52 protein-coding genes and 1 pseudogene (1 of these 53 running past the window's edge) are annotated in these 56699 nt (G+C 61.6%); 31 read left to right on the forward strand and 22 right to left on the reverse strand.

Features of this window, described 5'->3' with window-relative positions:
- Positions 1-347 precede the first annotated feature (347 nt).
- From DM373_RS29925 to DM373_RS19030, 3 genes and pseudogenes are all read left to right on the forward strand, one after another.
- A pseudogene (locus DM373_RS29925) lies at positions 348-416 on the forward strand (four-helix bundle copper-binding protein); the annotation flags it as partial.
- A 657-nt stretch (positions 417-1073) separates the two neighbouring features.
- Complete coding sequence (locus tag DM373_RS19025; protein WP_177336881.1) at positions 1074-1757, forward strand: hypothetical protein; 684 nt, start codon at positions 1074-1076, stop codon at positions 1755-1757.
- Between the two features lie 283 nt (positions 1758-2040).
- Positions 2041-2172, forward strand: coding sequence for a YHYH domain-containing protein (locus tag DM373_RS19030; protein ID WP_016489890.1), 132 nt, complete (start codon positions 2041-2043; stop codon positions 2170-2172).
- Between the two features lie 72 nt (positions 2173-2244).
- On the opposite strand, the gene DM373_RS19035 is transcribed toward DM373_RS19030, so the two are convergent.
- Genes DM373_RS19035 through DM373_RS19045 form a run of 3 tightly spaced genes read right to left on the reverse strand, consistent with a single transcriptional unit; the run spans position 2245 to position 3726 of the window.
- On the reverse strand, positions 2245-2976 hold the full coding sequence (locus tag DM373_RS19035) for a TraX family protein (protein WP_012316919.1): 732 nt from the start codon (positions 2974-2976) through the stop codon (positions 2245-2247).
- The gene (locus tag DM373_RS19040; protein WP_012316918.1) at positions 2973-3413 is read right to left on the reverse strand and encodes a YqaA family protein; all 441 of its coding nucleotides are present in this window, start codon (positions 3411-3413) and stop codon (positions 2973-2975) included. Before DM373_RS19040 ends, DM373_RS19035 begins: the two co-directional genes overlap by 4 nt.
- A gap of 4 nt (positions 3414-3417) precedes the next feature.
- On the reverse strand, positions 3418-3726 hold the full coding sequence (locus tag DM373_RS19045) for a metal-sensing transcriptional repressor (protein ID WP_012316917.1): 309 nt from the start codon (positions 3724-3726) through the stop codon (positions 3418-3420).
- Between the two features lie 512 nt (positions 3727-4238).
- On the opposite strand from DM373_RS19045, the gene DM373_RS19055 reads away from it, so the two are divergent.
- From DM373_RS19055 to DM373_RS19075, 6 genes are all read left to right on the forward strand, one after another.
- A complete protein-coding gene (locus tag DM373_RS19055; protein WP_012316916.1) occupies positions 4239-4976 on the forward strand; it encodes a HupE/UreJ family protein in 738 nt (245 codons plus the stop codon).
- 11 nt (positions 4977-4987) lie between these two features.
- Positions 4988-5644 (forward strand): hypothetical protein, encoded by a 657-nt coding sequence (locus DM373_RS19060; protein WP_012316915.1) that lies wholly within the window; start codon positions 4988-4990, stop codon positions 5642-5644.
- A 74-nt stretch (positions 5645-5718) separates the two neighbouring features.
- Positions 5719-5841, forward strand: a complete 123-nt coding sequence (locus tag DM373_RS29445) for a hypothetical protein (protein WP_016489889.1) — start codon at positions 5719-5721, stop codon at positions 5839-5841.
- 170 nt (positions 5842-6011) lie between these two features.
- Positions 6012-6287, forward strand: a complete 276-nt coding sequence (locus DM373_RS19065; RefSeq protein ID WP_012316914.1) for a metal/formaldehyde-sensitive transcriptional repressor — start codon at positions 6012-6014, stop codon at positions 6285-6287.
- The gene (dmeF, locus tag DM373_RS19070; protein WP_012316913.1) at positions 6284-7225 is read left to right on the forward strand and encodes a CDF family Co(II)/Ni(II) efflux transporter DmeF; all 942 of its coding nucleotides are present in this window, start codon (positions 6284-6286) and stop codon (positions 7223-7225) included. The genes DM373_RS19065 and dmeF overlap by 4 nt, the downstream gene beginning before the upstream one ends.
- Positions 7226-7294: 69 nt before the next feature.
- Entirely contained in the window at positions 7295-7468 is a 174-nt protein-coding gene (locus tag DM373_RS19075; RefSeq protein ID WP_012316912.1) for a DUF1289 domain-containing protein, read from the forward strand.
- 40 nt (positions 7469-7508) lie between these two features.
- On the opposite strand, the gene DM373_RS19080 is transcribed toward DM373_RS19075, so the two are convergent.
- Positions 7509-8813 carry an MFS transporter gene (locus DM373_RS19080; protein ID WP_012316911.1) on the reverse strand — a complete coding sequence of 435 codons (1305 nt, stop codon included), beginning with the start codon at positions 8811-8813 and terminating at the stop codon, positions 7509-7511.
- Between the two features lie 190 nt (positions 8814-9003).
- Between DM373_RS19080 and DM373_RS19085 the strand changes: the two genes are divergently transcribed.
- The 8 genes from DM373_RS19085 to hcnC all read left to right on the forward strand — a co-directional run bounded on the left by DM373_RS19085 (position 9004) and on the right by hcnC (position 19562).
- The gene (locus DM373_RS19085) at positions 9004-9945 is read left to right on the forward strand and encodes a chromate resistance protein ChrB domain-containing protein (RefSeq protein ID WP_012316910.1); all 942 of its coding nucleotides are present in this window, start codon (positions 9004-9006) and stop codon (positions 9943-9945) included.
- Positions 9938-11308, forward strand: coding sequence for a chromate efflux transporter (chrA, locus tag DM373_RS19090; protein ID WP_012316909.1), 1371 nt, complete (start codon positions 9938-9940; stop codon positions 11306-11308). Before DM373_RS19085 ends, chrA begins: the two co-directional genes overlap by 8 nt.
- 36 nt (positions 11309-11344) lie before the next feature.
- Positions 11345-11764, forward strand: coding sequence for a chromate resistance protein ChrB domain-containing protein (locus tag DM373_RS19095; protein ID WP_228759674.1), 420 nt, complete (start codon positions 11345-11347; stop codon positions 11762-11764).
- A gap of 797 nt (positions 11765-12561) precedes the next feature.
- A complete protein-coding gene (locus DM373_RS19100; protein WP_110995059.1) occupies positions 12562-13413 on the forward strand; it encodes a TnsA endonuclease N-terminal domain-containing protein in 852 nt (283 codons plus the stop codon).
- Positions 13410-15812 (forward strand): UvrD-helicase domain-containing protein, encoded by a 2403-nt coding sequence (locus DM373_RS29085; RefSeq protein ID WP_208642811.1) that lies wholly within the window; start codon positions 13410-13412, stop codon positions 15810-15812. The genes DM373_RS19100 and DM373_RS29085 overlap by 4 nt, the downstream gene beginning before the upstream one ends.
- Positions 15813-16603: 791 nt before the next feature.
- Positions 16604-16918, forward strand: a complete 315-nt coding sequence (hcnA, locus tag DM373_RS19110) for a cyanide-forming glycine dehydrogenase subunit HcnA (RefSeq protein ID WP_110995060.1) — start codon at positions 16604-16606, stop codon at positions 16916-16918.
- On the forward strand, positions 16915-18309 hold the full coding sequence (gene hcnB, locus DM373_RS19115) for a cyanide-forming glycine dehydrogenase subunit HcnB (RefSeq protein WP_110995061.1): 1395 nt from the start codon (positions 16915-16917) through the stop codon (positions 18307-18309). The genes hcnA and hcnB overlap by 4 nt, the downstream gene beginning before the upstream one ends.
- Positions 18310-18311: 2 nt before the next feature.
- Positions 18312-19562 (forward strand): cyanide-forming glycine dehydrogenase subunit HcnC, encoded by a 1251-nt coding sequence (gene hcnC / locus DM373_RS19120; protein WP_110995062.1) that lies wholly within the window; start codon positions 18312-18314, stop codon positions 19560-19562.
- A gap of 154 nt (positions 19563-19716) precedes the next feature.
- Here the strand turns inward: hcnC and lpdA are convergent, their stop codons facing one another.
- Complete coding sequence (gene lpdA / locus DM373_RS19125; protein ID WP_110995063.1) at positions 19717-21117, reverse strand: dihydrolipoyl dehydrogenase; 1401 nt, start codon at positions 21115-21117, stop codon at positions 19717-19719.
- Between the two features lie 213 nt (positions 21118-21330).
- On the opposite strand from lpdA, the gene cfaB reads away from it, so the two are divergent.
- Positions 21331-22515, forward strand: coding sequence for a C17 cyclopropane fatty acid synthase CfaB (cfaB, locus tag DM373_RS19130; RefSeq protein WP_110995064.1), 1185 nt, complete (start codon positions 21331-21333; stop codon positions 22513-22515).
- 43 nt (positions 22516-22558) lie between these two features.
- On the opposite strand, the gene cls is transcribed toward cfaB, so the two are convergent.
- Positions 22559-23998, reverse strand: coding sequence for a cardiolipin synthase (gene cls / locus DM373_RS19135; protein ID WP_110995065.1), 1440 nt, complete (start codon positions 23996-23998; stop codon positions 22559-22561).
- Between the two features lie 129 nt (positions 23999-24127).
- Here cls and DM373_RS19140 point away from each other — a divergent pair, with 129 nt between their 5' ends.
- Positions 24128-24655 carry a DUF3617 domain-containing protein gene (locus tag DM373_RS19140; protein WP_110995066.1) on the forward strand — a complete coding sequence of 176 codons (528 nt, stop codon included), beginning with the start codon at positions 24128-24130 and terminating at the stop codon, positions 24653-24655.
- Here DM373_RS19140 and folE2 read toward each other — a convergent pair whose 3' ends face one another.
- Both folE2 and DM373_RS19150 read right to left on the reverse strand, forming a co-directional pair.
- Positions 24656-25543, reverse strand: coding sequence for a GTP cyclohydrolase FolE2 (gene folE2, locus DM373_RS19145; protein WP_110995067.1), 888 nt, complete (start codon positions 25541-25543; stop codon positions 24656-24658). It abuts the gene before it with no gap.
- A gap of 25 nt (positions 25544-25568) precedes the next feature.
- The gene (locus DM373_RS19150; protein WP_110995068.1) at positions 25569-25946 is read right to left on the reverse strand and encodes a glutamine synthetase; all 378 of its coding nucleotides are present in this window, start codon (positions 25944-25946) and stop codon (positions 25569-25571) included.
- 114 nt (positions 25947-26060) lie between these two features.
- Between DM373_RS19150 and zigA the strand changes: the two genes are divergently transcribed.
- From zigA to DM373_RS19165, 3 genes are read left to right on the forward strand one after another with little or no spacing between them, the layout of a single operon-like run.
- Positions 26061-27269, forward strand: a complete 1209-nt coding sequence (gene zigA / locus DM373_RS19155) for a zinc metallochaperone GTPase ZigA (RefSeq protein ID WP_110995069.1) — start codon at positions 26061-26063, stop codon at positions 27267-27269.
- A complete protein-coding gene (locus DM373_RS19160) occupies positions 27266-27898 on the forward strand; it encodes a DUF1826 domain-containing protein (protein WP_110995070.1) in 633 nt (210 codons plus the stop codon). The genes zigA and DM373_RS19160 overlap by 4 nt, the downstream gene beginning before the upstream one ends.
- Before the next feature lie 39 nt (positions 27899-27937).
- Positions 27938-28912 carry a CobW family GTP-binding protein gene (locus DM373_RS19165; RefSeq protein WP_110995071.1) on the forward strand — a complete coding sequence of 325 codons (975 nt, stop codon included), beginning with the start codon at positions 27938-27940 and terminating at the stop codon, positions 28910-28912.
- On the opposite strand, the gene DM373_RS19170 is transcribed toward DM373_RS19165, so the two are convergent.
- The gene (locus tag DM373_RS19170; protein WP_110995072.1) at positions 28913-29305 is read right to left on the reverse strand and encodes a DUF3301 domain-containing protein; all 393 of its coding nucleotides are present in this window, start codon (positions 29303-29305) and stop codon (positions 28913-28915) included.
- 120 nt (positions 29306-29425) lie between these two features.
- Here DM373_RS19170 and pdxY point away from each other — a divergent pair, with 120 nt between their 5' ends.
- Positions 29426-30298 (forward strand): pyridoxal kinase PdxY, encoded by an 873-nt coding sequence (gene pdxY / locus DM373_RS19175; RefSeq protein WP_110995073.1) that lies wholly within the window; start codon positions 29426-29428, stop codon positions 30296-30298.
- On the opposite strand, the gene DM373_RS19180 is transcribed toward pdxY, so the two are convergent.
- Positions 30295-30780, reverse strand: coding sequence for an acyl-CoA thioesterase (locus tag DM373_RS19180; RefSeq protein WP_110995074.1), 486 nt, complete (start codon positions 30778-30780; stop codon positions 30295-30297). The two genes, pdxY and DM373_RS19180, sit on opposite strands and share 4 nt — an antisense overlap.
- A gap of 325 nt (positions 30781-31105) precedes the next feature.
- Here DM373_RS19180 and DM373_RS19185 point away from each other — a divergent pair, with 325 nt between their 5' ends.
- Positions 31106-32866, forward strand: a complete 1761-nt coding sequence (locus DM373_RS19185; protein ID WP_110995075.1) for a cation:proton antiporter — start codon at positions 31106-31108, stop codon at positions 32864-32866.
- Between the two features lie 140 nt (positions 32867-33006).
- Here DM373_RS19185 and DM373_RS19190 read toward each other — a convergent pair whose 3' ends face one another.
- From DM373_RS19190 to uvrD, 3 genes are all read right to left on the reverse strand, one after another.
- Complete coding sequence (locus DM373_RS19190; RefSeq protein ID WP_110995076.1) at positions 33007-33414, reverse strand: SMI1/KNR4 family protein; 408 nt, start codon at positions 33412-33414, stop codon at positions 33007-33009.
- Between the two features lie 114 nt (positions 33415-33528).
- Positions 33529-34380, reverse strand: coding sequence for a Tim44 domain-containing protein (locus tag DM373_RS19195; protein WP_110995077.1), 852 nt, complete (start codon positions 34378-34380; stop codon positions 33529-33531).
- 187 nt (positions 34381-34567) lie between these two features.
- Positions 34568-36751 carry a DNA helicase II gene (gene uvrD, locus DM373_RS19200; RefSeq protein ID WP_110995078.1) on the reverse strand — a complete coding sequence of 728 codons (2184 nt, stop codon included), beginning with the start codon at positions 36749-36751 and terminating at the stop codon, positions 34568-34570.
- 255 nt (positions 36752-37006) lie between these two features.
- Between uvrD and DM373_RS19205 the strand changes: the two genes are divergently transcribed.
- Positions 37007-39868 (forward strand): putative bifunctional diguanylate cyclase/phosphodiesterase, encoded by a 2862-nt coding sequence (locus DM373_RS19205; protein ID WP_244215098.1) that lies wholly within the window; start codon positions 37007-37009, stop codon positions 39866-39868.
- Positions 39869-39926: 58 nt separating this feature from the next.
- On the opposite strand, the gene zwf is transcribed toward DM373_RS19205, so the two are convergent.
- Positions 39927-41369, reverse strand: coding sequence for a glucose-6-phosphate dehydrogenase (gene zwf / locus DM373_RS19210; RefSeq protein ID WP_110995080.1), 1443 nt, complete (start codon positions 41367-41369; stop codon positions 39927-39929).
- A 103-nt stretch (positions 41370-41472) separates the two neighbouring features.
- On the opposite strand from zwf, the gene hexR reads away from it, so the two are divergent.
- Both hexR and DM373_RS19220 read left to right on the forward strand, forming a co-directional pair.
- A complete protein-coding gene (gene hexR / locus DM373_RS19215; RefSeq protein ID WP_110995081.1) occupies positions 41473-42339 on the forward strand; it encodes a transcriptional regulator HexR in 867 nt (288 codons plus the stop codon).
- A gap of 298 nt (positions 42340-42637) precedes the next feature.
- On the forward strand, positions 42638-42856 hold the full coding sequence (locus tag DM373_RS19220; protein WP_110995082.1) for a PA3496 family putative envelope integrity protein: 219 nt from the start codon (positions 42638-42640) through the stop codon (positions 42854-42856).
- On the opposite strand, the gene DM373_RS19225 is transcribed toward DM373_RS19220, so the two are convergent.
- The gene (locus DM373_RS19225; RefSeq protein ID WP_167409846.1) at positions 42798-43745 is read right to left on the reverse strand and encodes a LysR family transcriptional regulator; all 948 of its coding nucleotides are present in this window, start codon (positions 43743-43745) and stop codon (positions 42798-42800) included. The genes DM373_RS19220 and DM373_RS19225 overlap by 59 nt on opposite strands.
- A gap of 204 nt (positions 43746-43949) precedes the next feature.
- Between DM373_RS19225 and DM373_RS19230 the strand changes: the two genes are divergently transcribed.
- Together DM373_RS19230 and oadA are read left to right on the forward strand one after the other, a co-directional pair.
- Complete coding sequence (locus DM373_RS19230; protein WP_110995084.1) at positions 43950-45365, forward strand: acetyl-CoA carboxylase biotin carboxylase subunit; 1416 nt, start codon at positions 43950-43952, stop codon at positions 45363-45365.
- Between the two features lie 11 nt (positions 45366-45376).
- Positions 45377-47185 carry a sodium-extruding oxaloacetate decarboxylase subunit alpha gene (oadA, locus tag DM373_RS19235; protein WP_110995085.1) on the forward strand — a complete coding sequence of 603 codons (1809 nt, stop codon included), beginning with the start codon at positions 45377-45379 and terminating at the stop codon, positions 47183-47185.
- 180 nt (positions 47186-47365) lie between these two features.
- Here oadA and DM373_RS19240 read toward each other — a convergent pair whose 3' ends face one another.
- The 3 genes from DM373_RS19240 to DM373_RS19250 are packed head-to-tail and all read right to left on the reverse strand — an operon-like array spanning position 47366 to position 49133.
- Positions 47366-48037, reverse strand: coding sequence for a GNAT family N-acetyltransferase (locus DM373_RS19240; RefSeq protein ID WP_110995086.1), 672 nt, complete (start codon positions 48035-48037; stop codon positions 47366-47368).
- Between the two features lie 7 nt (positions 48038-48044).
- Positions 48045-48491 (reverse strand): GNAT family N-acetyltransferase, encoded by a 447-nt coding sequence (locus DM373_RS19245; protein ID WP_110995087.1) that lies wholly within the window; start codon positions 48489-48491, stop codon positions 48045-48047.
- A 12-nt stretch (positions 48492-48503) separates the two neighbouring features.
- A complete protein-coding gene (locus DM373_RS19250; protein WP_110995088.1) occupies positions 48504-49133 on the reverse strand; it encodes an FMN-binding negative transcriptional regulator in 630 nt (209 codons plus the stop codon).
- A 91-nt stretch (positions 49134-49224) separates the two neighbouring features.
- On the opposite strand from DM373_RS19250, the gene pdxR reads away from it, so the two are divergent.
- The gene (pdxR, locus tag DM373_RS19255) at positions 49225-50754 is read left to right on the forward strand and encodes a MocR-like pyridoxine biosynthesis transcription factor PdxR (protein WP_110995089.1); all 1530 of its coding nucleotides are present in this window, start codon (positions 49225-49227) and stop codon (positions 50752-50754) included.
- A gap of 85 nt (positions 50755-50839) precedes the next feature.
- Here pdxR and DM373_RS19260 read toward each other — a convergent pair whose 3' ends face one another.
- From DM373_RS19260 to aspA, 4 genes are all read right to left on the reverse strand, one after another.
- On the reverse strand, positions 50840-51943 hold the full coding sequence (locus tag DM373_RS19260; RefSeq protein ID WP_110995090.1) for a polyamine ABC transporter substrate-binding protein: 1104 nt from the start codon (positions 51941-51943) through the stop codon (positions 50840-50842).
- 2 nt (positions 51944-51945) lie between these two features.
- Positions 51946-52986, reverse strand: coding sequence for a histone deacetylase family protein (locus DM373_RS19265; protein ID WP_110995091.1), 1041 nt, complete (start codon positions 52984-52986; stop codon positions 51946-51948).
- 198 nt (positions 52987-53184) lie between these two features.
- A complete protein-coding gene (locus DM373_RS19270) occupies positions 53185-54177 on the reverse strand; it encodes an AraC family transcriptional regulator (protein ID WP_110995092.1) in 993 nt (330 codons plus the stop codon).
- 273 nt (positions 54178-54450) lie between these two features.
- The gene (aspA, locus tag DM373_RS19275; RefSeq protein ID WP_110995093.1) at positions 54451-55875 is read right to left on the reverse strand and encodes an aspartate ammonia-lyase; all 1425 of its coding nucleotides are present in this window, start codon (positions 55873-55875) and stop codon (positions 54451-54453) included.
- A gap of 181 nt (positions 55876-56056) precedes the next feature.
- On the opposite strand from aspA, the gene DM373_RS19280 reads away from it, so the two are divergent.
- Positions 56057-56699, forward strand: the 5' portion of a protein-coding gene (locus tag DM373_RS19280; RefSeq protein WP_110995094.1) for a LysR substrate-binding domain-containing protein. It continues 287 nt past the right edge of the window; only the first 643 of its 930 coding nucleotides appear in the window; the start codon lies at positions 56057-56059; its stop codon lies off the right edge, out of view.

Genomic DNA, 56699 nt, shown 5'->3' on the forward strand with positions numbered 1-56699 from the left:
CCACGACCTGCCGATACCTATGCTGTAGGCATAGCGACAGGTTCTCCCCCCCGATCCATGGCGTCCTCCCCGCGTCTGACTCCCTCTTAATTTCACACCATCGTTCTGCGTAGCAGCGGGGCGATGGCACGCGGCTGGGCGCTGATCTGTCGAGGAATCATTTTCATGACTCCATAACGTTTTCAGGGACGGATCCAAGCTGAGCCTGCACAGCTGAAGGGCTTGAACGTAGGAGACAAGGTGAAATTTGGGTTCCGTATGGGGGGAAGCGTCGCGAAATCGTGAGCATTCAGAAGCAGTGATTTTCCAGCCTTAAATGATCGGGCAGGCCTTCGCACCGAGATGCTGACCACTGTCAGCAATGCGCACAGGCCTGTATGACCTGCGCAGATTCCTGCGAAGCAATGACTGCGTAAGCGAATTTCGCCAAACCTCCGCCTGCTTTCCATGCGCCTGATAAAAGATTTGGGTACGTCGATAACCGGCGTGCCTAGGGAGACAGGTAGACCGCTTATGGGCATGCGTTCTGGCAGAGCCTAGCTTGGGCAGCTAGCCAACCAAAGGCGCTGCTGTACAGATCTGGTAGCAAAGAAGCCCGCCTCGGCGGCGGGCTATCAGATGTCTCCAAGGGGAGGCTGTAGGCCAACAAGTCTCGGAGCAAGCGCTTGTAGGATACGCCTCTTGGCTCACGCCCACCAGCCAGCTCGACGGGAGCGAATGGTCCTGCGTTCTGACGGCATTTGAAGCGGCTTATGTGGGCCACGTCAATCGGCAGGGCAATCCGCCAAGACAAAGCAAGCTGGTTATCCCCAGGCGGTATACCCTCAGGGAGAGTCAAAGGCAAAGCTAGGGGTAAATCTAGCGGGTACTCACATTTGAGGGCAGAATCACCAGCTTCGCCTACATTGCACTGGGTTGAGGGGAAGGTGGTGGGAGCAGAGCTAGATCGGGTAAAGGATCGCAAAAGGAGCAGAGCGTTAATCGAAGACCTCTACCTCGACGCGAACCGAGTTTACGTAATCCACTACTCCTGCGAATCGTTTTATCAGAACGATACGGGGGAGTCGAAACGTGTGACCTCCATCGCCACACGAAACCTAAAAACCGGCCAGACCAAATCATGGTCCATCCATAAAGAAGCAGAGCTCAGCAAACAGCTCTCCAGCATGCAAGCAGAGCTCAATAAATTCGAAAAGTCGATGCTCAAAGGCTTTTTCCAATGGCTTGATAAGCACAAGGATTGCCGTTTCCTGCACTGGAATATGCGAGACGAAAATTTCGGGTTCTTTGCGCTTGAGCATCGCTTCCGGGTACTCGGCGGCAAACCCGTAGAGCTGCCGGATGACAAGAAGGTTGACCTTGCGCGTGAGCTGGTTGCGTTGTATGGAAGAAATTATGCCCCGCATGCCGATAGCAAGGGAAGGAAAGGCAGGATCATGGCATTAGCTGAACTCAACAATGCCAGCGACCAAGACGCGCTGCCGGGCGCTGATGAGGCTGCCGCCTTTGTGAACGCTGAGTACATAAAAATGCATCAATCGACCTTGAGGAAGCTCGATATGTTTGCGAACTTCTTCGAACGGACACATGACAAGTCCTTGAAGACGAAATCCAAATGGTACGAGCGGAACGGGGTGCACCCTGTTGTGTTGATTGAAATCGTCAAAGACCATCCGATCTACACGACAGTTATCGTACTGAGTGGCCTTGCCATAGCTGCCGTCAATTTCAGCCGTTTCTTGGAGCTTTTCAACTAGCTCCCCGTATCGGGTTCTGCGCTGTAGCGCAAGCGCCAGTTCACCACTCTTTGGGCCTCATTAGGAGGCCTGTAGGTGTATACGGGACTCGGGACGATTGGATTTAGAGAATTAAAACTCTCGCAGCGTTTAATTCCACGGGCTCCAGCCCGACGCCCGTAATTACCCCTTTCATTGGACCACACCTCGTCGGGGACGCAGCCGCTTGCCGTATGAAGGCAATTAGCCATAATCTTCGCCGGTGGCCGAAGCCACGTACAAAAACCAAGCATGGAGTAGCCTGATGAAAATCGTTTACCTCGTGATCGCAGCAGTCCTGTCGTTCTCCTCGGTCACTGCCTTCGCACATAGCGGCGGTACCGACTCCAAGGGTTGCCACACCAACCACAAAACGGGCGAGCGCCACTGTCACTAAGGCGGTCCGCAGGTCCTTCAGCGCTGGTGTTCTTGACCCTGAGGATGCCAGCCATAGAAGCAAAGCCAGCAGCTAAAGCAAGTTGCGAATACCCAGTAGCGCCACCAGGTGGCCGGGGTAGAACCAATAGCTCCACTGTTTGACAGGCACGACCTTGAACGGCAATGGGGCCCAGAACAGCGCCAAACCGAGCAGAGGTGCAAGAGCGGCGGTCGACAGTGCGAGGATGGCGAATGGTTCTAGTTGCGCTGCTTGCTCGAACAGGCCAGTTCGAGAGTTGGCAGCAGCACAGAGTGCGACGGGCAGTAACGCGAAAAGTTCGGGGCGCTTGATCGCGAGCACCAGAGCTGCCGGCACGAACACTCCATAAAAGCCGAACATCAACGGCTCGCTCAGCAAATAGGCAGCCAGAATCGCCCCGCCGGCCAGTACCAGGCTTTCGAGCGTCCGGTGCTGCACTCCCCAAGCGACCAGCAGACCCAACGCCAACGTGACCAGGACGTTGAATGTGCCTGAGGTGCTGACCATCCGGTATGGCACTTCTGATAGCGCCGCAAACAACACCAAAAGGGCGAGATACCGGCCATTACTCCGGATAAACAACTCACCAGGCTGGTTCCGCGAAACGTTGATGGCCACCGCCAAACAGAACAAAGGAAAGGACAGTCGGCCTAAGACAAACAGGTTACTGGTAGCCGGCCAGGCCAACCGCATGTGATCGAGCACCATCGTAATCAAGGCGATCCACTTGATCAGGTCCTGGCCCGTGTGCCGCTCTCTGTGACGGATGGGATCTGACGTCACGGCATGCTCCCGAGTACCAAAAGAGTCAGTAGCAAGTACCGCCCACCCTTGGCCAAGGTCACCAACAGTGTGAACCGCCAAAGTGGCTCGCGCATGACCCCGGCTACCAACGTAATTGGATCGCCGATAATGGGTACCCAGCTCAATAGCAGTGACCAGTATCCATAGCGCTGGTAGAAGACTTGTGCCTTCTCCAGCTTGGACTCCCTAATCGGGAACCAGCGCTTGTGCTTGAAGTGCTCGACGCCTCGACCCAAAAACCAGTTAACCACGGAACCCAGCACATTGCCGGCGGTAGCCACCGCGACAAGCGCCACGGGCAGGTACAGCTCAGACACTAGCATCGCGGCCAGCGCGGCTTCTGACTGCATGGGTAGCAGCGTGGCGGCCGCAAAAGCTGCCAGAAACAGGCCGAGGTAGCTGGTGAGCTCGAACACGGCCCTACAGGTACTTGGTAATTTGCTTGAATTCGTCCAGGGCCGATCGATCGCCCTTGCTCAAGGCTGCAACCGAGTCCTCAAGACAGTGGTCGATATGGTCCTGGATGAGCGTGCGCTTGGCCTGGCAGACGGCCTTTTCAACCGCATGCAGTTGCTGGGCAATGTCTACACACTCGCGCCCATCCTCGATCATGGCAATGATGCTGCGCAGATGGCCGTCTGCACGCTTCAGGCGCTTGATGATCGCCTCATGGCTCTGGTGAGTATGGGCATGGCCCTGTTCATCATCGTGCTGGTGATCATCGGACATATCTTGAGTCTCTGTCGGCGATACATTACGCTGGCGATGCTATCCCCCCCAGGGGGTTAGGTCAAACGTGCAACGTTGCTGTTGAATCAGCGTCATAGGCATCTGAATGTCCCGTCGTTTCCTGTCATCAGCCATCCTCGTGGCTTTGGCTATGGCCGTTATGCTGGCCTGGACGGGGCACGCCTATTCGTTGGCAGTACCGACTCAAGTCGCTGCCCAAGAAGCAGGGAACATGAAGCATGGGCATGACCATGGCGAGGCCTCATGGAGCTGCGCGCATTGCACTGACCACTATCATGCCCCGCTCACGCCCGACCACCAGCACGAGACCCCTCAGCTCTCTTCTGCTGCGCAACTGACACCTATCTTCGGCCCGTCCATGCCATTGGCCTGGTCAGGCAACTCGGTACCACACCCGCCTATCTTCCGAATCGAACGCCCACCTCGTCCTGCTTTTGCTTCCTGACCCTGGCCGCTTTGCGGCTCTCGATCACTGCAAAAAGGATTGATCCATGCGTTTACACTCGATAACGGGTGGGAGCTTGCTCGCTGTGCGTGCACGCCATCCCATCTGCCTCTTGTTCCTGTTCGTCGCGTCATTGCTTATCGGCATGCCGGAGGCATTGGCACACGCCGTAGCGGAAGGCGACAAGGGATTCATCCAGGAAAGCTCGGGGGTCATGCTGATCCCGTTCATCTACATGGGCGCCAAGCACATGATGACGGGCTATGACCACCTGCTGTTCCTGTTCGGCGTCATCTTCTTCCTCTACCGCCTCAAGGACGTGGGCCTCTACGTCACGCTATTCGCCGTTGGACATTCGGTCACGCTGCTGTTCGGCGTGCTTACTGAGATCAGCATCAGCTCCTACATCATCGACGCGATCATCGGTTTCTCGGTGGTCTACAAGGCGATGGACAACCTGGGGGCCTTCAAGCGCTGGTTCGGTTACCAGCCGAACACCAAAGCCGCGACGCTCGTCTTCGGCCTGCTGCATGGCTTTGGCCTGGCAACAAAGATCCAGGAGTACGAAATCTCGGCCGACGGCCTGATCCCCAACCTCATTGCTTTCAATGTCGGGGTTGAGATCGGTCAGTTGCTCGCGCTGAGCGCCATCCTGATCGTGATGGGCTTCTGGAGAAGAACCGGTGGTTTCTGGCGTCACGCCTACACCGCCAACGTTGCCATGATGAGCGCCGGTTTCCTGCTGATGGGTTATCAGCTGACTGGCCTGATTGTTACCGCTTGAGGATTCTGAACATGTTCAACTCCCCACTTCCTTCGGCAAACGAACTGCCGAGCAGCCGTCAGCTCATTCGATCCACCGCCATCGCCTTCGCTGCCGCGATGGGCCTTCTGGTCACCGTGGTCATGCCTTCGGAGTATGCCGTCGACCCAACAGGTCTGGGCCGAGCCATGGGTCTTACCCAGATGGGCGAGATCAAGATCTCCCTCGCCCAAGAAGCCTTGGCCGATGAGGCCGCTACGAAAGCCGCTGTACCTGCGCCGGCAATACCGGCACCGGTTCCCGAGGCTGCTCCCGCTCCGGCTCCACAAGTTGCAGCGGTGCAGCCTGCCCAGCAAGCAGTGCAGCCAGCGGCAAAAACCGACGAGGTCAGTTTGACCCTCAAGCCAGGCGAAGGGCGCGAGATCAAGCTCGAAATGCGTAAGGGAACTGTCGTTGCATATGAGTGGAATGCTTCGGGACCGGTCAACCACGACACCCACGGTGAAACCTATGACGCGGCCCAGGGCGACTTCCACAGCTACAGCAAGGGTCGTCAGGTGCAAAGCGACAAGGGTGAGCTGACTGCGCTCTTCGACGGCACCCATGGCTGGTTCTGGCGCAACCGTACCACGGGTAACGTCACCATTGTGCTGAACACGACTGGCGACTATCTCAACCTGAAGAAATGACGCGTGGTCGAGGCTCACTAGAAGTGAGCCTCGACCTATCAATTTTTTGATCTCACCACTGTGGAACCTACGACATGACCATCAAACTGCTACGTTCGCTCGCTGTAATCGGTCTCCTCGGCCTGCTCGTCGCATGCGGCGATGCCGAGCCAGAGGTGTCGAACGATAGCGCGGGCCATGGCCACGCTCACGACTGATACCCCGGTTAGAGCCAAGGAAGGCTCTATCTACCGCTCCTCAGGATGACGGTTGATACGTTCGCCAGTCATCCCGCTCGTCTCAAAAATCGCCTGCTGATTACTGGTCTCTTGTATAGGGGGGTGGGGTATGACAATCTCCGCGCCAATATACATAGGGGGAGTATGGTATGGGCCATCTCGCATCGAACAAAGAGGCGCTGCTCAAGCGCGTCAAACGCATTGCTGGGCAGGTGCAGGCAATTGAAAAAGCCCTTCAGGAAGAAGAGGACTGCGCCAAGACCCTGCTACTGGTGGCATCGGCCCGTGGAGCGATGAATGGGTTGCTGGACGAAATCATCAAGGATCACGCCAGGGCGCACGTAGCTCACCCGTCACTTACTGACGAAGAGCGCAGCAAGGGCGTAGAAGAACTCCTGGAAGCCATTCAGCGGTACTCAAAATGACTTCGGACATCCAAGCTATGAGCACGACGGCAACCACCCATGACCATGTTTTTCTCGGTGCCTCCCATGAAGAGAATGCGAAGCGCACGCTCTGGGTCGTGTTGCTGACCGTTGTAATGATGGTGGGTGAGATTGCCGCAGGCTACATCACCGGATCGATGGCCCTACTCGCCGACGGCTTCCACATGGCCACACACGCTGGTGCGCTCGGCATCGCGGCCGCTGCATACGCGTATGCCAAGCGACACGCCACCAACTCTGGGTTCAGTTTTGGTACGGGCAAGGTCGGCGATCTGGGTGGGTTTGCTTCGGCGCTGATCCTGGGACTCGTTGCCCTGGCAGTGGGTGCTGAGTCGATCGTCCGTTTGTTCCAACCGAATGAAGTGCAATTCAGCATCGCGATTGGTATCGCGATAGTTGGCTTGCTGGTGAACATCGTGAGTGCGTTGCTGCTGGGCCACGGGCACAACCATGATCACGGGCATGACCACCACCATCACCACGATCATGGCCACGGGCACGGCGACAACAATCTGCAATCGGCCTATGTGCATGTCCTGGCCGATGCACTGACCTCGGTCCTTGCGATCGTCGCACTGCTGGCGGGCAAATACCTTGGATGGGTCTGGCTCGACCCTGTGATGGGCATCGTCGGCGCCGTTGTTATCGGGCGCTGGTCCTGGAACCTGATGAAAGTGACTGCCGGCGTCCTTCTGGACAAAACTGATGATCACGTAGCGCAGGAAATCCGCGAGTTCATTGAGCAACCGGGTGACGTCCGCATCTGCGATCTTCACGTTTGGCGCGTAGGCCCCGACGCCCACGCCGCTATCGTCAGCGTTGTTGGCAAAGCCGCAACCAGTGTTGAAAGTATTCGTGAGCGGCTGTTGCCGGTTCATGAAATTCGGCACCTGACCGTCGAAATTCACCAAGCCTAATCTGTGGATGCGGGCCGCTGAGGCGGCCTGCACTCACGCGCCACAATCCTGCCCACAGGTAACTCATCCATGGCTTCGCAGATCGAGAACCCTTGTATTTCACTCTGTCAGTTGAAGGGCGATCTCTGTGTAAGCTGCGGACGGTCGAAAGATGAAATCCGCAAGTGGAAGCGCATGAAACGTCCGGAGAAGATGGCCGCCGTACAGAAAGCCAGTGCGCGGCTGAAGGCGCTCAAGAAATAGCACCGACCCAGCGACTCTCCACCGCCCTGGATGGAGGGCGCTATCGCCGTGGCCATTTCCGGTGGAGCTCATCAATGACAAACGAGTGCGCATGAGATTTTCCATCAGCGACATGAGGATGATCTTCCGAAAGATCGTCGTGCTGATGCGACACAACCTCGTGCTCATGGTCGGGATGCCAGATCCATTTGCTCAGTGTCCACGCAAACCCAGCGAGTAGACCTAGGCCAACGAACGCAGCAGTGAGGCTGACGCTGGCTCCCAGCCACCCGGCCAGCGGGTAGGTAATCAGCCAACAAGCATGAGACAAGGCGAACTGCGCCGCGAACAGCGCTGGTCGATCCTGAGCCGAAGAAGATCGACGCAAGATCCGCCCCGACGGCGTTTGTGCCAGGGAATATCCAGCGCCCAGCACCACCCACAGAACAACCAAGGCCGAATAACTGGAGACGAAAGCCCCGATCAGCAAACCAGCCACCAGGATCGCTCCGCCGGCAAGCATGGCCTTACGATCGTCCAGACGCTCAAGAAGTCGCGGAAGCAGCATGGCCACCACCATCGAACCGCCACCGAAAGCCATCAACGCCATGGCCATCGCGCTCTGATCCAGCCCAAGCTTCGCCTGAACCAACACGACCGTATTCACGATAACCATCGCGCTGGCTGCAGCAATTGCGAGGTTCAAGGCCAGGAGGCCGCGCAGGCGCGGGGTACGCAGGAAGATCCGTAGGCCTTTGGTCGTCCGCTCGTAGATGCTCCGCTTGGGCCCGCGAACGGCTACCGGCAATACCGCTGAAACCACCATCGCAGCTGACACGAGGAAACCCACGACGGTGCCACCGAACAGGCTGTGGAAGCTGACCACGGTCAACAGGGCTGCCGCGAGCATCGGGCTAATAACACTCTCCAGGTCATAAGCCAGGCGCGAAAGTGATAGCGCCCGGGTGTACTCACGCTCGTCAGGGAGGATGTCAGGAATGGTGGCCTGGAACGTTGGCGTAAACGCGGCAGATGCAGACTGCAGCACGAAAATCAGCACGTAGATCTGCCAGATCTCGGTGACAAACGGGAGTAACAGCGCCACGGCTGCCCTGACCAGGTCGAGGGAGACCAGCATGGCTTTTCTGGGTAGGTGTTCGGCAAACGCACCGGCAATCGGCGCCACGCCAATGTAGGCCACCATCTTGATCGCGAGCGCAGTGCCCAAGACGGCGCCGGCCTGCGCGCCGGCTAGATTATAGGCCAGAAGCCCAAGCGCTACGGTCGCCAGGCCGGTGCCGATCAAGGCAATCACCTGAGCAATGAACAGGTGCCTGTAAGTGCGGTTTTTCAGGACAGATAGCATGGCACCTCCGTGCACGGCTGGAGGCGATCTCTATCGCCTGAACTTCATCAGATCGACAACAGCGTATCCCCCCCAGGGGGATATGGTCAACGCGATTCCATACGGCTCGACACGCTCGATGAATACCCGTTGCATTTGGACGAAACTGGCTTAATGTAGGAAAAGATACATTTTATGTTGAGTTTTCTACATGATTAGCTGGTCGCTATTGATTTTGGGACTGCCGACAGCAAACGCCACCGAACGAATGCGCGCCTGGAGAACGCTGAAGGCCTCTGGCGCCGCCGTGCTACGCGATGGTGTGTACTTGCTGCCGGAACAAAGCGCGGGCCGCGAAACGTTCGAAGCCGTGGAGCGAGATGTGCTAGCCATCAACGGCACGGCATTTCTGCTGTCGTTGCCAGAACGCGAGGAGCGCTTCAGCGGGCTATTCGACAGAAGCGATGAATACGCCAAGCTGATGGAAGAAATTGCAGGCTGCCGAGCTGACCTATCCCCGGATAATGCGTTGCTGACAGCCCGACAGGTGCGCAAGCTCAGGAAGGCCTTCGGCCAGTTGGCAGCGATCGATTTCTTCCCAGGTGTACTCAAGACCCAAGCCGACGCGGCCCTGCAGGAGCTTGAGACCGCGATTAGCCGCGCTCTGTCTTCTGATGAGCCGAGTGCGCACGATGAGGCGATCAACCAGCTGGAGCGCAGCGAATACCAAGGTCGCCGATGGGCAACGCGAAAACGTCCTTGGGTAGACCGGTTGGCCTGTGCCTGGCTGATCCGTCGCTTCGTTGATGCCGATGCCCAATTCATTTGGTTGGACAGTCCCAGCGACTGCCCAAGCGATGCGCTCGGCTTTGATTTTGATGGGGCCCGATTCAGCCACGTTGGCCAGCGGGTTTCCTTCGAAACCCTCATCGAGAGCTTCGCCTTTCAGCAGCCAGGCCTGGCACGCCTGGCGGGTGTCATCCACTACCTGGATGTGGGAGGCGTACAACCTTCCGAAGCACCCGGTATCGAGCGTGTCCTCGCCGGATTGAGAGAGAGCATTGGCGATGACGATCAACTGACAATGGTCGCAGGAGGCATCTTCGATGGCCTGCTGACGGCTTTCGCAAGCGAGGAAGCCCAAAATGGTTGATACCACCTCCGCAGTAAGTGAACAGCCGCCATCGCAAGCGTCTCAGCAGCCGATCGGTCTGTATGAAGCCTTCCTGTTCTGGCTCAAGTTAGGCTTCATCAGCTTTGGCGGGCCTGCCGGACAGATCTCAGTCATGCATCAGGAGTTGGTCGAGCGTAGGGGGTGGATCAGCGAGAAACGGTTTCTACACGCGCTGAACTACTGCATGTTGCTGCCCGGCCCCGAGGCTCAGCAGCTCGCAACGTATATCGGTTGGCTCATGCACCGCAGCTGGGGTGGGGTAATTGCCGGCGCATTGTTCGTGCTGCCTTCACTGTTCATCCTGATCGGTTTGTCCTGGGTCTATGTCGCCTTTGGCGAGGTGCCGGTAGTCGCGGGCATTTTCTATGGCATCAAGCCGGCGGTCACCGCCATTGTCGTCCACGCTGCACACCGGATTGGTTCACGAGCCCTCAAGAACGGCTGGCTGTGGGCTATGGCCGGCGCCTCGTTCGTCGCTATCTTCGCCCTCAACGTGCCGTTCCCGCTGATCGTGCTGGTGGCCGCCATCATCGGCTATGTGGGGGGCCGCTTCGCACCCGGCAAGTTCGTGATCGGCGGCGGTCATGGGGCCGCGAAGAACAGCTTCGGTCCGGCGCTGATCGATGACGACACCCCAACCCCTGAGCATGCCCGTTTCAGCTGGGGACATCTGGTACACCTGCTGCTGGTCGGTGGAGCGCTGTGGGTGCTGCCCATGGGGTTGCTAACGCTGTCGTTTGGCTGGGACGGCAGCCTGACGCAGATGGGCTGGTTCTTCACCAAGGCTGCACTGATGACGTTTGGCGGGGCGTACGCGGTGCTGCCTTATGTCTACCAGGGCGCTGTCGGTCATTACGGGTGGCTGACGCCAACCCAAATGATCGATGGCCTCGCTTTGGGGGAAACCACGCCAGGGCCACTGATCATGGTGGTTGCCTTCGTCGGATTCATCGGTGGGTACGTGCATCCGATGTTCGGTGCGGAGCACCCGTTCCTTGCCGGTGCAGTCGCGGCGAGCCTCGTGACCTGGTTCACCTTCCTGCCTTCCTTCATCTTCATCCTTGCCGGTGGCCCAGTGGTGGAGTCGACTCACAACGAGATGAAATTCACTGCACCGCTGACAGGCATCACCGCGGCTGTGGTGGGGGTGATCCTGAACCTCGCCATGTTCTTCGGCTACCACGTACTTTGGCCAAAAGGCTTCAGTGGGGCGTTTGACTGGCCTTCAGCGATGATAGCGGTTGCTGCAGCAATTGCCCTATTCCGCTTTAAGCGGGGTGTCATTCAGGTTCTATTCGCTTGCGCCCTGGCAGGCCTGGCAGTCCACATGTTGCGTGGTTGAAACCAACTGCCGGCCGACATCATCGGCCGGTGTTTCATGACCCATCGCCTGCCGGCGGTGGGGTGTCCAATGAAATGGGTAACGCGTGAACGTCCAAAGATCGATCGGATCGCCTGTCCTTGGCTCATCCAGCGCTTCATCGATACAGTCCCGGTTTTCCGCTACGTCCCCAGCAGCGAGGTCTTGCGCGTGGCAAGTGATGAAGGTGCCACGCTCTATGACATTCTAGGGGTAGACCTGAGCCATGTCGGGCCGTTAAGCAGCTTCGACGCCTTCCTCAAGAAGTACCAGCTCGATGATCCCACTCTGGCCAAGCTCGCCGAAATCGTCCGTGGCGCGGACACGTCCAGGCTGGATCTCACGCCCCAGTCGGCGGGGCTTTACGCCATTTCTTTGGGGCTGTTTCGCTGCTACACGGATGACCACGAAATGCTCAAACATGGCCGGATTCTGTAAGACGCCCTCTTTGCATGGTGCCGTGACTGCCACGGTGAAACGCACACCAGGCCACCGCAGATGTAAGAACTCAGCTTGCCGGGCAATGGAAATTTCTTCTGATGACGTATCGGTGGGGCTGCGTCATGAGCTCGCTGTACTGGCCCTTTGCTTGTTTCGCCGCGCAGCCGAGAATCGCTTCCAACCGGACTGTAAGGCCCGATCTAGGACTGTGTGCTGGCAGAGTGAAGAGGGGGCATGAGACAGACTTAGTACCTGTGAACAGGAGAAGCTCGTACCGATTACCTCTGTGTACAAAGATACCATCATAATTTTTCCGGGGTTTTTGCACGATATATCCTTGTGATTTTTCTTTGGCTGAACCTTTGCTGTGACAACCTTTACTGTTGTGACGACCTTTATTAAACGGAAAAGCCCAAGAATTTTTGAAAGATTATGCTTTGTGACAACCTTTATTCTCTCTTCTCCAGGATCAGCGCCCCCGCTCGGCCGCGGAATCCAAGAGCTTTTGTGACAAAGTTTATTAATCCGTAACACCAATGGCTGTTCGGATTAAAGATTGACACATAAGGTTAAAGTCTGACACACGCTATTAAAGTTTGACACAACGCGCAAACCCCCGTATTTACGGGGGTTTTCCGTTTCTGGGCCTAGCCGTTGGTCCGGATTAACCGCTTCGCTTGGCAGCGGGAGTAGTCTAGGAGTGCCTTCGACGAGACCGCCGGAAGGTCCATATTTTCCTATGACTATTTTTGAGGATCAGGTGAAGCACTCCGGTAGGACTGAGGAGGTAGGGGTTGCGCGGTCGTAGGTTTGCTTCAAAGCAGGATATTGAACGGCACATCGCCAACGGATTTGGATCCGGCGCCGGAGTCGGTTACGTGCCTTGGTTACGTGTGCAGGATGTCCCATCAATGGGGCGCTCCCACAAAATCCCAGGCGTTAAAGTTGAGCGCATACATCATCTTTTGTCCGATCTCGAACGTGCCTACCTCTTGGTCTGCGAGTTCTCTGAAGACGTAGTGGACATCCGCGAGCAATACCCGTTGCTGCCTGTGGAAAGCACTCAAGCAATCGCAAAGGCGATTGGCGTCCGTTACCCCAGATACAAATCTACTGCCCTGCCGCTGGTAATGACGACAGACTTTCTCTTGACTGTTAGGCTGCCAAACGGAGATTTTAAATCGGTAGCTAGGACAATTAAGTATCAGCAAGACCTCAAACAGAACTCTCCTCGGACTTTGGAAAAATTAGATATCGAGAGACGATTCTGGATGAGCCAGGGAGTGGACTGGGCCATTGTTACTGAGGAAATGTTTACGCCAGACCTGATAAAAAATCTCGGGCTCCTTAGGCGGTACTCTCAACTAACCTGTGCGCTTATGACTTCGTCACTTCACGTTGAATTCCTTGAGCTCTTAGAGTCCAGCAAAGCTTACCCTTGGGCCACGTCTGAATGTCTTAGAAGAATTGCAGCACGTTTAGGAGTAGCGTACGGCGATGCTAGAGATATTTTCTTTCATCTGATCTGGCGAAAAGTAATTCAGATTGATTTGAGTAGCGCTCCGTTTCACCTGAAATCGCCGCTACCTGATTTCAAGGTTATTTACCCTTCTGACTTGAGCGCATTGAGTGAGGGATCGTTATGAATATTTCAATTAATGACGTATTCGAGCCCGTCACAGAATTCTCGGTACTCACTACCTTAGCCAGAGTCCTTTATCTAGATGAGGAGCACGACGCATTGATCGTGATAGACCTCGTCGAGCCGCCACGAAAGCCCTACCCTTTGGGGCTTGAAGAACTCAGGCTCTCGCTGGAGGCTGGCGACACCAAATCCGTCATCACGGGAGTGCCCGAGTTCCTGCTGGTCTTGGAAGATGATCTCGATGAAAGCACCAAGCGCGATAGGGAAGAAAAATGGGCGGTGATTGCGCCGCTTCTGGATCCGGCCTACCCCGGACAGATCTTCGTACGTGGCGAGATGGGACGCCTTGTGGGAAACCGCGCCGCTGAACTGGGCATGCATCGAAAGACTATTTATCGTCTTTTGTATAGATATTGGTTCTATGGCCAGGTAAGAAATGCGTTTCTCAAAAATTATTCAGCGGTAGGTGTTGCCAGCAGGAACTACACCCAAGATAGACGGCCTGGTCCTAAGCCTAAGTTTCAGGGAGTTCTGACCACGCCTTCCAAGCTGCTCAGTGCTGTTGATAAGCGGTGTATTCGGGTAGGTTACTCACTTTATGTCAACGACAAAGCGCCCTCAATCCGCATTGCTTATGACAAGATGCTTAAGAAATTCTATTCTGTAAAAGATTATTCGAAGAACGCAGAAAATCGAATTCGCTTGCTTCCAGATGCCGAGATACCTAATTACAATCAGTTCGATTATTGGGGAAAAATATTCTTTGACGAGATAGCAACTGATCGTGGGCGTAAGGGGTTGACGAAGTGGCTCAAGGACTGCCGTCCGTTGTCCGGTACCGTCCGCGATTGGCTTCGGGGGCCTTGTCACCAATTCGAGATTGACGCCACGATTGCAGATATCTACTTGGTCAACAGTTATTCCCGGCGGATGGTGATTGGAAGGCCTGTGGTCTACATCGTGGTGGACAGCTTCTCGGGGATGATTGTTGGCCTGTATGTTGGTCTGGAGGGGCCCAGCTGGAATGGTGCGCGGCAGGCATTGTTCAATGCATTCACCTCCAAGGTGGATTTCTGCGCGCAGAACGGCGTCGTTATCAATTCCGAGGACTGGGACTGCCACCACCTACCTCAGCAAATCTACGCCGACCGAGGCGAGATGTTGTCTTTGGCTGCGGAAGGGTTCCCTGTCGTCTTCATTGACGAAATGCAGGATACGTCCTGGGAGCAAGAGCGTTTGTTGCAGTTGATGTTCGACGACACCGTCATCATTCAGCGCTTCGGCGATATCAATCAGCGAATCCTAGGTAGTTCGGAAGGAGCGGAACACCTGACGTTCCCACGAGGCGACGCGCTGCCGATATCCTCCAGCAAACGCTTCGGTCCTCACATCGCTCAGTCCGTGTCCAGAACACAGCTGACGGGTGCCGCTGTAACTGGAGAGAGCGAAGACCGTCACGCCTCCATGTTGATCGTCTACAGCACCGAGCGTGTACAAGATGTGATCTCGACGTTTGGAGAGCATGTCTTAGAACGCTTCAGCGATACCGACCTGACCAACGGGAAAGTCAAAGCTCTTTGCGCTCGGAAACAGGGCGATGCCGCAAAACAGATAGCTGGGCGTACCCTACTGGACTACTGGCCTGCTTCCACTGGCGACCAACTGCCTGGGCTCAAGCTTGTGCGATTTTGGGCACTTCTCGGTGGGCCAAAACCTGCCGTAAACGCATCGTTTTCATCACGATTTGAAGAGATCCGCAGAGCGTTATTTCTGGTGCTGCGCGCTGCCAAAGCGGAGATTGTCGAAGGCTTGAAAGCTGATCATCAGCTGATTCGCAAATTGCGCGATGCTGATAAGGACGTGTCGGCTTTCCGGTTGCTGATTCGTAATCTATGCATGGCAAACGTGGCGGAAGCAGATGAAGAAAGGCGCGTCCGTATCGTGAATACGCTGTACGTAAAGCTGAGCTCGCTGCTCCCAGATCATCTGACACTGCAGATGTTCACCGAGCTTCCGGTTTTTCAACGGCCAGCGCCCATGGCTATTCACGGGCTTCACCGATCGATTTGCTCAGTCGAAAAAAATGGTCGCAGCTTAAACATTCACATCGGCACACTCGCCTCGATGAAAGGTGAAACGCACTTGGCAACCCTCGTCATGGAGTCTCTAGGTCATCCAAGTCGTCGTTTCGATCTGGAACTCGCGCTGCCCATCATTGCAGGGATCGGTACTCGAGCTAAAAAAACGCCTGAGAGCCAGCTATCTCAGTACCGCAATCTGTATGTCGGAATGTCACGACCTACCAGTTTTCTTTGCCTGGCAGTCAACGCAGAACGGGTTTCAGAAGAGTGTAAAGCGGCGTTGGTCGCGCAAGGGTGGGCTATTACCCATCTGCAGTAGTAGAGCAATGGATACGCAATGGCGGATTTGTGGGGACCGATCAACGATTTTTGCACAATTATCGTGCCGTTTTTTCCCTCGTGTCTCCAGTTCTGCAGTTGGGGAATGGGGAGTTGATAGGGATTGAGGGCAGCCAGGCACAGTCAGCGGTTATCTTGGGTTTGTCATCACGCGACCAAGTGGCGAGTGGACGAAGGTTACGTGTGACAAACGCTCTCAACTGGCGCGCGGCTTATCAGCTCGGGGCAACTGGATGTGCGAGCGGAGGACGCTACAGCGTTGGTGGGGCTGCTTAAGGTGAGCTCGTCCTTGGTTGTGTCAAACTATATTATGCGAAGTGGAGTGCTTTTTTCGACGAACCCTCTGCTTGTGTCAAACTATAATTCGTTCGGAGCGGTAGGTCGCCTCGCTGGAGGCCACGGACTACGGGGGCGCTGTGTCAAACTATATTCCGAGCACCCAGCCAAACAGTTAACGTTTCATCGCCACCAATGGGGCTGCTTTGCAGCCCTTCGCGGGTAAACCCGCTCCCACAGGTTTCGCGCCAGCTTGAAGCTTTGCGCAATCCTGTGGGAGCGGCGGTTCGCCGCTGCGATTTACCCGCGAAGGGCCGTAAAGCGGCCCCTTTGTCTTTTCCAGGATCGCGTTCTCGAATCCCACGGCTTACGTGAAGTCCGTCGCACGTCCGTCGCCCCGGAACGTTCCTACATCATGCGTCTGGCATGGATCAATGTTTTCACTCAGCGTTTGCCCTAACGTCGCGACTCACCAGTCATCAAGGACGACAGGAAATGCAGACGTTGCAACGAAAGCACGATATCCAGCCATTGGAAGGCGCGGAAATGACCCTGCTGGTCAATGGCCTGCCCGCGGTGGCCAGCGCGGGGGAGACCGTCCTCAGCGTGCTCAATGCCATTGGCCTGCGCCAGCTGGCGCGCAATGACCACGACCAGCTCAGCGGCGCCTTTTGCGGCATGGGTGTGTGCCACTGCTGCCTGGTGCAGATCGACGGGCGGCCCAAGCGTCGGGCGTGCCAGACGGTGGTCAAGCCAGGCATGCAGATCGAGACCGAAGTGAACCGCGTCCACGGGGAGGCCCGCTCATGAGCCTTCGCCCAGTGATCGTCGGTGCTGGCTCGGCTGGCATGGGGGCGGCCATCGAACTGGCCGACCACGGCGTCGACAGCCTGCTGTTCGATGAAGCCTCGCGCCCTGGCGGGGTGGTTTACCGCGGCCCGTTGCGTGCCGGCATCGACCTCGGTTACCTCGGCCCTCGCTACGCCAAGGCCCTGAACGCCCTGCACGAGGACTTTGCCGCCAGCGCCAGCCATATCGACCTGCGCCTCAACCACCGCGTGGTGGGCGGCGATGACCAGCGCCTGATGGTGCTCGATGGCGACGAGCAACTGCACGAGATCGATTACTCCCACCTGCTGCTGGCCGCCGGCTGCCATGAGCGCAATGTGCCGTTCCCCGGCTGGACCCTGCCGGGGGTGATCCTGCTGGGCGGGCTGCAACTGCAGATCAAGAGCGGCGTGGTCAAGCCTCTGGGCAGCACCTTGATTGCCGGCACCGGGCCGTTGCTGCCCTTGGTTGCGTGCCAGCTGCATGCCGCCGGGGCCAAGGTCAGCGGGGTATATGAAGCCTGCGCGTTCAACCGCATCGCCAAGGAAAGCCTGGCGCTGATGAACAAACCGCAGCTGTTCCTCGATGGCCTGAGCATGCTCGCCTACATGAAGCTCAACGGCATCCCCATGCACTACGGTTGGGGCGTGGTGGGGGCCACGGGCGAGGATGAGCTGCGCGAGGTCAGCGTCGCGCCATACACCCAGGACTGGAAGCCGGACATGACCCGCGTCCAGCGCGAGACGGTGCAGACGCTGGCGGTGGGCTACGGCTTCATCCCGCGCACCCAGCTCAGCCAGCAACTGGGCCTGGAACACGGTTTCAGCGAAGACGGCTACCTGCGCGCGGTGTGCAACGTGTGGCAGCAGAGCAGCCGCCCGAACACCCACCTGGCGGGTGACATGGCCGGTATCCGTGGCGGCGAGGCGGCGATGCTGACCGGGCGTATCGCTGCGCTGTCGATGCTCCTGCAGATGGGCAAGCTCGATGCCGAGCAGGCCATCGAACGGCGCGAGCTGTACCTGGGCAAGCTCGCCGCGATCAAGCGCTTCCGCGCGGGCGTGGAACGCTTCACCGCACGGGGGGCGGCGCAGGTCGAACTGCCCCAGGCCGACACGGTGATCTGCCGTTGCGAACACGTCACCCGCGAGCAGATCGACCTGGCGCTGGAACAGGGCGTGCAGGACATGGCCAGCCTGAAGATGCGCACCCGGGTGAGCATGGGCGACTGCCAGGGGCGCATGTGCGTCGGCTACTGCAGCGATCGCCTGCGCAGCGCCACCGGGCGCCAGGATGTCGGCTGGCTGCGCCCACGCTTCCCGGTGGACCCGATCCCGTTTTCCGCATTCGCACACCTCGGCACGGAGGCCTGAGCATGGCCAAGCACTACGACATCATCATCGCCGGTGGCGGCGTGATCGGCGCGTCCTGCGCCTACCAGCTGTCCAAACGCAGCAACCTGAAAATCGCCCTGATCGACAGCAAGCGCCCGGGCAACGCCACGCGCGCATCGGCGGGTGGCCTGTGGGCCATCGGCGAATCGGTGGGGCTGGGCTGTGGGGTGATCTTCTTTCGCATGATGTCCTCGCGCAGCAAGCGCGAGGCCAATGGCGCGGCGGTGGTGGTCGACTCCAGCACCCCGCATATCCTGCCGCCGTGCTTCTTCGACTTCGCCCTGCAGTCCAACGCGATTTATCCACAGCTGCACCGCGAGCTGATCGAGCGCCACGGCATGGACTTCAAGTTCGAGCGCACCGGGCTCAAGTACATCATCCAGGATGACGAGGACCAGCTGTACGCCGAACACATCGTCAAGCAGATCCCCCACCTGGCTGACCAGGTGCGCTGGCTCGACCGCGACGCGCTACGGGCCTCGGAGCCGGCGGTAACGCAGCAGGCCAATGGCGCGCTGGAGTTCCTTTGCGATCACCAGGTCAGCCCGTTCCGCCTGGGCGACGCTTTTATGGAGGCGGCGCGCCAGAACGGTGTCGACCTGTACCCCAACGTGAATGTCACCGGGGTGCTGCATGAAGGCTCGCGAATCAAGGGCGTGCGCACTGCCGAAGCCGGCGAGTTCCACTGCCACACTCTGATCAACGCCGCGGGCGCCTGGGCTGCAGAGCTGAGCGAGTGGGCGACGGGCCTGAGCATTCCGGTCAAGCCGGTGAAGGGCCAGATCGTGCTGACCGAGCGCCTGCCCAAGCTGCTCGATGGCTGCATCACCACCAGCGATTGCTACATGGCGCAGAAGGACAATGGCGAGATCCTGATCGGCAGCACCACTGAAGAGAAAGGCTTCGATGTCAGCAACACCTTCCCGGAGATCAGTGGGCTGGTGCAGGGGGCCATCCGTTGCGTGCCGGAGCTGGCGCAGGTGAACCTCAAGCGCACCTGGGCCGGGCTACGCCCGGGGTCGCCGGATGAGCTGCCGATCCTGGGGCCTGTGGATAATGTCGAGGGGTACTTCAATGCCTGTGGACACTTCCGCACCGGGATCCTGACGTCGGCGATCACCGGGGTGCTGCTGGACAAGGTTGTCCACAACGAGCAGTTGCCGCTGGATATCACGCCGTTCCTGGCGTCGCGGTTCGGGGAGGGTGTGGATAAAAAAGTCGTGCACGGCTAGAGGCTGCAGGGGCCGCTGTGCGGCCCATCGCCGGCAAGCCGGCTCCCACAGGATTGCGCGATCTTCAAGGTCAACGACCTACCTGTGGGAGCTGGCTTGCCAGCGATGAGGCCAGAGCAAGCAACACAGAACTGTTGCTCTCACCCCCCTCAGATCAGATCTGCATCGCCATCCCATCCACATTCATCGCCGCCTGGCGCAGGGCCTCGGAACGGGTCGGGTGCGGGTGGCAGGTGAGGGCGATGTCTTCGGCCGAGGCCGAGAACTCCATGGCCACGCAGAACTCGCCGATCATCTCGCTGACGCTCGGGCCGACCAGGTGCACACCCAGCACCTCGTCGGTGTTGGCGTCGGCGAGAACCTTGGCGAAGCCTTCGGTCTCATGGTTGATCTTGGCGCGGCTGTTGGCCGTGAAGGGGAACTTGCCGACCTTGTAGGCGCGGCCTTCAGCCTTGAGCTGCTCTTCGGTCTTGCCGACAGTGGCCAGCTCCGGGCGGGTATAGATGACGCCCGGGATCAGGTTGTAATTGACCTCGTGCGGCTTGCCGTGGATGCGTTCGATGCAGGCCACGGCTTCGTCTTCGGCCTTGTGCGCCAGCATCGGGCCGGAGGTGACGTCGCCGATCACCCAGATGCCCGGGACCGAGCTGCGGTGATGGTCGTTGACCAGCATGCCGCGCTTGTCGGTCTCCAGGCCCACGCTCTCCAGGTTCAGGCCCTGGGTGTACGGGCGACGGCCGATGGCCACCAGTACATAGTCGGCTTGCAGGGTTTCGGCGGCGCCGCCGGCGGCGGGTTCCAGGGTGAGGCTGACGCCATCGGCCGATGGCGTGGCCTGGGTGACCTTGCTGCCCAGCTTGAAGGCCATGCCTTGCTTGGCCAAGGCCTTCTGCAAGGTCTTGGCGGTTTCCGCATCGGTGCCCGGGCAGATGCGGTCCAGGTACTCGATGACCGTCACCTGCGCACCGAGGCGGCGCCACACCGAACCCAGCTCCAGGCCGATCACGCCGGCGCCGATCACGATCAGGTGCTTGGGCACCTGGGGCAGGGAGAGCGCGCCGGTGGAGTCGATGATGCGCTGGTTGTCGATGGTCACGCCCGGCAGCGGGGTCGGTTCGGAGCCGGTGGCGATGACGATGTCCTTGGCCTGCAAGGTGGTTTCGCTGCCGTCCTCGGCCTTGACGATGACCTTGCCGACGCCGTCCAGGCGGCCCCAGCCCTTGACCCAGTCGACCTTGTTCTTGCGGAACAGGTACTCGATGCCCTTGGTCAGGCCGGTCACGCTTTCATCCTTCTGTTTCATCATCTGCGCCAGGTTCAGGCTCGGCTTGACCTCGATGCCCAGGTGCGCGAACTCGTCACCGCTGGCCGCCTCGAACAGCTCGGAGGCGTGCAGCAACGCCTTGGAAGGCATGCAACCGACGTTCAGGCAGGTGCCGCCGAGGGTCGAGCGGCCTTCCACGCAGGCCACGCTCATGCCCAGCTGGCCGGCCCGGATCGCTGCGTTGTAGCCGCCAGGGCCGCCGCCGATGATCACCACGTCATAGGATTTCATGGGTTAGTTACTCCAAGGGTGAGGAAGCGAAGAGGGGCATAAGGTTAGTCCGAGCGCGGAGGATTGTATACAATCTGCTGCGTTTGCCGTGCCAGATAGTTCTAGACCATGGTCGCGGTCAACGGAAACTTCGCACGAATGAACTACCCTCATGCGGTAGCGTCCGACTTGATAAGACGTGGCGTTCCGAATCCGTGAAAGGGAGGGTCATGAATGCTTGCGCAACTTCCACCCGTTTTGCAGAGCCTGGACATACCCTTGCGGGTCAAGCTGTGGGACGGCAACCAGTTCGATCTGGGCCCCAGCCCGCAGGTCACCATCGTGGTCAAGGACCCCCAGCTGATCGCCCAGTTGACCCACCCCAACCTGGAAGCGCTGGGTTCGGCTTTCGTCGAAGGCAAACTGGAGCTCGAAGGCGATATCGGTGAAGTGATCCGGGTGTGTGACGAGCTTAGCCAAACGCTGCTCAAGGACGAGGACGACGTGCTGCCGCAGCGCACCTCGCACGACAAGAGCACCGACGCCGAAGCCATCTCCTACCACTACGACCTGTCCAATGCGTTCTACCAGCTGTGGCTGGACCCGGACATGGTCTATTCCTGTGCCTATTTCAAAGAGCCGGACAACACCCTGGCCCAGGCCCAGCAGGACAAGTTCGATCACTTGTGCCGCAAGTTGCGCCTGCAAAGCAGTGATTACCTGCTGGACGTCGGTTGTGGTTGGGGCGGGCTGGCGCGTTTTGCCGCCCGTGAGTACGGCGCCAAGGTGTACGGCATCACCCTGAGCAAAGAGCAGCTGAAACTGGGCCGGCAGCGGGTCAAGGAGGAGGGGCTGACCGACAAGGTCGACCTGCACATTCTCGATTATCGTGACCTGCCCGAGGATGGCCGCTTCGACAAGGTGGTCAGCGTCGGCATGTTCGAGCATGTGGGCCACGCCAACCTCGAACTCTATTGCCGCAAGCTGTTCAGTGCGGTACGCGAAGGCGGGTTGGTGATGAATCACGGCATCACCGCCAAGCATGTGGACGGTCGCCCGGTGGGCCGTGGCGCGGGCGAGTTCATCGACCGCTACGTGTTCCCCCATGGCGAGTTGCCGCACATCTCGATGATCAGCGCGCGTATCTGTGAAGCGGGGCTGGAGGTGGTGGACGTGGAGAGCCTGCGCCTGCACTACGCCAAGACCCTCAACCACTGGAGCGAGAACCTTGAGAACCAGCTGCACCGCGCTGCTGCGCTGGTGCCGGAGAAGACCCTGCGGATCTGGCGCCTGTACCTGGCCGGCTGCGCCTATGCCTTCAGCAAGGGCTGGATCAACCTGCACCAGATCCTCGCCGTGAAACCTTTCGCCGATGGTCATCACGACCTGCCGTGGACGCGTGAGGACATCTATCGCTGACGGGCTGCTGCCCGGCGTGCCCTTTGTGGGGCACGCCGAGGCGCTACAGGATCGGCGATATCAAACGCGCGATACGCATCCCCAGTTGTTGCAGGCGATGGGTGTCGCGGCTGTCCTCGGCGGTGATCTCCCTGGCCTGTTCGAAGTCGTTCACCAGCATCTGTTCGACCTGGTCGGCGAAGGCGCGGTCCACGGTGAGCAGGGTGATCTCGAAGTTCAGGCGGAAGGAACGGTTGTCCAGGTTGGCGCTGCCAATGGCCGTGACCTCATCATCCACCAGCACCACTTTCTGATGCAGGAACCCCGGTTGATAGCGGAACATCCGCACGCCCGCGCGCACCGCCTCGAAGGCGAACAGGCTGGAAGCGGCGTAGACGATACGGTGGTCGGGGCGTGCGGGGATGAGGATGCGCACATCGACGCCGCGCAGCACGGCCAGGCGCAGGGCGGCGAAGATCGCTTCGTCGGGGATGAAATACGGGCTGGTGATCCAGACCCGCCGAGTGGCCGAGTGGATGGCTTCGAGGAAGAACAGCGCGCAGGTTTCCTGGGGGTCGGCCGGGCCACTGGCCAGGGCCTGGCACAGCACGCCATCTTCAGGGTAGGTGTCGGGCAGGATCAGCGGAGGCAGCTGGCGCGTGGCCCAGTACCAGTCTTCGGCGAACGACTCCTGCAGGCAGGCCAGTACCGGGCCGCTGATCTGCACATGGGTGTCGCGCCACGGCGACAGGCGCGGGTGCGCGCCGAGGTACTCGTCGCCCACGTTATGCCCACCGAGAAAGCCCAGCAGCCCATCCACCACGACGATCTTGCGGTGGTTGCGAAAGTTGACCTGGAAGCGGTTGAACAAGCCGCGGCGGGTGGCGAATGCCTGTATCTGCACACCGCCGTCGCGCAGCACCTGGCTGTAGCTGGCCGGCAGTGCGTGGCTGCCGACCCGGTCGTAAAGCACGAAGACCCTTACGCCTTCTGCCGCCTTGCGCAGCAGCAACTGCTGCAGCTCTCGGCCGAGCGCGTCGTCGTGGATGATGAAGAACTGCACCAGTACGGTGTCACGGGCCTTGTCGATGGCGGCGAAGATCGCCTTGAAGGTGGCTTCGCCATCGATCAGCAGCTTCACTTCATTGTTGGCCAGGCATGGCATGCGCCCCAGCTTGGGCATGGCGCGCAGGGCTGCATAACTGTCGGACTCGCGCGCGGTCAGGGCTTCCTCCACCCACGGCCGCCAGTTGAGATTGGCCATGGCCACGTGCATCTCCTGGTTGGCATGCCGGCGCGCGTTGATGTACGCATAGAACGAACGGGCACCGAAGATCAGGTAGGGGATGAGCGCAAAGTAGGGGATGAAGAACAGGGGCATGGCCCAGGCGATCGCACCTTGGGCTGTACGCACGGTGAACACGGCATGCAGCGCCGCGATGATGCCGAGCAGATGAATCAGGCCGAGCACGTAACCGAAGAAGTAGGGGCTGTGGTAATCCATACGCATCCTGCTTGCCGTTAGCACTGCCTTTAACAGACCACGTTCGTGGGGGTGGCTGCAACCTGCAAGGGAAAATGACGTCTAACGGCACAGTCCGGCCGGAGCCGGTAATTCGAGGAGCTTTCATCCATGAAGATTCGTCTGCCACTGCTTGCCCTGGTCCTGGGCCTGGGTAGCCCGTTGGTTCACGCGCAGATGCTGCAACCCGGCCTGTGGGAGCTGACCACCAGCAACATGCAGGTCGATGGCAAGCCGTTACCCGACATGCAGTTCATGCTCGGCCAGTTGAAGAATCTGCCGCCGGAGCAGCGGGCGATGATGGAAGGCGCCTTGGCCAAGCAAGGCATCAGCGTGGGTGGCAAGGGCGTGCGTTCGTGCCTGACCCCGGAGCAGGTCAAGACCAACGACATCCCGCTGCAAGACCCTCAATCGGGCTGCACCCAGAAGATCACCGACCGTACCGGCAATGTCTGGAAGTTCCAGTTCAGCTGCCCGAAAGCCCAGGGGCAAGGCCAGGCCACCTTCCTCAGCGACAAGGAGTTCCTGACCAAGGTCAACGGCACCTTCAATGCCTCGGGTGTGCAGCAGCAGGGCAGCATGGACACGCGGGCGGTATGGTTGGGCAACGACTGCGGCACCGTGAAACCCCGCAGTTGATCACCACCGCCAGCGGCTGACAGCGACTGCGTCGTGGGCATGCAGGCTCTCTGCATGTTCCACGCGCACGCTGAACGCGCTCACCCACGGCAACTGGCGCAACGCCAGGTGCAGGCGCCGCGCGGCGTCCTCGCAGAACATCAGGTTCTGCCCGTTCGCCAGGGCGAATGCCTGTTCGTCGGCACGCTTCACGGCGGTTTGCACGGCTGTTCCCAGGGCTTGCTCGGCCCGGTCGATCAGTTCAGTCAGTGGCCACGCATCAGCGCCTGGCCGCACCTGTAGCTTGGCCATGCTCCGTTGGCTGTGCGGTGTGGCGACGATGCCACTGCTGCTGCCCAGCCATTGGCGTACGCTGTCTCGGTCCAGCGGTTGGCTGGCGAAATCCTGGTCGAACTGCGCCTGGATGAGCTGCCGGGCCAGTGCAGCCGAGCAGGGGCAAGTGGAGGAGTAGGGAATATCCACGGATAGTTCCACGTGGAACATTTCATCTTTCAGCTGTGCATCGAGCCGTACCGGATAGCGTTTCCATCCGGCCAGAGGGCTGATCAACGCTGGGCGTTTGAGCAGATGATCGAACTCCAGGCGCAAGTACGCCGTGCTGGAAAGGCCCTGGTGGCTGAAGAGAAACTGCTCGAGGGTCTGGCGAATCAGCGGCAGGCTCAAGGGCTGGTGTTCGAGCGCTTCCAACGCCAGGTACAAGCGCGACATGTGAATACCACGCGCAGAACCTTCGTCCAGGCTGACGCCTGCGCTGGCATGGGCGCTCAGGCCGCGGCCTTCCACCTGCAGCGGCAGGGCGATGCCGCACATGCCTACCCAGTCCAGCGGCAAGCTGTGTTGGCTGCTTTGCGTGGCGATATCGGGCAGGGAAAGGCTAAGGCTGGTCATGAAAGGTGTCCTGAAAAAGTAGGGCTCAACGGCAACCACCGAGCAGGCTGCAGTGCAGATCGAAGCGCTGGCCGCTGGAGCTCGAGACGCGATTGAGGGTGGTCCAGCCGATACGCCGGCTGTAACCGACCCAGGCTTCGCCATCGCTGGCCAGGCCAGTGAAGAAGGTGAGCGTGCCGTAGCGGCTGTTGGTTTGTGCCCACAGCCGTTTGCCCTGCACTTCGTAACCGCGCAGGTAGAAGGTGCTGCCTGCGCTGCGCACGCTGTAGTAGTTGCCCTTGCTGTCCTGGCAGGCCAACAGCGTGGCGCTGCGCGTACACAGCGCCAGGTCGGTGCGGGGCATGGCCAGTAAAGAGGCCGGCAGGGCAATCAGCAGCAATGCGCTGGCATGGGGCAATTTCATCGATGAGGCACTCCAGGCAACCCTTTGGTCGAGACGGCTTGGCGAAATTGTATTGTTATAATATAACATGACGCAATGCATCGTTTCGAATGCGCCTGCCCGATGAGGTCCGTCATGCCCAACCGTCTTCCTGTCACCGTACTGTCCGGCTTCCTCGGCGCCGGCAAGAGCACGCTGCTCAATCACGTGTTACGCAACCGCGACAACCTGCGGGTTGCCGTGATTGTCAACGACATGAGCGAAATCAACATCGACGCCAGCGAAGTGCAGCGCAACGTCAGCCTCAACCGCGCGGAAGAAAAACTGGTGGAGATGAGCAACGGCTGCATCTGCTGCACCCTGCGCGAAGACCTGCTGGAAGAGGTTGCACGCCTGGCGCGTGAGGGCCGCTTCGATTACCTGTTGATCGAGTCGACCGGGATCTCCGAACCGCTGCCGGTGGCAGAGACCTTCACCTTCCGTGACGAACAAGGCCGCAGCCTGTCGGACATGGCGCGGCTGGACACCATGGTCACCGTGGTCGACGGGCTCAATTTCCTGCGTGATTACCAGGCTGCCGACAGCCTGGCCAGCCGCGGCGAGACCCTTGGTGAAGAGGATGAACGTTCGATCAGCGACCTGCTGATCGAGCAGGTCGAGTTCGCCGACGTGTTGCTGCTGAGCAAGATCGACCTGATCGGCCAGCACGAACGTGAAGAGTTGATCGCCATCCTGCGCAGCCTAAATGCCCGGGCGCAGATCGTGCCGATGGTCATGGGCCAGGTTGCGTTGTCGCGAATCCTCGACACAGGCCTGTTCGACTTCGATCAGGCGACGCAAGCGCCGGGCTGGCTGCAGGAGCTGCGCGGCGAACACGTGCCGGAAACCGAAGAGTACGGCATCGCCGCGACCACCTGGCAGGCTCGCCGGCCGTTTCACCCGCAACGCTTCTTCGACTTTATCCACACGCCCTGGAGCAATGGGCGGCTGCTGCGCTCGAAAGGGTTTTTCTGGCTGGCCAGCAAGTACCAGGAGGCCGGTAGCTGGTCGCAGGCAGGCGGCATGATGCGCCATGGCCTGGCCGGGCGCTGGTGGCGCTTCGTCCCGCGCGAGCAGTGGCCGCAAGATGAAGCGGATAGGGCGGCGATCCTCAAGCAATGGTCGGTGGACACCGGTGACTGCCGTCAGGAACTGGTTTTCATTGGGCAGAACATCGACTTTGCGCAGTTATCCACAGCGTTGGACGCCTGCCTGCTGAGCGAGGAAGAAATGGCCTTGGGGCCCATGGGTTGGCTACGGCTGGCAGATCCGTTCGGCCCTTGGATCGAGGAGCAGGCGGCATGAGGCTGGCGGCCCGGGTTGTGGATATCTGCCAGGTCTTCGGGCCGTCACCCACGGTGATGACCGACATTCTCAAGGATGGCGTCAACCTGGCCGTCTGGCAGCGCCAGTTGCCTGCCCAGGTCGAGGATTTCTGTGCGCTGGTGCTGAGCCTCGGCCAGACACTGGCGGACGAGCGGGTGATCGATGTCGACGAGCAGCAACCGCCACAGTTGCCGGGGCTGCTCAGGGAAGCGGCCGATCTGCATGGCTACGAAGGTTTCGTCGCCGATGTGGCATGGCTGGTGGCGGCCTACACCTGCCTGCTCGGTGCACGGCGCATCGGCTTGCGCCTGCGGGTACTGGATGGCGCGATGTGCCCGCGTTTCCATGTGGATAACGTGCCGGTGCGCCTGCTCACCACCTATGCCGGTAGCGGCAGCCAATGGCTGGAGGAGGGCGCGATTGACCGTTCAAGGTTGCAACTCGATCAAGCTGCTGTGGATAACATCCGCCAGTTGGCGGCGGGTGACGTGGCGCTGCTCAAGGGCGAGAAATGGATTGGTAATGAAGGTGCAGGCCTTGTCCACCGCTCGCCGCTGACGGCGCCCGGCGAGCGACGCCTGCTGCTCAGCCTTGACTGGCTGGCCTGACGGGGCATAGTGGGCCACGCACTTGCCTGATACCTACTTATGTTGCAGAACATTCCCACCCATGTAATCGCAGGCCCTCTGGGCGCCGGCAAGACCAGCCTGATCCGCCAGTTGCTGGTGCAGCGCCCGGCCAACGAGCGCTGGGCGGTGCTGGTCAACGAGTTCGGGCAGATCGGCCTGGACGCGGCACTTCTGGCGCGTGATGACGATGGCATTGCCATCGGTGAAGTGGCGGGGGGTTGCCTGTGTTGTGTCAATGGCATGCCGTTCCAGGTTGGTCTAGGCCGCTTGCTGCGCAAGGCGCGCCCGGACCGGCTGTTCATCGAGCCTTCTGGGCTGGGTCATCCCCGGCAATTGCTGCAGCAGTTGGGGCAGGCGCCGTGGCAGGCTGTGCTGGCCGTGCAGCCGCTGGTGATGGTGCTGGATGCCCAGGCACTGGCCAAGGAACAATCGCTGCCTGAAGCGCAACAGGCGGCTTTATCGGCAACCGCACTCGTGGTTTTCAATAAGTCGGCATCTGTGGATGAAGCCAAGCGCCTGTTGATAACTGCGCGATTCCCCGGGCTGCCGGGGGTCTGGACGGATCATGGGTCCTTGCCGTTGGACCGCTTGCCAGGTTTGTCCACAGTCGCTGACGTCGACGCAGCTTTGCAGCGGCTGGCTGTGGGCAAATCTATCGCCGCACCGTCAGCGCTGTGGACAGATCCATCCGAGCCGATCTGCCAGGCCAGTGAGGGTGAAGGGGGTTGGAGTGTGGGTTGGCGCTGGCACCCCAGTCAGCGTTTCGATCCTGTGCTGTTGAACGCCTTTTTGCATGCCTGGCCATGGCGCCGGGCCAAAGGGGTTATCCACAGCCAGCAAGGCTGGCAGTCGTTCAACGGCCTTGAAGGCCACGAGCCCGAGTGGCAGCCAAGCGAGTGGCGCAGGGATTCACGCATGGAGTTGATCTTCGCCCAGGCCCAGCCATTGGCCGAGCTGCAAGCCGCGCTGGCGGCGTGCCGACTGGGTGGCTGATCAGTTGTGCCAGCGGTTGTGCTCCTGGCGCCACTGCTGCATCTCGATGACGTTGTCGGTGCGTGGCGGGGTCTTGATCTCGAAGGGGTAGGGCGCCAGCTCGATCTGCACACTGTGCGCGCCGAACTGTGTGACGGTACCCGGGTGGCGTTGCTCGCCGGTGACGGTGAACTCGAAGTTGTAGATGCGTGCCAGGCGCTTGCGGCCATTGGCGTCACGCACGAATGCGATGCGTTTGAGCGCCACGGCGTCGTCCAGCAGCTCCAGGTCGAGCTTTTCGCAATGCTGCTTTACCCTGGCCAGGGCTTTTTCGCGCAGCCCGTGGTTGTGCCACAGCCAGGCGCCGGCAGTCGCCACCAGCATCAGGACGAAGACGTTTTCGAGGGTCAGCATTTGCGTAAGCTCCAGACAGGTCGAGCCAGCTTAACTGTGCCGCTGGCCTGTCGTACAGATGGCATTCGGGTTCATACTGCGGGCCGCACATTTGTTCACACAGTTTCGGAATCGTCCTGCATGAAACGTACACCGCATCTGCTCGCCATTCAGTCCCACGTGGTCTTTGGACATGCCGGCAACAGCGCCGCGGTGTTTCCGATGCAACGGGTCGGGGTCAACGTCTGGCCACTCAACACCGTGCAGTTCTCCAATCACACTCAGTATGGACAGTGGTCGGGGGAAGTGCTTGCTCCAGCGCAAATTCCTGCGTTGGTGGAAGGCATTTCCAACATCGGCGAACTGGGCCATTGCGATGCGGTGCTGTCGGGTTACCTGGGCAGTGCCGAGCAAGGGCGGGCAATCCTGGCCGGTGTCGCGCGGATCAAGGCGGTCAACCCCAAGGCGCTGTACCTGTGCGACCCGGTCATGGGCCACGCCGAGAAAGGCTGCATCGTGCCCGCCGAGGTGAGCGAATTCCTGCTCGAGCAGGCCGCCGCCCAAGCCGACATCCTCTGCCCCAACCAGCTGGAGCTGGACAGCTTCTGCGGGCGCAAGGCGCAGTCCCTTGAAGATTGCGTCGGCATGGCCCGTGGCCTGCTGGAGCGTGGGCCGCAGGTGGTGCTGGTCAAGCACCTGAGTTATCCGGGGCGCGCGGAGGATGCGTTCGAGATGCTGTTGGTGACGGCCAAGGAAAGCTGGCACCTGCGTCGCCCGCTGCTGGCCTTCCCGCGTCAGCCGGTGGGGGTGGGCGACCTCACCTCAGGGCTGTTCCTGGCCCGGGTGCTGCTCGGCGACAGCTGGGTGCAGGCATTCGAGTTCGCCGCGGCCGCAGTGCATGAGGTGCTGCTGGAAACCCAGGCCTGCGCCAGCTACGAACTGCAACTGGTGCGGGCCCAGGACCGCATTGCCCACCCGCGCGTGCGCTTCGAGGCGCAGCGCCTGGTTTATTAAATGGCGTCGGTCTTCAGGTCCTGATAGCGCTGCTCCAGCTCCTGGCGGATCTGGCGGCGCTGTTGGCCCTGCAGGAAACGGCGCTTTTCTTCGCTGTTGAGCGGTTGGCGCGGCGGCACCTTCACCGGGCGACGATCATCGTCCACGGCGACCATGGTGAAGAAGCAGCTGTTGGAATGGCGTACCGAACGCTCGCGGATGTTCTCGGTGACCACCTTGATGCCCACCTCCATCGAGGTATTGCCGGTGTAGTTGACCGATGCCAGGAAGGTCACCAGCTCACCGACGTGCACCGGCTCGCGGAAAATCACCTGGTCCACCGACAAGGTGACCACGTAGGTGCCGGCATAACGGCTGGCGCAGGCGTAGGCGACTTCGTCGAGGTACTTGAGCAGGGTGCCGCCGTGTACGTTGCCAGAGAAGTTGGCCATGTCCGGTGTCATCAGGACGGTCATAGTCAACTGGGCGTTTCCAGGTTCCATAGTGAGCTCACGGTGAAGTTGCGCTGAAGCGGGGCTGGTATCTGCTGACACTTCTGTTCCCCTCATAGAGGTTTCCCATCCTGGTACGGGACGTCGGCTGACGCTCCATCGTCACGCCGATCTTGCCATCAGCGGCGCCGGTTCGGCCGATCTGTTTCTGCATATTGCATCGGCATTTTGCGGCAGGGCGCGATGTTAACCTGACGGGGCCCATGCAACGTGGGCTTTTCCATCTATTACAACAGTATGTGCCTGCTTTCTGCGTCAGACGTTTCCGACGGAGGAGTGGTCCGCCACGTGCATCGACACAAGGAGTACTCGCGCCATGCATGCCATCAGTTTCATCCAGGATCTGGCGGTGATCATGCTGGTCGCCGGAGTGGTCACCATCCTCTTCCATCGTCTCAAGCAGCCCGTGGTGCTGGGCTACATCGTTGCCGGCTTCATCATCGGCCCGCACACCCCCCCCTTCGGCCTGATCCACGACGAAGACACCATCAAGACCCTCGCCGAACTGGGGGTGATCTTCCTGATGTTCTGCCTGGGCCTTGAGTTCAGCCTGCGCAAGCTGTTCAAGGTCGGGGCCACGGCGTTCATCGCTGCGTTCCTGGAAATCGTGCTGATGATCTGGATCGGCTTCGAGATCGGCCGCTGGTTCGGCTGGAACACCATGGATTCGCTGTTCCTCGGGGCGATCCTGGCCATTTCCTCGACCACCATCATCGTCAAGGCGCTAAACGACCTGAAGATGAAGAACGAGCGCTTCGCCCAGCTGATCTTCGGCGTGCTGATCGTCGAGGACATCCTGGGCATCGGCATCATCGCATTGCTGTCGGGTATCGCCGTCAGTGGCACGGTCAGTTCCGGGGAAGTGTTCTCGACGGTGGGCAAGCTGTCGCTGTTCATGATCGTCGCGCTGGTCATCGGCATCCTGCTGGTGCCGCGGCTGCTGGCCTATGTGGCGAAATTCGAAAGCAACGAAATGCTGCTGATCACCGTGCTGGGGCTGTGCTTCGGTTTCTGCCTGCTGGTGGTGAAGCTCGAGTACAGCATGGTACTGGGGGCCTTCCTGATCGGCGCGATCATGGCCGAATCGCGCCAGTTGCTGAAGATCGAGCGGCTGATCGAGCCGGTTCGCGACCTGTTCAGCGCCATTTTCTTCGTTGCCATCGGCCTGATGATCGATCCCTCGATTTTGCTCGAGTACGCCTGGCCTATCGTGGTGATCACCCTGGCAGTGGTGCTGGGCAAGATGCTCTCCTGCGGCATGGGCGCATTCATCGCCGGCAATGACGGACGCACTTCGTTGCGGGTGGGCATGGGCCTTTCGCAGATCGGTGAGTTCTCGTTCATCATCGCGGCGCTGGGCATGACCCTGCAGGTCACCAGCGACTTCCTGTACCCGGTCGCGGTGGCGGTGTCGGCCATCACCACGCTGCTCACGCCCTACCTGATCCGTGCGGCCGACCCGCTGTCGATCAAGTTGGGCAAGGTAATGCCGAGCCGCTTGTCACGGGTGCTGTCGCTGTATGGCGAGTGGTTGCGCAGCATCCAGCCCCAGGGCGAGGGCGCGATGCTGGCGGCGATGATCAGGCGGATCCTGTTGCAGGTAGGGGTCAACCTGGCGCTGGTGATCGCGATCTTCTTCAGTGGCGGTTATTTCGCCGGGCGTATCGGCGAATGGCTCAGCGAGTGGGTGACGGATGTCAGCCAGCAGAAGGCCCTGATCTGGGGGGCGGCGCTGCTGCTGTCGCTGCCGTTCCTGATTGCGGCTTACCGCAAGCTCAAGGCGCTGTCGATGTTGCTGGCGGAGATGGGAGTCAAGCCGGAGATGGCCGGGCGGCACACGCAACGTGTGCGCAGGGTGGTCGCCGAAGTGATCCCGCTGCTGTCGTTGCTGGTGATTTTCCTGCTGCTGTCGGCACTGTCGGCAAGCATCCTGCCAACCAGCGAGCTGCTGTTGATCATTGCGGTGGTGGCGGCGGGGGTGGTGGCGTTGCTGTGGCGCTGGTTCATCCGCGTGCATACGCGGATGCAGATCGCCTTGCTGGAGACGCTGGAGAACAACCGCGATCATTCGCACTGAGCGAGGGAACGCTCTCTGCGCGAGATTTCATCGTCGTCCGAGGGGATGGAGCGGTAGCGATGTCGCCAGGCGCAGAAAGCCTGGCGATTCTACGGGTATTCAATGGCTATGGGCCATTACTTTATGCGGGTATTTCTCATTCAGCTTTCCAGCCAGACATCCCGTGCCCAGTGCCAGACCGATTCCCAGCTGTCTTCACCGATGGCTTCTTCTTCCGCTTCCCAGAGCACTACGGTGCCGTCTTCTTCGACGCAGTAGTAGTTGTCACCGTCCTGGCACAGTGGGATCAGGTCACGCGGTACACCGGCGTCCCAGGCATTGGAGGCAACGTCCGGCAGGTAAGTATGGGATTGCGGGTCGGTGACGGTCACAGGTTCCAGCGAGCCGTACACGACATCGCTGACGGTCAGCAGGAACTCCTTGAACACGAACGGAATGTTGATGAACAGCTGTTCCTCGATCTCGACCAGTTGGTCTTCGTCGGGCAGCTCCAGCGGCACCGGTACCGGCTCGTTGGCTTCACGCAGTTGTTCGATCACTTCTTCCACGGTTCACATCCTCTAGCCTTGATGACAACGCTGCGCGTTATACCCTAGTAGGCCGCTCTGGCAAAAGCAAAAACCCCGGGACAGGCCCGGGGTTTTTTGTGCAACGTGCGCGGGTTAACCGTTTTGGCGGATACCGGCGAGCATCCAAGGCTGGTTTTCGCCTTGGGCGCGTTCCATGTGCCAGCTCTCGTTGAAAGCCTCGCCCTGGTCGAAGCGCGAGGTCTTCGACACGCCACGGAAGGTCAGAGTGGCGATGGTCTTGTCGGCGCGGTCGTCGACGCCTTCCAGCTGTACATCGAGGTCGTCGATGTAGGTGGACTGGAAGCCCTCACCCTGTTCGGCGCGCTCACGCTTGAGGAAGTCGAGCATTTGCGGGGTGACGAACTCGGCGATCTTGTCCATCTCGTTGGCGTCCCAGTGCTGCTGCAGCGACTGGAAATGCGAACGGGCGGCGGCCAGGAAGCTGGCTTCGTTGAACCAGGCCGGTGCGTTGATGGTCGGCGCGGCGGCAGCTGGTGCGGCGGAACCGCCGAAGATCGACTGCGGGGCGGCCTGCGGCTGGGCTTCGCGCTGGTACGGGGCGTGGCCGGCAGCAGCGTGTTGCGGCTGTTGCTGGCGACGGCGCGCGGCGATGAAGCGGAACACCAGGAAGGCGATCAGGCCCATGATCAGGAAGTCCATGATCTGCATGCCCTGGAAACCGTCACCCATGAACATGGAAGCCAGCAGGCCACCGGCGGCGAGGCCGGCCAGGGGGCCCAGCCAGCGCGAAGCGCCGCTGGCGGCGGCCGGCGCACGGCCTGGAGCGGTAGGTGCGGCGGCAGGTGTGGTCGGTGCGGCCTGGCGAGTCTGGTGCATGGGCGCTGCGCCCGAGCTCTTGCCGCCACCGAAGCGCTTGGCGTTGGCGTCGAGGCTCAGCGTCAGGCCGACGCAGAGCGCCAGAGCGATGCTAAGAAAACGTTGCATAAGTTGGGGGTTCCCATTTTGTGGATTGCACGCGCGTCATGGTGCACATGAACCTGTGACCATGGCTAGCGACAAGATGTTTCGAGCTTTTGCCTGACAGGTATCGAGTTTCGATGTTCCAGGCCTGCTAGATCATCGCGGGGCAAGCCCGCTCCCACGAACTTTCGTGCTTGCCCCGCGATCTGGCTCAGATAGCCTCGAGCTTCGCGTACCCCAGCATCAACCACTTGCTGCCTTCGGCGAAGTTCACCTGCACCCGTGCCTGGGCGCCTGCGCCCTCGAAGTTGAGGATCACGCCTTCACCGAACACCGCGTGCTGCACGCGCTGGCCGAGGTTGAAGGCGGTCTCGGGGATGCTGGCGTTGGCGAACAGGTTGCTGGCCGGGGCCTTGGCGCCGCCGAACGGGCGGCTGACCGAGTTCGACAGGCGTACTTCCTGAACCAGACCGGCCGGAATTTCGCGTACGAAACGCGACACCTTGTTGTAGGTTTCGCTGCCGTACAGGCGACGGGTCTCGGCGTAGGTCATGATCAGCTGGCGCATGGCCCGGGTGATGCCCACGTAAGCCAGGCGGCGCTCTTCTTCCAGACGGCCGGGCTCTTCCAGGCTCATCTTGTGCGGGAACAACCCTTCTTCCATGCCCACCAGGAACACGTAGGGGAATTCCAGGCCCTTGGCACTGTGCAGGGTCATCAGCTGGATGCTGTCCTCGTGCTCGTCGGCCTGGGTGTCGCCGGCTTCCAGCGAAGCGTGGCCGAGGAACGCCGACAACGGCGTCAGGTCGGCATCTTCGTCGCTGGTCTCGAAGTTGCGTGCGGCGCTGACCAGTTCTTCAAGGTTTTCTACCCGTGCCTGGCCCTTTTCGCCTTTTTCTTCCTGGTGATAGATGATCAACCCGGACTGCTCGATGACCGTCTGGGTCATCAGGTGCAGCGGCATGTCCAGCACCTTGGCGGCAAGCTGCTCGATCAGTTCGATGAACGCGCCCAGGGCGCTGGCGGCGCGGCCCTTCAGCGCTTTGCCGGCGAGCAGCTGGCACATCGCTTCCCACATCGACACCTGGCTGTGGCGGGCATGGTCGCGGATGGCTTCGACGGTTTTTTCACCGATGCCGCGCGGCGGCACGTTGATCACCCGCTCCAGGGCGGCGTCGTTGCCGCGGCCCTCGAGCAGGCGCAAGTAGGCCATGGCGTTCTTGATCTCGGCGCGTTCGAAGAAGCGCTGGCCGCCGTAGATGCGATAAGGAATGCGTTCGCGCAGCAGGGCCTCTTCCAGCACCCGCGACTGGGCGTTGGAGCGGTACAGGATGGCGATTTCGTTGCGCGCATTGCCCTGCTTGATCAGGCCTTCGATGGTCTCGACCACGTAGCGCGCTTCATCGTGCTCGTTGTACGCGGCGTAGAGGGTGATCGGCTCACCCTCGCCCATGTCGGTCCACAGCTCCTTGCCCAGGCGCCCGCTGTTGTTGGCGATCAGGGCGTTGGCGGCCTTGAGGATGCCACCGGTGGAGCGGTAGTTCTGCTCCAGGCGGATCATCTCGGCGTCAGGGAAGTCACTGGTGTACTGGTGGATGTTCTCGATTTTCGCGCCGCGCCAGCCGTAGATCGACTGGTCGTCGTCGCCCACCGCCATCAGGCTGTCGCCACCGGCGCCGAGCAGGCGCAACCAGGCGTACTGCACGGCGTTGGTGTCCTGGAACTCGTCCACCAGGATGTGCCGGAAGCGACGCTGGTAGTGCTCGAGCAGGCCCGGCTGGTCACGCCACAGGTCGAGGGCGCGCAGCAGCAGCTCGGCGAAGTCGATGACCCCGGCGCGCTCGCAGGCTTGTTCGTAGGCGCTATAGATGTCGCGCATGGTGGTCAGGTACAGGTCGCCGCCAGCCTGGATGTGGCGTGGGCGCAAGCCCTCGTCCTTCTGGCCGTTGATGAACCACTGGACCTGGCGCGCCGGCCACTTCTGTTCGTCGAAGCCGAGCTCGCGGATCACCCGCTTGATCAGGCGCTGCTGGTCGTCGCTGTCGAGAATCTGGAAGTTCTGCACCAGCCCCGCTTCCTGCCAGTGCGCCCGCAACAGGCGGTGGGCGAGGCCGTGGAACGTGCCGACCCACATGCCGGCCGGGTTGATGCCCAGCAGTTGCTCGATCCGCTGGCGCATTTCCGCCGCCGCCTTGTTGGTGAAGGTCACCGACAGGATCGAATGTGGGGAGGCCCCTACGACCTGGATCAGCCAGGCGATACGGTGCACCAGCACCCGGGTCTTGCCCGAGCCGGCACCGGCCAGGACCAATTGCCGCCCGACCTGGGCCGCTACGGCCTGGCGTTGAGCGTCGTTGAGGGAGTTCAGCAGGAGGGAGAGGTCATCATTGCGCATCCGGCCATTCTAGGGCCGGGCAGGGGGCAGGGGCAAACGCCGCCGACGCAAATCGCCAGGCGGGCGATTTACCGTTCATCGGCATGGCTCGCCAGCCAGCGTGGTTGAGCGGTCGCATTTGGACGGGCGGGACAATTTCAAAATCATGACCCAGAGCAGTTTGGTCCGACGCGGTGCTTGTGTATTCTCCCTGCACATTTGTGGTCTGCCATAACAAAAACACAACAAGAAACCAGCCCTATGACCCAGGATTGCATGGCGATCGGAGCATCGCCAGAGACGACACGGAGCGTTCGCAGGCAATTCGCCACTCAGCTGTCTATCGAGCGCACCCGCCTGCTGTACCAGGGCTCCCTGTTGCCCACGCTGTTCATGCTGCTGACCGGCACGCTCTGCGCCTGGCTGTTGTGGAGCCCTGCGCGCTATCTGCTGGTGAGCGTATGGCTGGCCTGGCTGCTGGCGCTGGTCGCCCTGCGGGTGATCCAGGTGGCGGCGTTCGAGGCGGCGACCCCATCGCGCCAGGCCAGGCCAAACTGGCGACGCATGTTCCTCGCCGGGTCCGCCTTCAGCGGGCTGACGCTGGCCAGCGCGGCGATTGCCCTGGTGCCTGTGGACAACTTCGAGCAACAGGCCTGGGTGTTCGGCCTGCTGGGCACTGCGGCGTTGTCGGCCAGCGTTGCTTATGCCGTCAGCCTGCCGGCATTTCTGAGTTTCGCCTTGCCCTGCCTGTTGCCGCCGACCCTTTTCCTGTTCGCTTATGACGCCGGCCACCAGCGTGGTTGGGGTTGGCTGGGGCTGATTCTGCTGGGCGCCTTGATGGTGGTGGCCTGGCAGGTCAATCGGCTGATCGAGCGCGGCCTGCTGCGGCGCTTCCAGAACCAGGCATTGATCGAGCACCTGCAAAGCGCCCAGCGCCACGCCGAGGACCTCAACCACCAGCTCAGCGCCGAAGTTCGCCAACGCCGCCAGGCCGAGGACGAGTTGCGCCTGGCCCATGGCGGCCTCGAACAGCGCGTGGCCCAGCGCAGCCATGAGCTGGACCTGGCCAACCAGGCGCTGAGCAAGAGCGAGCAACGCCTGGCCCTGGCTCTGCAGGCCAGCGAGCTGGGCCTTTGGGACTGGAACCTGGAAAGCGACGAGGTTCATCACACCCAGTTGCACGCCCTGTTCGGCCTCGATGCCGACCAGGTCCGCTCGGTCCGCGCCGACCTCAAGCCTCGGCTGCACCCCGATGACTTGCCACTGCTGCGGCGCACCCTGGTCGAGCACCTCAAGGGGCGCACCGAGGATTACCGGGTCGAGTACCGGGTACGCCATGTGCAGGGCCACTGGTGCTGGATCGAGGACCGCGGCCGGGCGGTGGAGCGGGATGTCGACGGCAAGGTCGTGCGCATGCTCGGCACCCGTCGTGACGTCACCGCGCACAAGGAGCAGGAAGAACAGCAACGCCTGGCAGCCACGGTATTCGAGGCCGCCAGCGAAGGCATCGCGATCCTCGACGCAAGCTTCCAGTTGTTGGCGGTCAACCAGGCGTTCTGCGACGTTACCGGCTACGGCCGTGCCGAGCTGATCGCTCGCAACGCCCTGGAACTGCCCTGCAGCCGCGATGCGCGGCGGCACAGCCAGGCCATCGATCAGGCGTTGGAGCAACAGGGGCGCTGGCAGGGCGAACTGGTCGAAGCGCGCAAGGACGGCGAGCTCTACCCGCAGTGGTTGCAGCTCAACAGCGTGCGTGATGCGCGCGGCCGCATCGCCAACATCGTCGGCTTCTATACCGATCTATCGGCCCGCCGCGAGTCAGAGGAGCGCCTGCGCTACCTGGCGCACTACGACGATCTGACCGGGCTTGCCAACCGGGCGTTGTTCCGCCTGCGTCTGCACGAGGCCACCCAGCGCATCCGCCTGAACGGGCGCAGCCTGGCCTTGCTGCACGTCGACCTGGATCGCTTCAAGCTGCTCAACGAGAGCCTCGGCCATGAGCTGGCCGACCAGTTGCTCAAGAAGATGGCCCAGCGGATCGCCAACGCGGTACCGGAGGCCGATACCGTGGCGCGGCTGTCGGGTGACGAGTTCGCCATCCTGTTCGACGGCTACACCAACCTTTCCAGCCTGGTGCGGGTCACCACGCGCCTGCTCGACAAGCTGCGGGTGCCGCAGCGCTTGGATGGGCATGAAGTCGTGATCAGCGCGTCGGTGGGTATCAGCGTGCTGTCGGATGCCACCTTCGACCTCAATGCGCTGGTCAGCCAGGCTGACATGGCCAAGCAGCACGCCAAGCACCTGGGCGGCGACAATTTCCAGTTCTACACCGAGAGCCTGCGCGCCAGCACCCTGGAGCGCCTGCAACTGGAGAACCAGCTGCGCAAGGCCATCGACGAAGGCCAGTTGCTGGTCTACTACCAGCCCAAGTTGTGCCTGCGCACCGGCCAGTTGCATGCTGCCGAGGCGCTGGTGCGCTGGCAGCACCCGGAGTGGGGCATGGTGCCGCCGGGCGAATTCATCGGTTTGGCGGAAGAGACCGGGCTGATCGCGCCGATGGGCGAGTTCGTGTTGCGCCAGGCCTGCTGGCAGGCCTGTGAGTGGTTGCGCCAGGGGCTGGAAGTGCGGGTCTCGGTCAACCTGTCGGTGTACCAGCTGCGCCAGGGCAAGCTGGTCAGCCTGGTGCGCCAGGTGCTGCAGGAGTCCGGGCTGGCGCCGCACCTGCTGGAGCTGGAACTCACCGAAAGCCAGTTGCTGGACAGCGTCGAGCACATCATCGCCACGTTCGAGCAGCTCCATGAACTCGGGGTCAAACTGGCGATCGACGACTTCGGTACCGGCTATTCATCGCTCAGCTACCTGAAACGCTTCCCGGTGGACTACGTGAAGATCGACCAGGCATTCATCCGTGGCCTGCACGACGGCAACCAGGATGCGGCAATCACCCGGGCGATCATCGCCATGGCCAAGAGCCTGCAACTGCAGGTTGTGGCCGAAGGCGTGGAAACTCCCGAGCAGCTGCAGTTCCTGCGCGAGCAGGGTTGCGACGAGGTGCAGGGCTATCTGATCAGCCGGCCGGTGGATGCGGCCTCGTTCCAGGCATTGCTCGAGCGCCCGACCACCGACCTGTTGCGCTAGCCTGGGAGCGGCGCGCTGCCGTTCCCAGGTTGCCGTTCTCCAGGAGAGTGCAGCGCCGTTACAGGTGCCAGGCCTGGCCCTGGCGCGCGAGCAGGCTGTTGGCCTGCTCCGGCCCGTTGCTGCCAGCGGGGTAAGGGCGTGGCGCCTGGAAGTGTTCTTCCCAGCCCTGCAGGATCGGGTCGATCCAGGCCCAGGCGGCCTCCACCTCGTCACGGCGCATGAACAGCGTGGAGTCACCTTCCATTACATCCAGCAGCAAGCGCTCGTAGGCGTCCCAGCGACGGGTCTGGGCGAACGCCTGGGCGAGGTTGAGGTCGAGCTCGACGGGCGCCAGGCGCATGCCTTTGCCGGGGCTCTTGGTCATCATGCGCAGGCTGATGTGCTCGTCCGGCTGTAGCTGGATCAGCAACTGGTTGACCTGGCCGCCGCTGAACAGCTCGTGGGGCACCGGCTTGAACTGGATGACGATCTGCGACGAGCGCCGCGCCATGCGTTTGCCGGTACGCAGGTAGAACGGCACCCCAGCCCAGCGCCAGTTGTCGACGTGCGCCTGGACGGCGACGAAGGTCTCGGTGTCGCTGTCGTTGTCGACATCTTTCTCGAAGTAGTAGGCGGGTACTTCCTGGCCGCCGATCTTGCCGGTGCCATACTGGCCGCGCACCGTCTTGTCCTGCACGTCCTGGCCAGTGATCGGTTTGAGGGCCCGCAGGATCTTCACCTTCTCGTCCCGCACGGCTTCGGCGTCGAACTGCGCCGGCGGCTCCATGGCGACCAGGCACAGCAACTGCAGCAGGTGGTTCTGCAACATGTCGCGGGTGGCGCCAGCGCGGTCGTAGTAGGCGCCGCGGCTCTCCACGCCGAGGGTTTCGCAGACGCTGATCTGCACATGATCCACCTGGCTGTTGCGCCACACAGGTTCCAGCAGGGCATTGGCGAAGCGCAGGGCCATGAGGTTCTGCACCGTTTCCTTGCCCAGGTAGTGGTCGATGCGAAACACCTGGGGCTCGTCGAACACTGCGCCGATCGCTTCGTTGATCGCGGTGGCCGACTCCAGCGAATGGCCGATGGGCTTTTCCAGCACGATGCGCGCCTCGTGGTCGGCCAGGCCGGCGATGCGCAGGTGGTTGGCGATGGGCACGAACAGCTGGGGCGCGGTGGCCAGGTAGTAGATGCGTGTCAGCCCGCCGGGCTCGCCCAGGTAGCGCGCCAGGCGGCCGAAGTCGGCGCTTTGCGCGGCGTCCATGGGGAAGTAGTCCAGGCGCGCCGAGAAGCGCTGCCAGACCTCCTCGTCGAAGTCCTGGCGGGCGATCTGTGCGCGGCAGTGGCGTTCGGCGAGCTTGACGTAGTCGTTGCGCGGCAACGGCCGGCGGGCCAAGGAGATGATCCGCACGGCATTGTGCAGGCGGGCCTCGCGATACAGGTGGTAGAGCGCCGGAAGCAGCTTGTGCAGGGCCAGATCGCCAGTGCCGCCGAAGACCAGGATGTCGCAAGGTATAGTCAAACCACCACTCTCCACGTTCGTTTAACTGGGCGGGTTGGCGAGCATGTAGTATAACTACAAGAAAGCTACATCCCGGCCAGCCGATCATAACCGAGTCCAGACCGTGAATCTGTTGCAACATATCGCCCAATCGCGCCACCTGTTGCGCAAATCGGAACTCAAAGTAGCCGACCACGTGCTGCTCGATCCGGCTGCCGTCATGCACAGTTCGATGGCCGACCTGGCGCACAACGTGGGGATCAGCGAGCCGACCATCGTGCGATTCTGCCGGGCGATCGGTTGTTCGGGCTTCCAGGACCTCAAGCTCAAGCTGGCGCAGAGCCTGGCCGCCGGGGCCAGTTTCGGCCAGTTCGCCATCCATGAAGACGACTCGGTTGCCGACTACAGCCTGAAGATCTTCGACACCACCTTGCACACACTGATGGAAGTGCGTGAGCACCTCGACCCGCAGGCCCTGCAGCAAGCGGTGAGTGCCATGGCCCAGGCGCAGCGCGTGGAGTTCTATGGTTTTGGCGCGTCCGGCGCGGTGGCCGCCGACGCCCAGCACAAGTTCTTCCGTCTGCTGCTTACTGCTGCGGCCTATTCCGACCCGCACATGCAGGCGATGTCGGCGGTTACGTTGAAGCCGGGTGACGTGGCAGTGTGCATCTCGCAGTCGGGGCGCTCCAAGGACCTGCTGATCACCGCCAACCTGGTGCGCGAGAGCGGTGCCAACCTGATCACCCTGTGCCCCAGCCAGACACCGCTGGCCGAGCTGTCGACGGTCAACCTGGCGATCGACGTGCACGAAGACACCGAAATCTACACCCCGCTGACGTCGCGCATTGCCCACCTGGTAGTGATCGACGTGCTGGCCATGGGCGTGGCCATGGCACGTGGCCCGAGCCTGGTCAACCACCTCAAGAGCGTGAAGCGCAGTTTGCGCAGCCTGCGTTTGTCGCCCAAGTCGATCAAGGCTACAGACGACTGACCTGCATGGGCCTCATCGCCAACTTCTGAAGCGACACCGGCTCTGTGGGAGCGGCTTCAGCCGCGAACACCGGCGAAGCCGGTGCCATGCACCCTGTCGCTTGCTTCGCGGCTAAAGCCGCTCCCACAGGATAGGCGCTGACTTCGAGCCATTCGCCAGGCCTGTGGGGGCGCTCCAAGCCTACGATATGGCAGGCAAAGACAGCGAAAATTCACGATTCTGTCACCCTTCCACCGCCAAACGGTAAACCTGCAGCGCCAGTCTGAAACTCCCCCCCATCCTATCTGGGAGACAGGCAATGGCACGTGAACACGACGGTTCGTACCAACCCAACGCCAAGGCTCGCAAGCAGCAGGAAAAGGACCAGCGCCGCATGGAGTTCCGCCGCGCGATCGAAAGCTACTGCGACCGCCGCGAATTGCTGCGCTCGCTGGCCGACTACCCCGAGCTGCAGGACATCACGGTGTGGCAGGTATCGGCGGCAACTTCCCCGAAAAACGCTCAACAAGTGCGCTGATCTGCGCACGTTCGCCGCGGATGAATGCCTGGAACGCCAAGGCCACCGGTGACTGGCGCTTGGCTTTGGCCTGCACGATGCACCAGCTGCGGTACAGCGGCAGCTCTTCCACCGGCAACTCCTTGAGCAGGCCGGTGGCCAGCTCCAGGTTGACCGCATGGCGGGTCAGCAGGGCTATGCCGAGGCCCGCCACCACGCATTCACGCTGCGAATCGGTGGAGGCTACCTCCAGGGTCTGGGTGAAGTGCACGCGCTTGTCCTTGAAGAACTCCTCGCAGGCCTTGCGCGTGCCCGAGCCTTGCTCGCGGACCAGTAGGGTATGAGGTTCAAGGTCCTGCAGGCGCAGGCTCTGGAGCTTGCACAGCGGGTGGTCCGGCGGCGCCACGGCGACGATCGGGTTGTTGAGGAAGGGCAGGAACTCCAGCCCCATGTCCTGGGGCACCATGGACATGATGATCAGGTCGTCGCGGTTGTCCGACAGGCGCCTGATCGCCTGGGCCCGGTTGACCACCGTCAAGGTCAGGTTGACCTCCGGGTGGCGCTGCTTGAAGGCGGCGAACAGGTGTGGCACGAAGTACTTGGCGCTGGATTCGATCGCCAGTTTCAGCTGACCCTGCAGTGAGCCCTGCATGTCCGACAGCTGCATGTCGAGGTTCTCCAGGCGCCCGAAGATGTCCCGGCTGGCGCGTTGCAACGCTTCGGCGGCCTCGGTCAGGTAGAGCTTCTTGCCGACGTACTCGAACAGCGGCTGGCCCACCAGTTCTTCGAGCTGACGTATCTGTAGACTTACGGCGGGTTGCGTCAGCGCCATTTCTTCGGCCGCCCGGCTGTAGGAGCGCAAATCACACACTTCATTGAAGATCTGCAACTGACGCAATGTCATACGCATCAATGACTTACGCATTTTTTCACCTGATTTGGCAAAACCTTGTTACCGAACTATAAGCTTTTGCTAATACTGGCTCTAACAAATATTGATTTTTGTTTATCGACCTACAGCGCTAGGGTGATTGTGCGACTGGCCAGCGACGTCTGGTCACGCGCCGACCGGTGAAACCGGATCGTCTGTTCCTACGGCTTTGGGAAGACTCCAGTGATAAAAAAAATCCTGATCGCCAACCGGGGTGAAATCGCAGTTCGAATCGTGCGCGCTTGCGCCGAGATGGGCATTCGCTCTGTGGCGATCTACGCCGACGCCGACCGTCACGCCTTGCACGTCAAGCGCGCCGATGAGGCCTACAGCATTGGTGCCGAGCCCCTGGCCGGTTATCTGAACCCGCGCAAGCTGGTCAACCTGGCTGTGGAAACTGGCTGTGATGCCCTGCACCCGGGCTACGGTTTCCTGTCGGAAAACGCCGAACTGGCGGAGATCTGCGCCGAGCGCGGGGTCAAGTTCATCGGCCCGGCCGCTGACGTGATTCGCCGCATGGGCGACAAGACCGAAGCGCGCCGCACCATGATCCAGGCCGGCGTGCCGGTGACCCCGGGCACTGAAGGCAACGTTGCCGACATCCACGAAGCCCTGCAGGAAGGCGACCGCATCGGTTATCCGGTGATGCTCAAGGCCACTTCCGGCGGTGGCGGGCGCGGTATTCGCCGCTGCAACAGCCGTGAGGAGCTGGAACAGAACTTCCCCCGGGTCATTTCCGAAGCCACCAAGGCCTTCGGCTCGGCAGAAGTGTTCCTGGAAAAATGCATCGTCAACCCCAAGCACATCGAGGCGCAGATCCTCGGTGACAGCTTCGGCAACGTGGTGCACCTGTTCGAGCGCGACTGCTCGATCCAGCGCCGCAACCAGAAGCTCATCGAGATCGCCCCAAGCCCGCAGCTCACCCCTGAGCAGCGCGCCTACATCGGCGACCTGGCCGTGCGCGCGGCCAAGGCGGTGAACTACGAGAACGCCGGTACCGTGGAGTTCCTGCTCGCCGAGGGCGAGGTGTACTTCATGGAAATGAACACCCGAGTGCAGGTGGAACACACCATCACCGAGGAAATCACCGGCATCGACATCGTCCGCGAGCAGATCCGCATCGCCTCGGGCTTGCCACTGTCGATCAAGCAGGAAGACATCCAGCACCGCGGCTTCGCCCTGCAGTTCCGCATCAACGCCGAAGACCCGAAGAACAACTTCCTGCCCAGCTTCGGCAAGATCACCCGTTACTACGCCCCCGGCGGCCCGGGCGTGCGCACCGATACGGCGATCTATACCGGCTACACCATTCCACCGTTCTACGACTCCATGTGCCTGAAACTGGTGGTGTGGGCGCTGACCTGGGAAGAAGCCATGGACCGCGGCCTGCGGGCCCTGGACGACATGCGCGTGCAGGGGGTGAAGACCACCGCCGCGTATTACCAGGAAATCCTGCGCAACCCGGAATTCCGTAGCGGCCAGTTCAACACCAGCTTCGTCGAAAGCCACCCCGAACTGACCAACTACTCGATCAAGCGCAAACCCGAAGAGCTGGCCCTGGCCATCGCCGCCGCCATCGCCGCCCACGCAGGCCTGTGAGGAACCGAATAATGTCCAAGAAAATCTTTGTTACCGACACGATCCTGCGCGACGCCCACCAGTCCCTGCTGGCCACCCGCATGCGTACCGAAGACATGCTGCCGATCTGCGACAAGCTCGACAAGGTCGGCTACTGGTCGCTGGAAGTCTGGGGCGGCGCCACCTTCGACGCCTGCGTGCGCTTCTTGAAAGAAGACCCGTGGGAGCGCCTGCGCAAGCTGCGCAGCGCACTGCCCAACACCCGCCTGCAGATGCTCCTGCGCGGTCAGAACCTGCTGGGCTACCGCCATTACAGCGACGACGTGGTCAAAGCCTTCGTCGCCAAGGCTGCGGTCAACGGTATCGACGTGTTCCGCATCTTCGACGCCATGAACGACGTGCGTAACCTGCGCGTGGCCATCGAGGCCGTCAAGGCCGCCGGCAAGCACGCCCAGGGCACCATCGCCTACACCACCAGCCCCGTGCACACCATCGATGCCTTCGTGAAGCAGGCCCAGCAGATGGAAGCCATGGGTTGCGACTCGGTGGCGATCAAGGACATGGCCGGCCTGCTGACCCCGTTCGCCACCGGCGAGCTGGTCAAGGCGCTCAAGGCCGAGCAGTCGCTGCCGGTGTTCATCCACTCCCACGACACCGCCGGCCTGGCCGCGATGTGCCAGCTCAAGGCCGTCGAAAACGGTGTCGACCACATCGACACCGCCATTTCCAGCTTCGCCTGGGGCACCAGCCACCCGGGCACCGAATCGATGGTCGCCGCGCTCAAGGGCAGCGAGTTCGACACCGGCCTGGACCTGGAGCTGCTGCAGGAAATCGGCCTGTACTTCTATGCCGTGCGCAAGAAGTACCACCAGTTCGAGAGCGAGTTCACCGCCGTGGATACCCGCGTGCAGGTCAACCAGGTACCGGGCGGGATGATTTCCAACCTGGCCAACCAGCTCAAGGAGCAAGGTGCGCTCAACCGCATGGGCGAAGTGCTGGCAGAGATCCCACGGGTGCGCGAAGACCTTGGCTTCCCGCCGCTGGTCACCCCGACCTCGCAGATCGTTGGCACCCAGGCGTTCTTCAACGTGCTGGCCGGCGAGCGCTACAAGACCATCACCAACGAAGTGAAGCTGTACCTGCAGGGCGGTTACGGCAAGGCCCCGGGCGTGGTCAACGAGCAACTGCGCCGCCAGGCCATCGGCAGCGAAGAAGTGATCGACGTGCGCCCGGCCGACCTGCTCAAGCCGGAAATGGCCAAGCTGCGCAGTGACATCGGCGCCCTGGCGCGCAGTGAAGAAGACGTGCTGACCTTCGCCATGTTCCCGGACATCGGGCGCAAGTTCCTCGAAGAGCGCGAAGCCGGCACCCTCACCCCCGAAGCCCTGCTGCCGATTCCGGAAGCCGGCGCGGTGGGTTCGGTGGGCGGTGAAGGCGTGCCGACCGAGTTCGTCATCGATGTGCACGGCGAAACCTACCGCGTCGACATCACCGGCGTGGGCGTCAAGGCCGAAGGCAAGCGTCACTTCTACCTGTCCATCGACGGCATGCCGGAAGAAGTGGTGTTCGAGCCACTCAACGAGTTCGTCGGCGGTGGCAGCAGCAAGCGCAAGCAGGCCAGCGCACCGGGCCACGTCAGCACCACCATGCCGGGCAACATCGTCGATGTGCTGGTTAAGGAAGGTGACGTGGTCAAGGCCGGCCAAGCGGTGTTGATCACCGAAGCCATGAAGATGGAGACCGAAGTGCAGGCGGCGATCGCCGGCAAGGTCGTGGCCATCCATGTGGCCAAGGGCGACCGGGTCACCCCGGGCGAGATCCTGATCGAGATCGAAGGCTGATTCAACGCCTTCATCTGCAAGCAGTTAACCTCTGGGGAGCGGTCGCTCCCCTTTTTTTTGCGCTGAGTTTGCCGGCCTCTTCGCGGGTAAACCCGCTCCCACAGTTAGCGCGCTAGCCTCAGGCTCTGCACTGTAGGAGCGGGTTTACCCGCGAAGAGGCCGGCTGCCCCAGTCAACTTTTCAGCCTTTGCGACATGCCTCGAGGGTTTCTACCTGGCCCTGAGGCTGTTGGTTTTCCTCACTCAACCAACGCTCGAACCCCGCCGCCACGGCCGGCCATTCGGCATCGGTAATCGAATACCACGCCGTGTCCCGGTTGCGGTCCTTGACCACCATGTGATTGCGGAACACCCCTTCGAAGACGAAGCCGAACCGCTCGGCGGCGCGTTTGGAGCGGGCGTTGGCGTTATTGCACTTCCACTCCAGCCGGCGGTTGCCCAGCGCGAAGCCCAGTTTGCCCAACAGATAGACCGCCTCGGTGCCCTTGGGCGTGCGCTGCATGGCAGCGCCGAAGGCGATATGGCCGATCTCGAAGCGGCCCTGTTCCGGCACGATCGACATGTAGCTGAGGATGCCCTGCACCTGGCCGCTGGCGCGGTCGATCACGCTGTAGAACAGCGGGTCGCGGCTGGCGGCGTTGCCGTCGAGCCAACGGTCGAAGCCGGTGCGTTCGACGAACGGGCCATAGGGCAGGTAGTCCCACAGCACCGGGTCCGAACCTGGCCCTTGCAGCACCTCCCACAGGTCATCGCCATGGCGCGCCGGGTCGAGTTTTTCCAGGCGGATGAAACGGCCTTCAATTGGGTCGGCCTTGGGCGTACCGGCGGCTTTCCAGTTCAATGCGTCGGTCATGGGCGGCCTACAGTACTTTGCGAAATTGGATGAAGCCGGGGCGCTCGGCAACCTGCTCGTACAGGCTGATGGCGGTGGCGTTGGTTTCGTGGGTCAGCCAGTGCACCTTGGCGCAGCCGTCGGCCTTGGCCGTGGCGTAGACATGCTCGATCAGCTGCCGGCCGATGCCCAGGCCGCGCACTGCGTTGTCCACATAGAGGTCTTGCAGGTAGCAGGAAGGCTCGATGCTCCAGTTGGAACGATGGTAGATGAAGTTGACCATCCCCACCGCCTTGCCATCGACCCAGGCCAGCGCCGAATGGGTCGGTTCGTGCTCGTCCAGCAGGCGTTGCCAGGTGCTGGCGCTGACCGCCTCGGGCAGTTCGGTTTCATAGAAGCGCAGGTAGGCCTGCCACAGGGGCAGCCAGGCGGCGTGGTCGTTGGCGCCCACCGGGCGCAGGGTGATGCTGGTCATGGGCCTTTTCCTTCAGAGGTCGCGCATGTGCGCGGCGAGTTGGTTATCCACAGGGTCGGCGCTGGCGGCCAGGCCTGCGCGTACCCCGGCGATGTCTTGTGCCGAGCGGTTCTGGCTGAGTTTGCGTGCGCCCTGCAAACGGGTGATGGGCAGGCGGATGCCAACGATGGCGCGCAGCATGCTGTCGAGGTAGTCCGCAGGGGCATCGGCCACGCGCCACGGCGCTGCGCGGCTTTGCTCATGGCGGTCGGTCAGGCGGCTGACGATGTCGAGCAAGGAGGCGGGCTCATGGATCACCGCCGCCGGGCCCCAGGCATGCACCGCCGTGTAGTTCCAGGTGGGCACCACCTTGGGATTGTCGGCCTTGCTCGGGTAGAACCCGGGGCTCACATAGGCGTCGGCGCCGGGGAATACCAGCAACGCTTCGGCGCCTTGCGCCAGGTCGTGCCATTGCGGGTTGGCCCGGGCGAGGTGGCCATAGACCGTACCGAACTCACCCTCATCGGTGGCGACCAGCATCGGCAAGTGGGTGGCCAGCAGCCCCTGTTCGCCGTGGCTGATCAGTGTGGCCAGGCGGGTTTGCAGCATGTGCTGGTGCAGGCGGCCGAGGTCGTGTTCCTGGTGCGGTTTGCTGTTGTACATGCCGGGGGATCCTTGTGCTGTGGCTTCATCCTAGGCAGGCTATTGGATCTGTGTAAGAGCCATTCATGACTGTTTTTATAGGTCCAATGCCATGAGCGAACGTACTCACGCACTGCCTTTCGACCCGGCCGGCATCGTTCTCGACCGCCGTCGCCGCGGGCTCAGCCAGCAGCTCTATCAAGCACTGCGCGCCCGCGTGTTGGATGGGCGCCTGGAAGGTGGCACGCGGCTGCCGGCTACCCGCGACCTGGCGGCGATGCTGGGGTTGTCGCGCAACAGCGTGGTGCGCGCTTATGACCAGCTGTATGCCGAAGGCTTCATCGAAAGCCGTGTGGGCGATGGCACCTACGTGAGCCGGCTGGGAAAACTATCCACACAACTGTCCACAGGGTTATCCCGGGGTTTATCAACAGGGTTATCCACATTTCAGGCATCTGATACTGAGGATTTATCCAGTTTCACCGCGTGTAGCGAGCCCTTGCAGCGCCTGAAAAATCATCACTTGCCGCCACCCAGAAGCGGCTCGCCGAAGGCTTTCAGGGTCGGCCTGCCCGCCTTCGATCTGTTTCCTTTCGAGGTGTGGGCCAAGCTGCAAGCGGGTTTCTGGCGAAATCCCGACCCGGCGCTGCTCGGTTATGGCGACCCGGCGGGAGAAGTGCAGTTGCGCGAGCTGATCGCCACGTATCTGCGTCGCTCGCGGGGGCTTTCCTGCACGGCTGAACAAATAGTGATCACCAGTGGTGCACAGCAGGCGATCAGCCTTTGTGCACAGCTGCTGTTACAGCCCGGTGACGGAGTGGCTGTGGAAAACCCAGGCTATCGCGCCGCCGGGCACGCCTTCGCCCTGGCGGGGGCAAGGGTCAGCGGCGTGCCGGTGGATGAAGAGGGCATGGACTGTGCGCGCTTGGCCGAGCTGCCGGACTGTCGGCTGGCCTATGTGACCCCAGCCCACCAGTACCCCACCGGCGTCACCATGAGCCTGGCCCGGCGCCTGTCGTTACTGGCCTGGGCTGAGCGCCGGGGCGGGTGGATCGTCGAGGACGACTACGACGGCGAGTACCGCTACAGCGGCGCTCCCCTGGCACCGCTGGCTGCGCTGGATCGGCAGGGCCGAGTGCTGTACGTCGGTACTTTCGGCAAGATCGCTTTCCCGGCGCTGCGGATGGGTTACCTGGTGCTGCCCAAACCGCTGGTGCAGGTGTTCAGCCAGGCCAAGGCGCTGGCGGTGCGCCATTCGGAAGTGGGTAGCCAGTGCGTCATGGCGCAGTTCATGGCCCAGGGGCATTTCCAGCGGCATATCCGTCGCATGCGCCGGGCGGCGTTGGCGCGCAGGAATGTGTTGAAGGCTGGCTGGCCGGTGGATGTGCCGGGGCTGGGGGCAATGCCGGAGGTAGCGGCGGGGCTGCATGTGAAAGTGGCTGTGGATAACTTTGCGCGGGAACAAGAGTTGGTTGCCCGGGCCGAGGCGGTGGGGGTGGAGGTCAATCCGTTGAGTAGTTACTGGCTGGAGGACAGCGAGGTGCCTGTGGATAAGCGGGCCGGGCTGGTGCTGGGGTTTGCGGCGGTGCCGGAAGCGCAGATTGCGGATGCATTGATGCGGCTGCGTAAGGCCTGGAAGTAGCTATCGCGGGGCAAGTCGGGGCGCCGAACCGCCGCTCCCACGGCCGTACACAGGCTGCGTGGGAGCGGGCTTGCCCCGCGATGGTTCAGGTCCCCGACTTGATCTTGGTCCAGGCCCGGGTACGCGCCCGCTCGGCATCCCGCGGCAGTGGCTTGAGGGTATACAGCTTGGCCATCGCCTCGGCCGTCGGATACAGGTTGGGGTTGTTGCGGATCGCGGGGCTGACCTTGTCGGTCGCATCCTTGTTCGGGTTCGGGTAGCCGACGAAATCACTGATCGGTGCAATCACCTCAGGCCGCAGCAGGTAGTTGATGAAGGTGTGGGCATCTTCCGGGTTGGCCGCGTTCTTCGGGATCGCCAGCATGTCGAACCAGATCGGCGCGCCTTCCTTCGGCAGGCGCATGTCCACCACCACGCCGTTCTTGGCTTCGCGCGCGCGGTTGGCAGCCTGGGAGAAGCTGCCGGAATAACCCACCGCCACGCAGATGTCGCCATTGGCGATGTCGGCCATGTACTTGGAGGAGTGGAAATAGGTCACGTGCGGGCGGATCTTCATCAGCAGGTCCTGAGCCTTCTGATAGTCCGCCGGCTTGCCGCTGTTGGGGTCCAGGCCCAGGTACGACAGCGCCAACGGCAAAATCTCCGACGGCGAGTCGAGCAGCGCCACGCCGCACTGTTTGAGCTTGGCGATGTTCTCTTCCTTGAAGATCAGGTCCCAGCTGTCCACTGGTGCGTCGTCACCGAGTACCGCCTTGACCTTGGCTGGGTTGAAGCCGATCAGCACGGTGCCGTACATGTAAGGCACGGCGAACTTGTTGCCCGGGTCGTTGGCTTCGATCAGCTTCATCAGCGCAGGGTCCAGGTGCTGCCAGTTGGGCAGCTTGCTGCGGTCCAGGGGCTGGAACACCCCGGCCTCGATCTGCTTGGCAAGGAACACATTGGACGGCACCACCACGTCATAGCCGGAATTGCCGGTCAGCAGCTTGGCTTCCAGCGCCTCGTTGGTGTCGAAGATGTCGTAGATCAGCTTGACCCCGCTGTCCTTCTGGAAGTCGACGAGGGTTTGCGGGGTGATGTAGTCGAACCAGTTGTACACCCGCAGGGTGCCTGGCGCGGCGTTGGCCTGCAGGGCGCCGGTGAACAGGCTGGCGGCGATGAGTGGGGCGAGCAGACGCTTGAGTCGGACCATGTTCAGGCTCCTGGCTGGGCGCGCTGGAAGCCTTCCAGCACATTGACCGCGTTGATGCCGATTTCTTCCACAGCGTAGCCACCTTCCATCACGAACAGGGTTGGCTTGCCGAGTTGGCCGATGCGTTTGCCCATTTCCAGGTAGTCCGGGCTGTCCAGCTTGAACTGCGAGATCGGGTCGTCCTTGAAGGTGTCGACACCGAGGGAGATCACCAGCACGTCGGCGTCGTACTCGGCGATGCGTTGGCAGGCCGCTTCCAGCGCGGCGCTCCAGGCCGCCCAGTCGCTACCGGCGGGCAGTGGGTAATTGACGTTGCAGCCAACGCCTGCACCTTCGCCGGTCTCGTCGGCATAGCCGAGGAAGAACGGGAACTCGTCCTGCGGGTCGCCGTGGATCGAGGCGAAGAACACATCGTTGCGCTGGTAGAAGATGTCCTGGGTGCCGTTGCCGTGGTGGTAGTCGACATCGAGGATGGCCACTTTGCGCCGGCCCTGGTCGAGGAAGGCCTGGGCGGCGATCGCGGCGTTGTTCAGGTAACAATAGCCGCCCATCACTTCGGCGGCGGCGTGGTGCCCTGGCGGGCGGCACAGGGCGAAGGCCGAGTGGGCGCCTTGCTGGATCGCTGCCTGGGCGGTGAGCGCGACTTGCGCGGCGCTGTAGGCGGCCTGCCAGGTACCGGCGGTGATCGGCGCGCCGGCATCGAAGCTGTAGTAACCGAGTTCGCCATGCAGTCCGGTAGGTTTGACCTGGCGCAGGGTGCGTGCCGGCCAGGTGAAGGGCAGCAGGTCGCCGTCGTGGCCGAGCGCGGCCCAGCGTGCCCAGGCGCCTTCGAAGAAGTTCAGGTAGTCGGCGCTGTGGATGCGCTGCAGCGGGGCGCGGCCGAAGTCGGTGGGGCCCTGGACGTCGCCAAGGTTGCGCTTTTTCACCTGCTCCAGCACATGGTCGGCGCGCGAGGGCATCTCGAAGCAGGGCATCAGCTTGCCGTCGATCAGCTCGCAGCGGCCGTGGTGCAGGCGGTGGTCATCGGAATAGATCGTCAGCATTTGTTGTTCTCCGGGTAATCACTGGCGTGGGCCCATTCTGGTGGGCGGCCGGCATACCGGGGGACGTTGCAAACGGCCAAAAGGGGATCAATATGGCCAAGTCATCCTGGCAGACCCTATCGCGGGGCAAGCCCGCTCCCACGCCGATCTCATTCAATGCGTGGGAGCGGGCTTGCCCCGCGATAGGGCCGGTTCAGGTCAACCGCGAAAATGGCTCGGCGCCACACCGCTCCAACGCTGGAAGGCATGCCTGAAACTCGCGGTCTCGCTGAACCCCAGCGTTTCGGCAATCCGATAGATCGGCATCTGGTCCTCGGCCAGCAATTGCTTGGCCCGCTCGAAGCGCAGCTCATCGAGCAGCTGTTGATAACTGCTGCCCAGCGCCTGCAAGTGCCGGCGCAAAGTGCGCGACGAACAGTTCATCTGCCGCGCCAGGCCCTCCAGCCCGGGCGCGGCATCCAGCTGCTGGAGCAGCAACTGGCGAATCCGCCCCAGCCAGGCCTGGCGCCCGGTGAACTCCAGGTTCAAACGCCGGCAGCGTTCACTCATCGCCTTGTGGGTGATCGGGTCGGCCAGCGGCAGCGGCATGTCCAGCCAGCGGCGTTCGAAGGCGAAGGCGTTGTCGCCCGCATCGAAGCCCTGCGGGCAGGCGAATGCACCGGCGTAGAGCGCGTGGTAACCAGGGCGGGGGTGTTCGAAGCGTGCCGCCAGCAAGGGCAGCGGGCGGCCAAGCAGGTCGTCGCAGATCACTTTCAGCGACACCAGGCAGAACTCGGCATTGAAGGCGGCCAACCCTGGCGCGTCATAGTGGTCGCTGGCGCTGAGCCAGACGCGCTGGCCATCATCCACCAGGCGCAACTGGAAGACTGTTCCCAGCAGTGCCGGAAAGCTCAGCGCCAGGCGCAGGGCGTCACCCAAAGTGGCACTGGAGAGCAACGCGTAACCGAGCATGCCGTAGCACGACACATGCATGCGCCGGCCCAGTTCCAGGCCGATTTCCTCGCGCCGGGCCAGGGCGTTGGCGCACACCTGCAGCTCTTGCTGGGTGGTGATGCGGGCGTCCGGGTGCTCAAGGTCTGCCAGGCCAATGCCGCTGCCGGCGAGCAGTTGCTGCGCGTCCACGTCTTGTTCCTGGAACACCTGGAGGATCAGCGAAACGGCATTGAGGGTGGTGAGGTGGCTGTGCAGCATGCTCGGTGTCCCGTGGGGCTGAGGGGCATTATGGAGCAAGTTGTGTGCCGTGTAGGAGCGGCCTTGTGCCGCGAATGGGCTGCGCAGCGGCCCCGGCAATCTATGTGGTAACGCTGGGGCTGCTTTGCAGCCCTTTCGCGGCACAAGGCCGCTCCTACAGAGATGGCGCAGGGAGTGGGCATAAAAAAAGGGCCCGATGCGTACGCTCGGGCCCTTGAAAGGTTGAGAGGTGTCTAGTCCCTCGACCTGGTGAGACAGTTTGCTGCGGTCGGGTTACGCCTTCAGCGGAACCAGACGTGGAGCGATCATGTTTTCCGGACGCAGGATGTCGTTGAGCATCTCTTCGTCCAGCAGCTTCTCTTCGCGCACCAGTTCCAGCACGCCGCGGCCGCTTTCCAGGGCAACGCGGGCGATACGGGTGGCGTTTTCGTAGCCGATGTACGGGTTCAGGGCGGTGACCAGGCCGATCGAGTGCTCGACCAGTTCACGGCAGCGCTGTTCGTTGGCGGTGATGCCGACGATGCAGTGCTCGCGCAGCATGTCCATGGCGCGTTGCAGCAGGCGGATCGAGTCGAAGATCTTGTAGGCGATCAGCGGCTCCATCACGTTCAGCTGCAGCTGGCCACCTTCGGCGGCGACGGTCAGGGCCAGGTCGTTGCCCATGATGGCGAAGGCGACTTGGTTGACGGCTTCCGGGATAACCGGGTTGACCTTGCCTGGCATGATCGAGCTGCCTGGCTGGCGCGCCGGCAGGTTGATCTCGTTGATGCCGGTGCGTGGGCCGCTGGACAGCAGGCGCAGGTCGTTGCAGATCTTCGACAGCTTGACCGCGGTGCGCTTGAGCATGCCGGAGAACAGCACGAAGGCGCCCATGTCGGAGGTGGCTTCGATCAGGTCGGCAGCCGGCACCAGCGGCTGGCCGCTGATGGTTGCCAGGCGCTGTACGGCCAGGGCCTGGTAGCCCGGGTCGGCGTTGATGCCGGTACCGATGGCGGTACCGCCCAGGTTGATTTCGGTCAGCAGTTCCGGAGCCAGCGAGCGCAGGCGCTGCAGGTCTTCGGTCATGGTGGTGGCGAAGGCGCGGAATTCCTGGCCCAGGGTCATCGGTACGGCGTCCTGCAGCTGGGTGCGGCCCATCTTCAGTACGTGGTCGAACTCTTTACCTTTGGCAGCGAACGCCTGGATCAGGCTGTCGAGGCTGGCCAGCAGGGCGTCGTGGCCCAGCAGCAGGCCCAGACGGATCGCGGTCGGGTAGGCGTCGTTGGTCGACTGCGCCATGTTCACATCGTTGTTCGGGTGCAGGTACTGGTACTCACCCTTCTGGTGGCCCATGGCCTCCAGCGCGATGTTGGCGATGACTTCGTTGGCGTTCATGTTGGTGGAAGTACCAGCACCGCCTTGAATCATGTCCACCACGAACTGCTCGTGGTAGTCGCCCTTGATCAGTCGTGCGCAGGCTGCGCTGATCGCGGCGTGCTTGGCATCGCTCAGGTGCCCCAGCTCACGGTTGGCGTCAGCAGCTGCCTGCTTGACCATCGCCAGGCCGACTACCAGTTTCGGGTAGTGCGACAGCGGAACACCGGAGAGGTGGAAGTTGTTGGCAGCGCGCAGAGTCTGGATGCCGTAGTAGGCATCGGCAGGGACTTCAAGGGTACCAAGCAGATCTTTTTCGACGCGGAACGATGCAGCGGAGGACATGATGGATATCATCTCGATTTTGACCCGGCACCTGCCGGAATGCCGCCAATGCTAGGGCTGGGCAGATTTGGCGGCCAATGCTGTTGCACGCTAACCTATGCACAAACGGCATACGGTTTGATGTGACGCCGATTGACAATCGAGCGTGTTCCATTTTGGTGCACGCGTTGCGGAGTAGTCGATGAACCTCGAAAGCAAATGGCTGGAGGACTTCAGTGCCCTGGCCTCAACCCGCAGTTTCTCGCAAGCGGCCGAGCGCCGCTTCGTCACCCAGCCAGCCTTCAGCCGGCGCATCCGCAGCCTGGAAGCAGCCCTGGGGCTGACCTTGGTGAATCGTTCCCGCACCCCCATCGAACTGACCGAGGCCGGGCAGCTGTTTCTCGTCACCGCGCGTACTGTTGTCGACCAGTTGAGCGAAGTTCTTCGGCATTTGCATCACCTTGAAGGCGGGCAGGGCGAGGTGATCCAGGTGGCGGCGGCGCACTCGCTGGCCTCGGGGTTTTTCCCGCGTTGGGTAGCCCAGTTGCGCAACGACGGTTTGAACATCGCCACCCGCCTGGTCGCCACCAACGTGGGTGATGCGGTGCATGCATTGCGCGAGGGCGGCTGCGACCTGATGCTGGCGTTCTACGACCCGGACGCCGCGCTGCAGATGGACGCCGAAATCTTCCCTTCATTGCACATGGGCAACACCGAAATGCTCCCGGTGTGTGCGGTGGGGCCCGATGGCAAGCCGTTGTTCGACCTGGAAGGCGAGGGCAGCGTGCCTTTGCTGGCCTACAGCGCCGGCGCCTTCCTCGGCCGTTCGGTCAACCTGCTGCTGC

It is taken from the genome of Pseudomonas sichuanensis (genome assembly GCF_003231305.1).
Classification (GTDB): Bacteria; Pseudomonadota; Gammaproteobacteria; order Pseudomonadales; family Pseudomonadaceae; genus Aquipseudomonas; species Aquipseudomonas sichuanensis.

What these genes read in the sequence shown, in the direction of transcription:
- DM373_RS19030 (WP_016489890.1), top strand. Translation starts at nt 2,041, where the DNA reads ATGAAAATCGTTTACCTCGTGATCGCAGCAGTCCTGTCGTTCTCCTCG.
- DM373_RS19045 (WP_012316917.1), bottom strand. Translation starts at nt 3,726, where the DNA reads ATGTCCGATGATCACCAGCACGATGATGAACAGGGCCATGCCCATACT.
- DM373_RS19055 (WP_012316916.1), top strand. Translation starts at nt 4,239, where the DNA reads ATGCGTTTACACTCGATAACGGGTGGGAGCTTGCTCGCTGTGCGTGCA.
- DM373_RS19060 (WP_012316915.1), top strand. Translation starts at nt 4,988, where the DNA reads ATGTTCAACTCCCCACTTCCTTCGGCAAACGAACTGCCGAGCAGCCGT.
- DM373_RS29445 (WP_016489889.1), top strand. Translation starts at nt 5,719, where the DNA reads ATGACCATCAAACTGCTACGTTCGCTCGCTGTAATCGGTCTCCTCGGC.
- DM373_RS19065 (WP_012316914.1), top strand. Translation starts at nt 6,012, where the DNA reads ATGGGCCATCTCGCATCGAACAAAGAGGCGCTGCTCAAGCGCGTCAAA.
- dmeF (WP_012316913.1), top strand. Translation starts at nt 6,284, where the DNA reads ATGACTTCGGACATCCAAGCTATGAGCACGACGGCAACCACCCATGAC.
- DM373_RS19075 (WP_012316912.1), top strand. Translation starts at nt 7,295, where the DNA reads ATGGCTTCGCAGATCGAGAACCCTTGTATTTCACTCTGTCAGTTGAAG.
- DM373_RS19080 (WP_012316911.1), bottom strand. Translation starts at nt 8,813, where the DNA reads ATGCTATCTGTCCTGAAAAACCGCACTTACAGGCACCTGTTCATTGCT.
- DM373_RS19085 (WP_012316910.1), top strand. Translation starts at nt 9,004, where the DNA reads ATGATTAGCTGGTCGCTATTGATTTTGGGACTGCCGACAGCAAACGCC.
- chrA (WP_012316909.1), top strand. Translation starts at nt 9,938, where the DNA reads ATGGTTGATACCACCTCCGCAGTAAGTGAACAGCCGCCATCGCAAGCG.
- DM373_RS19095 (WP_228759674.1), top strand. Translation starts at nt 11,345, where the DNA reads ATGACCCATCGCCTGCCGGCGGTGGGGTGTCCAATGAAATGGGTAACG.
- DM373_RS29085 (WP_208642811.1), top strand. Translation starts at nt 13,410, where the DNA reads ATGAATATTTCAATTAATGACGTATTCGAGCCCGTCACAGAATTCTCG.
- hcnA (WP_110995060.1), top strand. Translation starts at nt 16,604, where the DNA reads ATGCAGACGTTGCAACGAAAGCACGATATCCAGCCATTGGAAGGCGCG.
- hcnB (WP_110995061.1), top strand. Translation starts at nt 16,915, where the DNA reads ATGAGCCTTCGCCCAGTGATCGTCGGTGCTGGCTCGGCTGGCATGGGG.
- hcnC (WP_110995062.1), top strand. Translation starts at nt 18,312, where the DNA reads ATGGCCAAGCACTACGACATCATCATCGCCGGTGGCGGCGTGATCGGC.
- lpdA (WP_110995063.1), bottom strand. Translation starts at nt 21,117, where the DNA reads ATGAAATCCTATGACGTGGTGATCATCGGCGGCGGCCCTGGCGGCTAC.
- cfaB (WP_110995064.1), top strand. Translation starts at nt 21,331, where the DNA reads ATGCTTGCGCAACTTCCACCCGTTTTGCAGAGCCTGGACATACCCTTG.
- cls (WP_110995065.1), bottom strand. Translation starts at nt 23,998, where the DNA reads ATGGATTACCACAGCCCCTACTTCTTCGGTTACGTGCTCGGCCTGATT.
- DM373_RS19140 (WP_110995066.1), top strand. Translation starts at nt 24,128, where the DNA reads ATGAAGATTCGTCTGCCACTGCTTGCCCTGGTCCTGGGCCTGGGTAGC.
- folE2 (WP_110995067.1), bottom strand. Translation starts at nt 25,543, where the DNA reads ATGACCAGCCTTAGCCTTTCCCTGCCCGATATCGCCACGCAAAGCAGC.
- DM373_RS19150 (WP_110995068.1), bottom strand. Translation starts at nt 25,946, where the DNA reads ATGAAATTGCCCCATGCCAGCGCATTGCTGCTGATTGCCCTGCCGGCC.
- zigA (WP_110995069.1), top strand. Translation starts at nt 26,061, where the DNA reads ATGCCCAACCGTCTTCCTGTCACCGTACTGTCCGGCTTCCTCGGCGCC.
- DM373_RS19160 (WP_110995070.1), top strand. Translation starts at nt 27,266, where the DNA reads ATGAGGCTGGCGGCCCGGGTTGTGGATATCTGCCAGGTCTTCGGGCCG.
- DM373_RS19165 (WP_110995071.1), top strand. Translation starts at nt 27,938, where the DNA reads ATGTTGCAGAACATTCCCACCCATGTAATCGCAGGCCCTCTGGGCGCC.
- DM373_RS19170 (WP_110995072.1), bottom strand. Translation starts at nt 29,305, where the DNA reads ATGCTGACCCTCGAAAACGTCTTCGTCCTGATGCTGGTGGCGACTGCC.
- pdxY (WP_110995073.1), top strand. Translation starts at nt 29,426, where the DNA reads ATGAAACGTACACCGCATCTGCTCGCCATTCAGTCCCACGTGGTCTTT.
- DM373_RS19180 (WP_110995074.1), bottom strand. Translation starts at nt 30,780, where the DNA reads ATGGAACCTGGAAACGCCCAGTTGACTATGACCGTCCTGATGACACCG.
- DM373_RS19185 (WP_110995075.1), top strand. Translation starts at nt 31,106, where the DNA reads ATGCATGCCATCAGTTTCATCCAGGATCTGGCGGTGATCATGCTGGTC.
- DM373_RS19195 (WP_110995077.1), bottom strand. Translation starts at nt 34,380, where the DNA reads ATGCAACGTTTTCTTAGCATCGCTCTGGCGCTCTGCGTCGGCCTGACG.
- uvrD (WP_110995078.1), bottom strand. Translation starts at nt 36,751, where the DNA reads ATGCGCAATGATGACCTCTCCCTCCTGCTGAACTCCCTCAACGACGCT.
- DM373_RS19205 (WP_244215098.1), top strand. Translation starts at nt 37,007, where the DNA reads ATGGCGATCGGAGCATCGCCAGAGACGACACGGAGCGTTCGCAGGCAA.
- DM373_RS19220 (WP_110995082.1), top strand. Translation starts at nt 42,638, where the DNA reads ATGGCACGTGAACACGACGGTTCGTACCAACCCAACGCCAAGGCTCGC.
- DM373_RS19225 (WP_167409846.1), bottom strand. Translation starts at nt 43,745, where the DNA reads ATGCGTATGACATTGCGTCAGTTGCAGATCTTCAATGAAGTGTGTGAT.
- oadA (WP_110995085.1), top strand. Translation starts at nt 45,377, where the DNA reads ATGTCCAAGAAAATCTTTGTTACCGACACGATCCTGCGCGACGCCCAC.
- DM373_RS19240 (WP_110995086.1), bottom strand. Translation starts at nt 48,037, where the DNA reads ATGACCGACGCATTGAACTGGAAAGCCGCCGGTACGCCCAAGGCCGAC.
- DM373_RS19245 (WP_110995087.1), bottom strand. Translation starts at nt 48,491, where the DNA reads ATGACCAGCATCACCCTGCGCCCGGTGGGCGCCAACGACCACGCCGCC.
- DM373_RS19250 (WP_110995088.1), bottom strand. Translation starts at nt 49,133, where the DNA reads ATGTACAACAGCAAACCGCACCAGGAACACGACCTCGGCCGCCTGCAC.
- pdxR (WP_110995089.1), top strand. Translation starts at nt 49,225, where the DNA reads ATGAGCGAACGTACTCACGCACTGCCTTTCGACCCGGCCGGCATCGTT.
- DM373_RS19260 (WP_110995090.1), bottom strand. Translation starts at nt 51,943, where the DNA reads ATGGTCCGACTCAAGCGTCTGCTCGCCCCACTCATCGCCGCCAGCCTG.
- DM373_RS19265 (WP_110995091.1), bottom strand. Translation starts at nt 52,986, where the DNA reads ATGCTGACGATCTATTCCGATGACCACCGCCTGCACCACGGCCGCTGC.
- DM373_RS19270 (WP_110995092.1), bottom strand. Translation starts at nt 54,177, where the DNA reads ATGCTGCACAGCCACCTCACCACCCTCAATGCCGTTTCGCTGATCCTC.
- aspA (WP_110995093.1), bottom strand. Translation starts at nt 55,875, where the DNA reads ATGTCCTCCGCTGCATCGTTCCGCGTCGAAAAAGATCTGCTTGGTACC.